The sequence below is a fragment of the Mucilaginibacter sp. genome, from assembly GCF_028287845.1.
GTDB lineage: Bacteria > Bacteroidota > Bacteroidia > Sphingobacteriales > Sphingobacteriaceae > Mucilaginibacter.
Map to the genome: position 1 here is coordinate 1 of NZ_JAQBOW010000134.1, position 50038 is coordinate 50038.

Below are 50038 nucleotides of genomic sequence, written 5' to 3' on the forward strand. Positions count from 1 at the left end.
CTTTAAAAACAATATTTATTTTCAGTGATCATCTTTGCAGCAATATTTCTTCGTGCTTGTGTGGTATTAATATCTTCGGTTTTAGTATAGCGCTTTAGTCCTATCATCATCATTTTTCTTTCATCACCATCAGTAAATGAATTCAGCGCTTCTCTTCCTGATTTGGCAATATGTTCGGCGGCATCATTTATATACACCCGCATCATATCTATCTGTTCCTTGCAGGCATCTTCATCTTTTAAAGCTACCAGTTTCTCAACACGCAGCTGTAATGATTCGCTCACATAAAGTTCTATCAGCATATCAGCCAAACACATCAGCACTTCCTGTTCTTTACCCAATTGCGTCATCAGTTTTTGAACAGCCGCGCCTGCTACCATTAATGTTGCTTTTTTGAAGTTGGCAATGTATTTCTTCTCTTTTGAAAACAAACTTTCCTCTTCAGCTGCTCCAAAGTCGGGTATGCTTGTCAACTCACCAACAACTTTTTGGGCTGGCCCCATCAGGTCAAGCTCACCCTTTAGGGCACGCTTCAACATCATATCAACCATTAGCATCCGGTTAATTTCGTTGGTACCTTCAAAAATCCGGTTAATTCTGGAATCCCGATAGGCCCTATCCATTGGCCCTTCTGCACTATAACCCATGCCACCGTAAATCTGAACACCTTCATCGGCAACATAATCGAGCATTTCAGAAGCATGCACTTTAATAATTGCCGCCTCTATAGCAAACTGCTCCGTTCCTTTAAGCTTGGCTTTGGTTTCATCAAGCCCCGATGCCATAAACATTTCTGTAGCTTCTTCCATATTCTGGCTGGCACGATAAATTGCAGATTCCGCAGCATAAGTGAGAATGACCTGCTGTGCCAGTTTATAACGAATAGCACCATACTTTGAAATAGGCCGCCCAAATTGCTCGCGTTCATTTGCATAATGCACAGCAGATGTAATAATTTGCTTAGCTGCGCCAACAGTTGCCCCGCCTAATTTTATCCGGCCAATATTTAATATATTCACAGCTATTTTAAACCCGTTCTGACGTTCAGAAAGCAGGTTTTCTACCGGAACCTTACAATCATTAAAAAATACCTGCCGGGTTGAACTTCCTTTAATGCCCATTTTGTGTTCTTCAGGATTCAGAGAAATACCTTCAAAGCCTTTTTCTACTATAAAGGCACTCAGGTTTTCATCATCATCAATTTTGGCGAACACGGTAAATATATCGGCAAAGCCGGCATTGGTTATCCACATCTTCTGGCCTGTGATGAGGTAATATTTACCATCTTCTGAAAGGTGGGCTCTTGCTTTGCCCGAGTTGGCGTCAGACCCGGCACCCGGTTCGGTAAGACAATAGGCACCTTTCCACTCCCCACTGGCCAGTTTTGGAATATATTTTTGTTTTTGCGCCTCATTACCATAATATAGTATAGGCAAAATACCTATGCCAGAGTGTGCCGAAAATGCAACAGAAAACGAATTGCCTGCGCCTAATTTTTCTGTAACCAGCATAGATGTTTTAAAATCTTTTCCGAAACCGCCATATACTTCAGGGATGGATATGCTTAGTAAGCCCAGGGCCCCGGCCTGTTCTATCAGATGAGGCATTAAACCCTTTTCCTGTTCATCAATACGGTTTAAATTGGGTATTACATTCTGGGCAAGAAAGTTTGTACAAGTTTCGGCAATCATTAATTGCTCTTCATTCCATTCTTCCGGAATAAAAACACTATCTGCCGGGGTTTCCCTTATCAGGAACTCACCCCCTTTTATGGCTTTTACAGATTCAATATCATTCATAAATTAATATATTAAGCATTATGATTTATCTTTCTTAAAAATTGGCTATAAAGCCCGGTAATAGTCTTTTTTAGTTTTTATATTGATATGAAGTAAATTTAGAATCCTTTTTAGATGAATAAAAGGCCTGTAATGCGGGGATATTAGTCAAAAAGTCGGGAAAGGAGCGGGCTTGTTGATTAAGATTAACCTAATCAACATTTAACTAAATAATTTTAATGGGTAGATATCATCCGGTAATCAGAGGGCGACAGACCTGTATGTTTTTTAAAATATTTCCCAAATGAAGATTGATCAGGGAAATGAATATTTTCGGCTACCTGTGCGATACTGATCTCATGGTTTCTTAATAATACTTTCGCCTCCAGAATTACGGCATCTTCTATCCATTCACCAGATGTTCTGCCGGTTACTTCTTTAATAATTTCGGTTAAATGTTTAGACGATACACAAAGTGCATCGGCGTAAAATTGAACATTCCTGTGTTCTTTATAATGACGAAAAATCAGGTTCTGAAAAAGTAAATTTAATTCCTGTTTACGGTTTTGCTTACTTTTTAAAATTATATGTTGTTTTTCATAAATAAATTCTACTTCATAAAGCAACGTAGTTAAAATACTTCGGGATATTTCCTGCCGATAAGGATGTTCTTCGCGTTCTAATTTTTGCTGTATTAACAGATACACCTCAAGCAGCATCTTCGCATCATGATGATCAGGATAAATAACAGGTATGGACTCGCTCTTGAAATAGCTAAATGACTCCAGGAAATGGCTGTTAACATTATTTTCAGTTAAAAAAGCCTTAGAAAAAACAATAAATCTGCATAAAAAATCATCACTACTGTTATAAATCCTTAAAATATGAAAGGGTGTTGCCAAAAGCATAGCACCTGCCCTGGCCTGATAAACCTGCAGGTTTACCTCTACTTCTGCTTTCCCTCTTGTACAAATACCAATGATGTAGCCATCAGAACGATAGGGGTATTCACTCAACCCCAATAGTTGTTTTTCGTTAGTTATAAAAAAATCCGGACCAATCAGTTTATCAGCATACAGGTCGGCAAACTTTGATAAACTTAGTTGTGCAATTCTTTTACTCATGTGTTGGAAATATTTAGTTTAATTGCTCAATATCAAAATTACTAATTCTTCATTTTTTTTACCATTCCAAAACGGGCCAATACCTTGTCAATTGTCGAGCTATCTCTTAATACACTGATCCGCATCTTTGTCATTGCATACTCCGACATCTGCCAGCCAAGCGGTAATACCGGCCATATACGGGTATTAGGTAAATTCTCGGCTGTGGGCCTGAATTGAAAAAAGCCGTAATGATTTATTCGGGAAAAAGAATAGTTCCAGCCATCGGCTTTTCTCATATAGCCTATTCTGCTGTTCAATATCCCGGCAGGTGGCGCCAAGGGCTCAAATAAGTTTCCCGGCTTACCCATTGATTCCGTCGCCCGTACAGAATTGGGGAGCGATAGGAATTGAGGCTGGATATGATTAAATATGGTATCTTGCTTTATCAACTTTTTGCGTACCCTTTCAAACACGGTCAACACTTGAAGTGAAGTTTCTGCACCCGAATTGTCCCAGGTACCCCCATCAGTAAAGTGATGCTGTCCGTTTAATTTTGCTGTGGGGCTTATGTAAGGGAACCTGGCACTAAGAAAGGCTGCGGTGCTTAGGCGCAGGTCGCCCGGGTCTTTAATTTCCTGTTCTAACATGATAGTTGCCGGAAAATCAAGGCTGTCCAATAATACCGGTGCTGCTATACCTTTTTTTCCACTATCCACATCAAAAATATTGGCAAAAAGCAATGGCACCTCGTAATAATTACCTTTACAAAGTTCACCCATGGTAACTCCAATATTTATGTGGTTTCCTTTGGTATGTCTTTCCCAGTCCTGTTCCATTAATCTTGCTCTGTCTGGCCAGGGTGCTATTCCCAGTGAAGAGGCCAGCATATCCCTTCCCAGTAATCCAACCATAGTAGAGGTAAAATAATCGTTCCGATAAATGGCGAGTGAATTTACCGGGTAAAAAACCGTATCCTCACTCGTTTTTTGCCTGTATTGATAACGGGCGCCGCAAAGCAATGATAAACCGACGGTGCCGCCGGATGCCCCTGAATAAGAAAAAACATAATGCTGAAAATCGAATACATTAGCATCGTTTTTATGCCCGCTCTTTAACAAACTATCCAATGTACCTACAACCATAGTAGCCCAAACCGTGGCCCGGATGCCACCGCCGTAAGCATTTACAAAAAACACGGGATAAGGCTGATTTGGATGCAGGAGAATAAAGGCTTTAATTTCTTGCTTACGATTGTTTAACCATTGTTCTGTATAATCGTCTAAAGAGTCCAGTGATTTATGGTAATTCTTTTGCTTTTGAATATAAGTTTCATGATAAGGTGTAATTGTATTTACAGATCGGTAAAGGGTAAACAAGAGTAAGATAGTAATCAGGCCCATCCCGATTTTTTTGCCCGTAAAGAGCAAAAATGAGAAAAACAGTAAATAACCTGCCATAGCGCATAATACCACCGGCGTAGTATAAAAACGATTATTACGGGTGACTTCATTTAAAAAAGGGGAGAAATTGCATAAGACAAAAAAAATAAAAGCGGCCAGCCCACTAAAAGTAATCCAGGGTGTTACGCGCCATTTGGCGATAGCCGGTACGCTGGTACGCAAGGTGGCAGTTATCAAAAATATTGCTGATAAAAAGACCAGATCCAGTGATAAATAAGAAAGAAAATAGGGTTCCCGGTTCTGTTTGCCATAACCCCACCCCCAGATGATCAAGGGGAACAGTAAAATAGCCATGCTTAGCCAGTACCGCCATTTAATTACCCGGCCACCACTTTTATAAAGGCGGTCAATCCAGCGATACTGCAATACAATTGCATAAAATGACAGCATTGCTATCAGGATAACTATGGGATATATACCATTGAGCTTATATTCAATGTGGTAAGAATTCATCGTTTGCAGGATACCTGTAGCGGGTATAAGAAACCCGGCAGCTCCCAGTAACCGCCCAATACCTACCTTTCCTGAAGGCCTGCGGCTTGCTAACACGCGGACTCTCTTAAAATCCACCGGACCCATGAAAAAACTCCTGTAGGTAATATTACTTGCATTATCAATCGCCTTTGGTAAATGCCAGCACATCAGGGCCACCAGGGTAGTTGATAACAAGAAATAAAAGCTAGCCAGGCGCGATGTATTGATTGAAAGCACCAGATCCTGCACCTGATTACTAAAAAGCCCCAGGAAATATACAAAAAGAATAAGCAGCACAATACGGAACCGCCAGGCATAGAAGCGTAATTGCCCCAGCCATCTGGATACAAATTCAAGCCAAAACCGGGGTTTGTTAAGCTTAAAGGCTTCAATTAACAGTTTGACAATAAGGATGGTTAGCAGCAGATACTTTATCCATGCAAAGATGCCAATGGTCCATGCATCGGACAATGGTTCTTTAAGCCGGAAATGCAGCAACATGCGGCTGGTCCTTATATTTATGAAGACATCCATCAGCCCTATCAGCAAAGTCAAAGCCACCAAAGCAAAAACCATACGTTGAGAGACGACAATTTTACGGGGATTAGCCCTTTGACTACCTATCCGTATAGTTAAAATGAGCAGGAGCCCAACATAAAACACGATAAAACCATAATCAGCATTGTTGCGTAAAATAACTGTTTCAATACCCGTTACAGTTTTTTGATAATTAGTGTCACTGGTATAAATCTGATTTTTTTTGAAATTCACCTGCCATTCTTTCAAAATAGAATCTCTCCGGGCGTTATTCATATTGATTTCCCAGTCGACGAGGCCTGAAGGTGTGTATTTGGTACTGATAAGGTAATTATCTTTCTGTATCATACTGCCCGTAACCAAAAACCCGACAAGCAGCAATAAAAAAATGGGTTGGAAGTAAATGTTGACCCGGTTCTGTAAACGTCGTAACATAATCCAATGAATAAGATTAACGTACTAAATCTACTGAAAATCCGCCAAAGAAACTTTTTTTTAGAGAATTACTATTAATGCTATCCGGTTAAGAACCGTGATACTGCAATAACAGGATATTCACAAGCGGTTAGTGTCCCAGGGACAGGTGAATACACCTGGGACAGTTGGGACAGTTGACGAAACAAACGTTAACACATTGTTTCTCTGATAAATAGGGTCTTAGCGCTTAATTTCAGTCACTAAATCCGTTGGTGAGATAAAAAAATTAATTTAACAGTTTAGAGCTGTAAACATGATACTCGCCGGGGCTAAGTGTCATTGTATAGGGCAGAGCAGTTACATTAATGCTTGCACCCGTCATATTATCGTACCATATACCCGTGGATGGAAAATTTATATTGGCTGTTTGGTTTACTACATCAAAATTACCTGCAATTTCAACATTTACAGCATTATCAAGTAGTTGCACGATTTTAACCGCGCCGGTAAGGTTATACTTAAAGTTTGTTGTAGCAAATACGGTGTTATTAATCTTCATTTTAATCAGCTTAGCATAGATGCTATACAGGTGCCTTCTGTTTATGTCAGAATTATAGTTCCATAAAATTGGCTTCTCGCCCACCCTGCCATTTTGATTTATGCTGATATCATACCCCAATTCTTCAAACTGCCACAGCATTTTAGGACCGGGAGATGAAAATAAAAAGGCCGCTAACATTTCCTCACGCTTTAATGCGGTAGGGATATCTTTAGTACTGTAATTGCCAGAAATATTGCCGTAGGTTTCATTTTTAAACATACTGCGTTCTTCGTCATGGCTTTCAAAATAAGCTACCAGGTTATAAGGCGCGGTAAATCCATAACCATCATAAAACAACCCGGAAAGATCCCACACCGGACCGGTTGGATAACCCATAGTAGCCTGATCAGCAGGAGAACTTAAATTTGTCCACATCATCATCCCTTGATCTGCCAGTACCTTTTGTTCACTATTATCAGCAAAATGCTCTAATATCACATAAAAGCCCGGATCAATGCTTTTCATGTAATTGTTATAATTTTCCCAAAGAGCCACCCTGCTTGCATCATAGTTGGCCCAGGCAGCTTCAGTAGTAGTAACAGTTTGTGTGTAGCCTTTAGATTGATCAAACCTAAAACCATCAATATGATATTCCTGCATCCAATACTTCATTACATTTTTGGCGTAATATTGTGTAGCGGCATTTTGATGATTAAGCTGATAACCCACTCCGTCAGGGTGCGTAGTGGCAGAAAACCAGGGATTATTGGCTGATGGCGAGCCCGTTGCGGTTGCATATAACTGTACCATTGGCGAAGAGCCAAACTGATCTTCCAAAACAATATCCTGTATAACAGCAATACCTTTTGCGTGGCAAGCATCAATAAATGCTTTATAAGCATTTTTAGTTCCGTAATATTTATCGAGCGCGAAACCAAAATTTGTGTTATATCCCCATGATGAATTGCCTTCAAATTCATTTACAGGCATTAATTCAATTGCATTTACACCCAAATTTGCCAAATAACTCAAAGTATCTGTTAATGTTTGATAGCTGTGGGTTGCTACAAAATCGCGCACAAGTAATTCATATATCACCAGATTTTTTTGTGCAGGCCGGGTAAATGAGGTTACTTTCCAGCTATAGGCTGGCTGATTTGCCTGGAAAACACTTACAATACCGGTTTGCCCGGCAGGATATGCTTTTAAATTAGGGTATACACTGGCAGGTATATAGCTATCGTTTGATGGATCTAATACTTTCTGGGTATACGGATCTGCAACTTTTAGCGTACCATCAACCAAATACTGATAGGCATATTCTTTATTGGGGTCGATGTTATCTATCTGTATCCACCAACGATTGCCGTCGGGCGTTTCATTCATGGCAGTGCCAACCCAGCTATTAAAATCGCCAATAACAGCAATTGATTTTTTGCCCGGCGCATAAATATTAAAAATAACCGAGGTACCGGAATTAATAAAAGTCACTCCATCAATGGTGCCTGTTGGCAGTGGTTTGCCGTTTGCTATTATGATAGTATTGGTGGAACTATCAGGAGTAATAGCCGGATTTTTTTTGCTGCAACCCATACCCAACACGCCGAAAATTGCAAACAAAAAAAACGCTATCCTAATACTCATAAGAGCTACTTTATTTTTTTAGTTCGAAAACAAAAGTTGTTTTTGCAGGAACAATGACCTCCTTAATGTCTGATATATGCTCATTAGTTATAACGTTGATGGCGGTGTTAAATCCGGCCACGCGTTCATTAAATCTATCAGTATGAAGATTTGCTGGCTTATCATTACCATTGTAAATTACCATAACTGTTTTTTCAGTATCATACCTAAAATATACATAAACACCATCTTGCGGTATATACTGCATTAACTTACCCGTTTGCAGGGCAGTTGTGTTTTTACGATAATTAGCCAGCGTTCGGATATAATCAAAAGCTTCATTTTCCTGGTTGTTTCTGCCCCTGGCGATAAATTTATTTTCTTTATCATCAGACCATCCGCCGGGAAAATCAGCCCGCACCAAACCATCAGGATTGGATAGATTCTTCATTAATATTTCATCCCCATAATACATTTGCGGGACACCACGCATAGTTAATAACAGCGCCATGCCTGATTTGAATTTGGTAAAATCTTCTTTTACTATCGAATAAAAACGGCTCATGTCATGATTATCCAAAAAAACCACATTCCTGGTTGGGTCCTGATACATAAAATCCTGCGCCAGTACAGAATAGAGCCGATGAACGCCGTCGGTCCAGCCATCTTTTCCATTCAATGCTTCGGCAATAGCATCTTTTATTTGCGAATCTGTAACGCCAGGTAATTGAGTATCAAAGCCCCGGTTTACCGTATTACCCTGTGTAAAATAAGCCTGGTTAGCAACTGACCATACCAACGTTTCGCCAAAAATGGAAAAGTGCGGATATTCTGCTTTTACTTTCCTGGCCCAATCCGCCATGTAGGCAGCATCATTGTAGGGATAGGTATCTAAACGAAAGCCATCAACCCCTGCATATTCTATCCACCAGATATGGTTTTGGGTTAAATAATTTTGCACATAAGGATTGTTTTCATTCAAATCGGCCATGTGATGGTCAAACCAGCCATCAAGCATAATCTTTTTATCCATTGGCGAGGCATGCGGGTCCATCACGGCAGCATCCCTGAAATTTGATTGCGTGTATTTTGGCCATTGATGCACCCAGCTTTTCATGGGCATATCCTTTATGAACCAATGTTCGGTGCCAACATGGTTATGTACGAGGTCCTTTACAACTTTAAGGCCCAAAGCATGACATTTCTCAACAAATGTTTTATAAAGCTCATTGGTACCATAACGAGGGTCGACCTTGTAATGATCGGTAACCGAGTAACCATGATAAGAGGCCTGTGGCTCATCATTTTCAATTTCGGGAGTAAGCCAAACGGCTGTTACACCCAGATCTTTTAAATAGCCTAAATGGTTAATAATACCCTGTATATCGCCACCATGACGGGCATACATAGAGTCGCGATTTACCTTCGTTTCCCGCATACCCGGTTTTGAATCGTTTGCGGGGTCGCCGTTCGAGAAACGATCCGGCATGATCAGGTAAATCAAATCTTTATTGGTTACACCCTGGGCACGGTTAGGCGAACGGTCGCGCTGATTTAGTTTGTAATTAAAACTCAGCACCTGCCCTGCCTGCTTTTTAAATAGTATTTTAAATTGACCGGGTTTTGCAGATGTGGCGATATCCAGGTCAAGGAATAAATAATTGTTGTTTTCTACTTTATGTACGGCAGTTAATTTAACCCCGGCATAAGTAAGACTTACTGTACTGCTTGCAATATTATTGCCATGAACAAGAAGCTGTACTTTTGGGTTTTTCATCCCAACCCACCATGATGCAGGCTCTACCCGCTCTAAAGCAGGTATTTGAGCCATAATGCTTCGTGTGATGAGAATTAAACCAATTGTAATTACTAATCTTAATTTCATTTTTCTATTAATAACTTATTGAAAATAAATCGCTTGTGTTTTTAATAATCATGCTCTTAACCTTTTCGCCTTCAACCGGGTTAGCATTGCCTTGCGGATCAAATTTTGTAAGTGGTGTTAACATCGATACAAAATCATCATTAAAACCAGCTGGTTTTCCGTTAAGTTTTACCGGCCCTACAAAGCCATGAAGAATCAATTTAATGTTATTGAACTTAGACTTTAACGAACCGTCTGCTTTATCAAAAGTGATTGTTTTTTTGGCAGCATTATAACTGATAAGGCGTTTATAATAAGCACCGGTTTCATTAGCAAAACTTTCGCCATCATCTTCATAATAAGTAAAGCTGTTGTTTTGAGTTCCCTGGTAAATGTTTATAACAAGCGTATCGGTGGGTTGTTGCGCTGTGGTTTGCACCAATGACTGCATTGGGATAATACTGCTCTCTTTTACATAAACCGGCAGCTTATGTGTATTTAACTGCAGTACTTTTTGCTGATTACCATTTTGCACTTCGCCGGTATAAAGGTCATACCATTTACCTGCCGGAAAATAAACCTTACCGAAAGTTGCAGACCCTTCAAACGGCATTACTAAAAACGCGTGCCCAAAAAGGTATTGGTTTTGAAACTGTGTATCGTAAATATTATTGTCGTGTGTGTAATCAATAGCCAATGAACGCATTACCGGGTGTCCGTTCTGCGTGGCCTCATAAAAAGTACTGTACAGGTATGGCAACAGTTTATAGCGCAGGTTGATGTAATTCCTTGAAATTTCCAGCACTTCTTCGCCAAATGTCCATGGCTCTGCGGCTTTAGTGTTAACCCCGGTGTGATTACGGAAATAAGGGTTAAACGCACCTATCTGTATCCACCGTGCAAATAATGATGTTGACCCATTGCCGGTAAAACCACCTATATCCATCCCTGTAAAAGGTATACCGCTAAGGCCCAGGCTATTTAATAAACGTACGCCTGCCAGCATGTGGCTATCTTCGGCGCGGTTATCGCCTGTCCACATAGCAGAATAGCGTTGAAAACCGGCGTAACCTGAACGTGTTAACACAAACGGACGCTTGCCGAATGCCGCGCGGGCTCCCTCATAGCTTGCGCGCGCCATTTGCAAAGCGTATACATTGCGGGCCTGTAAATGCGAAGCCTTGCTACCATCATAATCAAATAGGATATTATCAGGCATTTTCTGCCCCCAGGTAGAAATTTCGTTCATGTCATTCCATATCCCGCTAATACCATCATCACCATACTTCTTAATTTCGCTTCCCCACCAGGTACGTGCTTTAGGATTGGTAAAATCAGGAAAATAGCACCAGCCGGGCCAAACCTCGCCGGTATAATTAGTGCTATCCGGGTATTTAGCAAAAATATTTTCTTTTAACCCGCGCTCATAAGTACCGTAGCCTTTTTCAACCTTCACACCCGGATCAACTATCACGGTAACCTTAAAGCCCATGTCTTTTAGTTTATCCGTCATTGTTTTAGGATCAGGAAAACGGTTTTTATCCCACGTAAATACTTTGTATTTATCCATGTAATGAATATCTAAAGTAATACCATCAGCCGGTAGTTTTTTCTCGCGCAAAGTTTGTGCAATACGGTAAACCTCAGTTTCGGGATAATAGCTGTAACGATTTTGCTGATACCCCAGGCTCCATAGCGGCGGCATCTTCATACGGCCGGTTAATGCGGTGTATGATGTAATTATATCGGCAACCTGTTTATGGTAAATAAAATAATAATTCATTTCGCCGCCACGTGCCCCAAATGATGAGAAGCGGTTATTGCTGGCGCCAAAATTAAAATCGCTTTGGTAGGTATTATCTAAAAAGATACCATAATTTAAATCATGATGTATACCTATATAAAATGGTATAGTTGAATAAATAGGATCTTGCTCGGTAGAATATCCATATACATCTGTATTTGTGTTGGTATACCCACTTCCATGGCGATCAAGGTTCCCGGTTTTTTCACCTAAACCTATAAAGCGTTCGCCTTCCTGCATTTTTTTATACGTTGTCACCGATTCGTTCACCCATGAAGTATTCAAGCCGGTTTCATCTTCATTAATAATCTTGCCATCTGCAGTATAAAAACTAACCGCGAAGGGTGTTTTGTTGATAATAGCTTTTAACGAATCTGTTATGATGCTAATCTGGTGTGTATCCTGTGATATTTTAACTTTAGTTTTTTGAGGCTGGGAAATTACCGCGTACGAAAAATCGGCAGCAAGCTGTTGCTTGTTTAATCTGATACGGATCACGTTAGCACTGTAAACGGTAACTTGTGCAAAAGCGTTGTCTGTAACTATGTTTAGTTGTTGGTTATCAATTGTTACATTTTTAACATTGCCCGGGCTTTTTACCGGGTTATTTTGAGCAGATGTTGAAAAATGTATTATTAAAAACAGTACAGTAACCAGGTGGCGATATTTTAGCTTCATTGTTTATATATAAATGGATAATTGATCATTATCGGTTATGGCATAGCATATTATCATTGCAAAACAATAGTTAATAACATGCGGAAATCGGGTAAAAATGGTCCGCTGTTAACAGCGGACCAGTATAGAATTGAGATCAGTTAATATGTTTTATTATTTATTGTTTAACCAAGGTATAGGTTGCCTTGGTTGCATCTGTAGCATTAACACTAAAGTTAAATTTATAGGTAGCCGCAGCCGCAACCGAGATATTGCCACCGTTGGCCGATGTCAGATCAACTCCATCAGGTGTTGCGAGTGTGCCATAGCTGGTTCCCCAGTCATGATTTCTTCTAACTTTAAATCCCTGGCCCGCAACGGCAGTAAATGGCGAAGTTACCGTCCAAATCTGGTTACCGTTATCATATTTCATGTCGGTATCACTTGCCCAGCCACCTGGTGTAGCATCGCCAATTATGCTATAATAATAAGCAACTGGCGCAAAAGTGATTGTATTAGTATTTAAATTTAACGTTACCCAGGTTAATCCTGCAGCCGGAGCGGTAATATCACCACCTCCATTATAAACTACAGTTGCACCGGTTGCCCCATAAGAGTTTGTCCAGGTTTTAGCCGGAGTAATTTTAAAAGCAAGATTACCGGCAGTGAAATTGATAATACCTGTATATATACCATTGCTTGTAGCTGATAATAAGCTATCTGCAGTTGCCGGGTTCCATCCCTGGTAAGCACCCGGTACATAAAGAAATGAAGTTAAATTAAACGGAGTTAATGTAAGGGTTACTACATTTGAATAAACTGGTTTTACACTGGTACCAACCGAATAGGCAATACGTGCTGACACTTGTGAAGGGGTACCCGCAGTTAAACCAAGTTTTAACAACAGGGCATTAAAATCCGTTGTTGAAAAACCTTGTGCAAGCTGTTTTACACCTACTGTAACTAATTGTGGTTTTGCCCAATTATCACTTGCCAGGTCAATTTGCAGCGTATTTGTTGTAGCGCTGGTATAACCATAATTGGCGTTGGTAAAGTTAAAGGTGATTACTTTGGTTGTATCATTGAGCTTAGCTTTATCCAAAACCATGGTTGTTGCCGAAGCACTTAATGTACCTGCTGTACCACCATTTGTTACTACAAGTGTGTCACTTTTTTTACAGGAAGCTAATGAGAACAGCACTATACTGCCAAAAGCTAAAAATTTTACTAAAGATTTTTTCATTATAATTTCGTTAATAATTAATATCCTGCGTTTTGTTTAAGATTTGGGTTAACTGCTCTATCCTGATCTGGTATTGGATAAAGGTTACGAAATGAAGCTACACTTGTGCCTAATTTTACACCACCTTTAAATGGCCACACATAGTTAGCGGTGGTAAATTGGTCATAACGAATCAGGTCAGTTCGCCTTAAACCTTCCCAGTACAATTCGCGGGCTCTTTCATCCAGGATAAAGCTGGTGGTTAATTGTGCCGATGTTATATTACCAGCAGCACTTCCGTATGCCCGGGTGCGAATATTGTTAATATAAGTTAAAGCTGTCCCATTATCACCCCCTGTACCGCCGCGTAGCACGGCTTCGGCGTATATAAGATACATTTCGGATAAACGGAATAATGGCATATCTATGTCAGAGTAAGTCAGGTCTGTTCCGGTAGCACCGGCTGCAGTAACATTTCTGAATTTATTAACCGCATAGCCATCAGTAAATGAGGTAACATCATTTATATCCAAACTTTGGCCGCGTGTCCAAAATTCGGCACGGGTGTCTATATTTTTATTGTTTGGAAAATAGGTTAATGAGGTATCCTGCGGAGCTGGAAAAAGGTTAACTATATTTTTTGTTACTCTTATACCCGCCCATTTCTGGTTAGTTCCGTATAAGGGTGCCGGCATGCTGCCACCTAATTGAGCATTCTTTAAAAATGTTGTACCGCCGTATCCCTGTGTTTTTGCACCATCATAATTAATGGTCAAGACAGCTTCAGTATTTCCTATATTATTATCTGCCAGCATCAGGTTATCATATTTTGGTATTAATGTATAACCTGCAGCAATTACTTTTTGAGCATAGGTTACAGCATCTGTATACCTGGGTGTTCCGGTATATACACCTGCGTTTAAATATAAACGTGCCAACAATGCCCATGCAGCAGCCTGGTCTGCGCGGCCATATTCGTTTTTAAGTGGCGCAACTAATAAACCATCAATAGCTTTCAATTCACTTTCAACATAAGTAAAAAGTGCAGCCCTTGTGGTTTGTGGAGGTATTGTAGAACCTACCGCAGTTGCATCAGTAACAAAAGGCGGGTTACCAAACAAATCCATCAAAACCCAGTATTGATAAGCGCGTAAAAAACGCGCTTCGGCCACATAATAATGAATATTTGTAACATCAGCGCCTGTTATGCCACGACTGCTTAAATTAGCATCTGATGACTGCCTGATAAAATCATTGCATAAAGTAATTTGGTATAAACTCCTGTAATACAAGCCAGTTAAAATAGGATTCGATGATGACCAACTCATGGCATGAAAATCGGGTAAACCCGGGTCGCCCCATGCAATAACCGCTTCATCAGTAGGTAATTCCTGCGCGCACCAGAACAGGCGAAAAAAATCAGAAGTGCCTTCATCTATTCCCTGTACATCACCACTGCCAGCAGGGCCTGTGTTGCCGGTAAGCGCAAAGCTGCCATACACTTTAGCCAAAGCTTGTTTATAACCGGCTGGCGTGCTATATACCTGGGCCGAAGTTACCTGGTCATTTGGTGTGATAATTTTATTCTTATTACAGGACATTAAGCTGCCCCCTAATAAGCCAGCACCTAATAATATTATGATTAAATTCCTTTTCATTTTATTTCTTTTTAAGCATTTAAGCAAAAGTTTATAAGCTAAGATTTACACCCAATACATAAGTTCTGGGTCTTGGGTAAAGATTATTATCAATACCGTTAGTAATTTCAGGATCAACGCCTTTGTATTGGGTAATAATAAATACATTTTGAACATTTGCACTTATTCTCAGATCGCCCGTATTTTTGAATATTTTTCCGAAATTATATCCTATATGCGCATTATCCATTCTGAAGAATGAGGCATTTTGGATGTAATAGTCTGATAACAGATCATTACTGCTATTACCCGTTAAACCACTTGTAAGAACATCTGATGACCCATTGTTAATAAAACCAAGCGGATTAGTAATATTGCGCTGTATACCTGTATTTGAAGCTACATTGTTATATACGTAGTTTCCAAAACTGGCGCGGGTAACAAAACCTATGCTCCACAACTTGTACCTAAAATCAGAGCTGAAACCAAAATATTCTTTTGGATCAGGGCTATGATTGATATACAGATCTTGGTTATTTATTAAACCATCTTTATTCTTGTCTACAAATACCGCATCAAGTGGTTGCCCGTTTGCAGCATATACTTGCTGATACACATAAAAAGAATTCTTCGGATAGCCTACCTGGTCTATTTGAATAGTTTGGCCTGTACCACCCGCTATACCGCCTACCTGTAATCCGGGGAAAGACGGAGTTGTTACCAATGTTAAATTGGTGATCTTGTTTTGATCATAAGTCGCATTCAGATTTGCGGTCCATGATATATCTTTAGTATCAATAATGCGGGCATTAATACTAAACTCTAAGCCCTGGTCAACCATATTACCTACGTTACCTGTAATTTGGTTACCAAAATTGCTTCCGGCCGGCTGACCAATTGTGGCAAGTAAATTCTTGGTTTTTCTGTAATAGTAATCCAAGCTACCTGTTATACGATCATTTAGGAAACCATAGTCAAAAGCCGCATTTGCTGTAGATGTTTGTTCCCAGGTTCTGCCATAATAATAAGCAGCCGGGCGGTACATTTGATAATAATTACCACCAAACTGGTACTGTGCTGTAGTATTACTTAAGCTATAAGGCGATAGGTAATCATAATTGCCAATTCCGTCCTGGTTACCGGTAACGCCGTATTCCAAACGTAGTTTAAGGTTTGACAAGGTTTGATTGTCTTTAAGAAAATCTTCTCTGTTAATTCGCCATGCAAAAGCAACCGACGGGAAATTTCCCGTTCTGATACCCGGGGCAAAACGTGTAGAAACATCGCTCCTGATTGTACCGGTTAATAAATATTTTTCATCATATACATAATTTAACCTTGCATATCCCGAAGTAAGCTGGCTTTCCTGTATATCATACGGGTAATTAAATGTCGAAGTTGCTCTTACAGTTCCATCAGAAAAATAGGAAAGGAAATTATAGCTTGTTGCTTTAAAATCCTGGAACGAATAACCCGCAACTACATCAACATGACTTTTTATAGCCTTTATGTCTTTAGAGTAGCTCAAAAATCCTTCAAAAAGTTTATTACCGGTAGTTTGGTTATACTGGCTGTAATTTCCATTATAGTAATTTCCATTTTGAAGCACATCTATATTTGAAGCAGCATCAGCCGGAACTACGTCAGAACCTGAGCCTTTTGTTGCATCATATGATACATTCACATTAACGTGCAGGTCTGGAAAGAAATGAAGTTTGTAGTCAATACCTAAACTAACTATAGCCCTGTAAACTGTACTACTGTTATTATTTTGTTCTAATAAACCAAGCGGGTTTAATGGCGCCAGTGATTTAAGACCGCTTGGCGTATTGGTAGGATCTAATATTTGCGTAAAACCACCATAATTGTTATTTCCAGAGTAAACAGGTAATGTAGGATTAAAACTAACCGCGCTGCCTATGGCGCCTTCATTAGCAAAACGTTGTTTTACCTGCGCGCCTTTAAAGTTAAAATTGATCTTTAAATGATCGGTAAATAAGCTTGGGCTTAAGTTTATAGCACCTGTATAACGTTGTAATGAACTTGTTTTTAATATACCATTCTGGTCTGTATACCCAACAGAAACCCGGTAAGGTAATTTATCTTTAGCTGTAGTACCTGATACGCTTAAATTATTATCAGTGCTGTATGATGTTTGATATATCTGTTTTTGCCAGTCGGTATTTGCATTTCCTAATAAACTGATGTATTTTTTGTTTGAAGTAGTATCGTTCGCCCTTACATAAGCGCGAAATTGATCCGGGCTTAGTACCGGGGCCTCCTTAGGTAAAGTTGCTACCGAAAATTGTGTACTAAAGTTTATTACAGGTTTTCCTGCCTTGCCTTTTTTAGTGGTGATTAATATAACTCCGTTTGATGCCCTGTTACCATAAATAGCGGCGGCTGATGCATCTTTCAGTATATTAAACGATTCGATATCATTCGGGTTAATCAAACTTAACGGATCAGCAACGCCCGAAATTCTCGAAGTACCATCAGTATTACGGGAGTTATCCAGTGGAACGCCATCAATAACTATCAACGGGTTATTGCTGCCATTTACTGATGCACCGCCTCTGATACGGATTGTGCTGCCTGAACCGGGAGCCCCGCTGTTTGAAATAATAGATACACCTGCTACTTTACCCTGTATCAATTGCTCGGGCGTAGTAACCGCGCCCTGATTAAAATCTTTCGCAGTAACTGTAGCTATTGCACCGGTAAGGTCTGATTTTTTTGCCGTACCATAACCAATTACCACTACTTCACCGAGACTTTTCGCGTCAGGGGCTAATTTAAAATCCGAAGTAACATTACCTGCAACGGTTAACGTTCTTTCAAGTGGCTGGTAGCCTATAAAGCTTGCTACTATAGTAACAGAACCCGTAGTTACTGATAACTTGTAATTTCCATTTATATCTGTAGCTATACCGTTTTGACTTCCTTTTACTACTATGGATGCTCCAGGAAGAGGCTGATTATTTTCATCGAGCACTGTACCTGAAATAATCGCTGTTTGTGCAAATGCAATGGATGTTAACATTAAAAATGCACATAATAGCAAATACTGTTTTATATGTTTTTTTCTCATTTAATTTATTTTTAGTTTATAAGCTGTTGTTGGTTTATAATTTAGACGGGATGGCGGAATGCTATTGGTAAACAATTAAGCCATTGTTATAAACTCATCGCCTCAAGTGGAGTAGTGTTGTTTTATCATGATCAGTTAATTTGTATTAGTTTGTTTCTTTTTTACTGGTGCCCAAAAAACTATTAAATCTTAACCGCATGTATTGCATCATAATGCTGCATTAACAGTCGATGTCATAAATTTTAATTTATGCCCAGGAAATTTTCATGTTTGGTTTATCGTGTCACTATAATATCACGGCTTGTTGCACTTGATATTTTTTTATGACCGCACAAAATAAGGTGGGATATCTTCGGCAACCTATTTATTTACAAAAAATATAAAAAAAAATGCCCTTTATTTTTTTTATATTTCTAATAATCAGATGTTTGAAAAAAAGTCTTTTGAGAAAAATTTAATTTAAATTTTAACTTTATTTAACAAATTATGCCGCTTTTAGCATGAAAAAAGTCACCCAATATTGGCGGAAATTCACAAGAAGAATAGAATTAAGGTTTGCCGTCAATATCAACAGCTTTAATTGCCATAATACGCTGATCAAAACTATCGCCGTGAACCAGCGCCCTGGCCTTGATACGCATTTTATATACGTAAATTGTTTTTTCAGAATACTCCAATATATTAGCTACAGTCTCCGTATCGCTAATGCCCATACGCATTAAAGCAAATATCCGCAGGTCCGTAGTCAAAACTTCGTGCTCTTTGGGCCATATTTGGTCATCTTTATTAAACAGGGAATTAAATTCTTCAATAAAATTGGGGAATATCTTTATAAAAACATGATCAAAAGTATAGAACAAGGTATCACGCTCTTTTTTAATATTGATCTTATCGGCCATTATCTGGATGTCATCATATTTTTTGATAGCCAGTTTGGTATCAACAGATCTTTTTATACGCTCTAATTGCAAAATATAGCCAGATATAACATTGAAGAAATAGCCAATATAATCTTCTTTTATTTTTGTTCCTTCCAGTAATTTTTCGTTAATTTTTTCCAGCTGGACATTCTTATCATCAATTATCTTTTCTTTGGTTTTTAACTTTCTAAGTTGTTTAAAAAGTATACCCAACGTAACTATAACCAATATTGCGAGTAATGCTATCAGGCTAAAAAAAATAATAAACCGGTTTTCTTCCCTTTCTATAAATGCTAACTTCTCGGATGCTACTATAGGCAACAATGTTCCTATTTGAACTTTTCGCTGTCTTGCACCGTAAAAATCAGCATCAGCAAGCGCATTTTGCAAGGCTGTATAAGCATTTTTAATATCACCTTCTTTATACAATAGTTCGGCAAGCCAAAAAAGTGCTACGGTTTCTTTAGTAGATGATTGAATGTCGCTGATCGTAGCTTTTATTAATAACTCAATACATTTATTTTTTTGAGGAGTATTAAGGTAAACATTGGCCAGAGTTGAGGTTACAATAGCATATTGATGCGCAGTAAGCTTGTGCTGATTTAAAAGATTGTTAAAATCAACAATGGCTGCATCATAATTACCGTTCCTGAATTTCTTAAAACCCATTAAATACACGTTATCATATGATCCGGGCCGGCTTAAAGCAATAGCCGAATCAATATATTTATTTGCCTGCTCCTTATAATTTGCCGCATAATGCCGGTCATTATCATAGCTAGCCAAATCATAATACGCGCGTGTAAAAATGGAGAAATATTCCATTTTAACACTATCGTTCAAATTGCGCACGTTAATTCCGCGCATGCTGTCAAATGTTTCTTTAAACATACCTGATGACAGCAGTATAAAGCCGATTTGTATTTTACTAAAATCTTCTTTGGATTTATCATGCATTGCCAGGCTCAGTTCCTGCAGTTTGGCAGAATATACATAGGCCGAATCATATTGATATGACTTATACTCGTCATACAGCTTATTACATAAATTAAACTGATCCTTAAAATTATAAAGCGGGATGTTGGTAAGTGTATGTTTAAGATTTTTAATACGTACCTCTTTTTGATGGTCGTAAACTTTCTTTTTATTTAGTTCAAGTTTTAAATCGTCAAACAGATCATTTGTTTTTGAGTCTGAGAAAGCATTGTATGCAGCAGATATAAAAAATAAAATTAGCAAGTATTTGATTAGCTTGGGGTTGAAGCAAAAGTTGTATATCATTTGTACTAATTTTATTTACCGTAAAAGCAATTACGGTAAAGTTTATTTTCTAATTTATTCTCCAAAAAAATAATAAATATTTTGTAAGGCTAATAGTAAACGTAATAAAAAATCTGAATAATACAAGTTTAAACATTGTCTGCAAACTATAAAATTAATATGCATTAGTTTACAAATGACCTGCAAATTTAAACCTAAACAGCCTCCTTATACATCGCTCTGTAAAAAGGGGTTCGCATCTCCTAGATTCGAATCCTAATAGGATCATATTCTACAAAAAAGCACCTACATTGATTTGCAAGTGCTTTTTTAAAGTTTTAGCATTAGTTTAACAGATCATAACATCACCCAAACTGCAACTCACCAAAAAACTCAGATAAATGAAAATCCGGATTTTGACTTTGAATAGCATTCCAGGTAAGGAAATGCGGCTCGGGTAAATCATCGCCACATTTAAAGAAATTGCCGCGTCCCTGTTTTTTATCAAACGAATTTAAGTTGGTATATGTAAACACGTCAATTGGTATAGCCAGTGTTATTTGCCACTCAAAATTTGTAGCGGCAAATTCATCGGCTGACTTAATTAATATAGTTTTTTTAATTTTGTCAATTACGCTTTCGGGCATCAGCTTTCTATTCGTTCTGTCTATCCCATACCCCATTAGGCAAATACCTAAGCAATTGATCTCAATATTATAGTATTCGTTTTCTGACCCGAAAGAAACAAAAAATTCAACGCAGTTATCTTTACATACCGGATCGTTTGTTTTATGCATATTGGTTTTAATAACATCTTCGTTAACATAAAATTTCAGAAAAATGGCATCACCACAATGAGCAATAGAAAAATTTGTTTGACAATTAATTTTAAGTTTGGTCCACGGATCATTATCAATTTGATGCGATGGCAATGAGTCCATTAATTGGGATACGTCTTCAATAATAATGTTTGGATTTACCGAATTAATTAACGGTATGCGTATAGTTTTCATTAAATATGATGTAGAAGGTTTATTTCCCTTTTAAGATTGAATTATTGAGTAGCCAATAAAGCACTTTAAATATTTTTTAGAAATTAGGTAAAGGAATATAGCAAATCATTATATTAATTCAGGAGATAAAATGCCAGGCTAAACCAGCCGGCATATTATCTCCTGAATTTTTAATTAATACCCTGTGTTTTGTGTTAGAACTGCATCTTTATTTAGATTGATTTCTGTTTGAGGGATCGGTAATAATGAATTATACGGCTGAATAGTTGTATTCTCCTTAATATTTAATCGTTTAACACGCTCCAGCAGTGTACCGGTTCTTACCAAAGTCATTCTGCGGTTTTCTTCACCAATTAATTCTCTGGCACGTTCATCCAAAATAAAATCCATTGTAATGTCTGATGCTGTTACCAAAGAAGCTTGTGCCCTGCTGCGTAAAACATTGATACTTGTTGCTGCCTGAGCAAGCTGGCCAAGTTTAAATTGTGCCTCGGCAAGTAAAAGATATGTCTCCCCTAAACGCATCATTATTAAATCTTTATAATCGCCAGTACCATTTATGTCACTCGGAATAAAGAAATTCCATTTGGTAGTGTATGGAACAATACGAAATAGGGTATCAGCAGGCGTTGGGATAACTTTTTGACCAAATTTGGGGTTGGTTGGATCGTTATAATAAAAATTACGACGAAGACTATATGGCGAATTTCGCATATCATTACCTGTATACAAGGCATTAATAAGCCACGGGCTTAGGCGTAACCGGCCCAGGCCACGGCCACCAAGCGAATCGCAAATAAGTATTCCGCTAAGCTGGTAAGATGATGGCACCCAAACCCGCCTGTGTTGGTCAAAACTTGAAGATCCTCCCGGAACGTTATATTGCTGTTCTTCAACCCAAATAGCTTCTTTGTTGCCTTCCCTTCTGCGTTGGTTACCATATATAAACATGTCCGAAAACGGATCTCCCGGTAAGCTGGCTTTAACCCCATACCTTGCTGTTGTTATAGAGAACTTACCGCTGTTAATTACTTTTAAAAGTTCAACCTGGGCAAGGTCCGGCTTTCCTTCACGCAGGTAAACCTCACCAAGCAATTGTTGTGCGGCTTCAACGCTAATTCGGCCCGGCAATTTAACGGCGTCAATATTGGGCAGATAAGTATCGGCATAAACAAGATCATTATTAATAAAGTTATTCAAAGTATCTACAGGAGCCCTTACAAAGTCTGTTTTTGCAGCTGTTATGGGTTGAGATACCAATGGAACACTTCCCCATAATGTAACCAGGAAGTTATAGGCGTAGGCTCTGAAAAATTTGGCCTGAGCTAAAAATGATTTGCGGCCAGAAGCAGAAAGTGGTGTTGAGCTATCAGATGCTCCTTGAATAATCTGATTAGCATTGGTAATTACCCTGTATGCCCAGGTCCAATAATATAATGCGGCCGGATCCTGAGAGTTCAGTGTAACATAATTATGATAAGGATATTCTTCACCATTACCATTGCCATCTATACATACGTCGGTTCCAACCTGAAAAATACATAATAAGGATTGGGTTGATTGCATGGTATACTGTTCGCGCACGGATTCCTGAAGGCCTGCAATTGCGGCGTCTAATCCAAGCGAATCTTTAAGTGTAACTGTGGGCGTATAAGCCGAGTCTGATTTTTCATTCAGAAAACTCTTTTTACAAGATATTAAACCGATTGAAGTTAATATAACGAGTAATAAAATATTAAGCTTTTTCATTGTTTTATAATTTAAAGGTTCTCTTTTAGCGTAAACTAACATTTACACCTAAAACATAACTTGCTACCAATGGATAGAGTCCGTAGCTTAAATTAGCGTTCGCCGGACCAGATTGATTGGCATTTACACTCAATTCAGGGTCAAGGCCAATCCATTTGGTAAATGTGTAAATATCACGTCCGCTGATATAAGCAGTTAAACTCCCAATCTTTAATTTGTCGGCTAATGCTTGCGGGAAAGTATAACTAAAGGTTATATCTTTTAACCTGGTATAATTTTGAGGTACCGGGTAAGCGTACAGCCGCGGATTAATATAGCTTAATGAAGGACGGGTGTTGCTGCGGTTTGCCGCCGTCCAGTAGTTATCTAACTGAACCGGAATATTTACCCGGCCACCATAGTTTTGAAGATCTAAAGTGGGATTATTTATGAGTGCCCCTTGTGATGTTTGAAAAAACACGCTTAAGTGAAAGTTGTTATAACCGAAGTTATTGATCATTCCACCGTTCCATTTTGGCAAACTGCTGCCCTGGTAAACTTTATCCGCAGCTGTTATTTTTCCGTCGCCGTTTTCATCTACAAATTTCAGATCACCGGGTTTTGCTCCGGGATCAAGTTTTGATGCATCCTGACCCACCTGCCAAACGCCTGCTAATTTATAATCATATATGGCACCCAGGGGTTTACCTATAAACCACTTGTTAACAAGGTCGTTTGTGTTATTTCCGTAAAGCGAAAGGATTTTATTTCGGTTTGCAGAAAAATTAAAATTGGTTGACCAGCTAAACTTATCGTGCTTTATATTAACCGTGGTTAAGGTAACCTCTATACCTTTATTGGCTAAGCTTCCTAAATTATCAAGCTCGCTTGGATAGCCGCCAATTGCAGGAAGCAGCCTGTTTAACAACAAGTTTGTAGTTTTAGTTGAATAAACTTCAACGCTTCCGGTAATACGGCTTTTAAATAAGGAGTAATCAATACCTAAATTTGCTCCGGTGGTGCTCTCCCAGTTCAGGTTAACATTGCCAAGTACGCCGTTAACGTTTAAGGCGCTTGATACCAACCCGGTTGTGGGCGTTCCGTTATAAATATATTTAGTTATGCCCTGGGTAGTAATGGTTTGATAAGCACCTACCGCCTGGTTACCACTCGTTCCGTAGGATAAACGCAATTTTATATTATCAATCTGATTTACTTTTTTCAGGAAATTCTCCTGTGATATATTCCATCCCAACGCCACTGAAGGGAATAAGCCATATTTACTGGTTGCCGAACCAAAAGCCGAATAACCATCGCGCCTTGCCGTAGCCGTAAACAGGTATTTGCTGGCATATGAATAGTTTATACGGCCCATTTCTGAAAGTAAGGCATCGCGACTATAAAAAGAAGCGCCAGTAACCACTGCTGCGGATCCCATATTGTTGAAAGATAGATTATCATTCAAAAATGTGCTTCCTGTAGTTGTAGATGAGGTATATACTTTTTCCTGGGCGCTGTACAATGCAGTAATATCCAAATGATGCTTTTTCCAGTTCTTGTTATACGAAAGAATGTTTTCAACCAACCAGCTATCTGTTCCGGTATTGTTGATCATTGCCGTACCGCCAACGGTATTGCCGGCACTCAGGCCATTATAAGTATCATAAACGGTTGGAAGATTAGTGTAATTTGCATTTACCCTGAATTTTAAACCGTTAACAAATTTGGGTTTAACCTCCAGATAAAATGTTCCGTTCAGGTCATTGTACCGGTTAACTACATTCGAATTAAGGCCCAGTAAAGGGTTGGTATATAAGGTTTCCGGAAACATCGGGTAAATTGTATAATTTCCCTTTGCATCATACTCCTGTCCGTAAGGACTCATTTGCATTGCCAGGCTGTAATTGGCCGTACCGCCATCGGTATTGTTGGCGGAAAAAAACATGGTGGTACCAACGGTAAGCCAATCGGTAAGATTAGCATCAAAATTTGACCGGATAGCGGCACGGTGGTGCTGATAGCCTTTTAATACGCCTTTCTCATCCTGGTATTCTCCCGATAGAAAATATTTAACATTTTCAGTTCCGCCAGAGATACTTAAATTATGATCCTGAATATATCCCTGCTGCGATATTTCATTAAGCCAATTTGTTGTTTTTCCGGATTTGTAGTTTTGAATTTCATCCAAATTGGGCACAGGCGGGCTATTTGGGATCAGATTCATTTGCTGACTGTAATCCAAATATTTTTGTACATACTGCTGTCCGTCTAAAGGGGTGAGCGTTTGATGTTGAAACTCCGGCCCACCAAAAGCACTGTACCTGATAGTTGGCTTACCTGTTTTACCCCTTTTAGTAGTAACCAAAATTACACCGCTTGAGCCCCTGGTACCATAAATGGCTACGGCCGAAGCGTCTTTCAAAATTTCAATTGAAGCAATGTCATTGGGGTTAATGTCATTCATTGAACCTCCAAGGTTACTAAAAGGCACGCCGTCAACCACAATTAATGGTGAGGTACTGGCATTAATAGAATTGGCTCCTCTAACCAAAACTTTTGGCGAGCTTCCCGGAGTAGATGAATTTTCGGATATATTTAATCCGGCAGTTGTTCCTTCAATAGCCTGCATTACATTGGTAACCGGCAATTCCGACAATCTTTCCTTAGGTACTGAGGATACCGAACCTGTAATATCCGACCGTTTTTGCGTTCCGTACCCAACTATTACTACATCATTTAGCGTTTTAGTCTTGTCTGGCTGCATGGCTACATCAATCCTGGTTTTAGTGCCAACTACTATTTTTTGTGTAATGTATCCAATAAAACTAAATACAAGTGTACTGCCTTCCGGCACACTTAGCTGATATTCGCCATTAACATTGGTTGCCATACCTTTAGTTGTGCCTTCAACCATAACATTTGCACCAGGTATACTTTCACCTTTTTCGTCTACCACTTTTCCTTTGACAATTATATTTTGGATAGCGGGATCATTATTTAGCGTATAAAATGAGTCATTCGGGTGTTTGTTTACCTTAGCCACATTTTCTATGACTGTATTTTTTAAAATTGAACTGGTATTTAATCTATTGTTTGCCCTTACATGGAAACTGGTTAGCAGGGCAAGCGTTAAAACGCAATATTGCTTTGGTTTTAATGTACTGGCAATGTCAATAATTGACGGTATACTATGATTTCGTTGTTTTTTCATAGCTTTGTGGTTAATAAAAGTGAGCATTCTGTGATTATACGGGCGTCCTTAATCGCCTGATTAAAAGGTTGGAAACTTGGTGAGGAAGATGTTGGAAGCATCTTCCTCTTTGTTTCCTTTAATGTTTGTTTTTTGAATTATGCCATAGTTTTTTGATTTAAATTAGGGTGTATGGTTCTTCTTTTACTACTCCGCTACTTTTTTCTCGATAAGCGGTTATATAAATTAATTACTTTGATATTTCTTACCTGGTTTTCAAATTCAATATCCGATGGATTTATAAATCCTTTATTTAACATGCTGAACCTGTCATTTAGCCCTTTTGAACCTGCTAATAATGTTTTTAGTTTTTCAAGAACTACCGGGTTTGCTGTATCATTAAAAGCAGGATCGTTAACTTGCTTCTCAATTACCTGGTATTGCAGGTAATAATTGCGGATATCAGCCATTAATTTGAAATGCTCATATTCTTCCAGGTTTTTTACCGGCTTAAGTGAATAGAGCGTTTTTACCGCAATACGATTACTGTCAAGCAATTGCTGCACACTCATTGGCGTTGGAGCAACTACTTCTCCTTGCTTAACCTCATAAGGCGTGGTCTTTAATGCTGTCCAAAAAGACATTGATTGCGCCTGGGTAAAACCAAAATGATCTTTGCAGTATCTCTGTATAAAATCCTGTATGTTCAATGGCTGTTTAGAATTTAGTCCCTCCTTATAGGCATCGAACAGAATGTTAAAGCCTGAAAGAGGATACACGTGACGGATAGGATACAGATCAGCAATATCAGTTGGCGATTCAAACACCGAGGAATAAACGCCGGAAGTTGACCAGGAGGTCATTATCATGCCTTTATAGCCTAGTTTCTCTGCTGCAGGAATAAAATCCCTGACATTTTTAAAATGTTTTTCCCACTCGGTTAAATAATAATTATCAGGGCCTGATCTTACAGCCGGTGAGCCCCAAATTTCAAAGCCGCTTTGCATCAGTTTTTGATGGTCGCCAAAGTGGTTCATATCCCAACCATAGTTCCAATCAACAAAAACAGTCCCTTTAGGCAACGATTTAATGGCGTCAGGATATTTCAATGCGATATCAGCCCAAAGAACAGGGGTTTTACCTAATTTAATCACAATATTGCAAAGCATCTTAATATAGTCAGTATACAATTTTGATTTCCCTTCATTCTCAGCTTTAAGAATGCATTTTTCATCATGCCCAAGCAGGTAGGTTTCATCGCCACCTATATGGATATATTTTGAGGTATGGGTAGAAGCCAGTTCCTTGTATAAATCAGTAAATAAAGCGCTATCTCCCTTGGTTTCCAACGGGCATACCTGCGAAAAGTCTTTCTGGTCCTCCCGGATGCTTTTATATCTTTCATTACGTAAAATATATTCAACATGACCAAAGCTTTGCTGCAACGGAATAACATCAATGCCAAGGCCGTTGCAATATTTTATAAATGATACAACCTCGGCCTTGGTATAAGCATATCTATTGGGTATCAGCGGATGTTTTTCATATGGATAGGTACCCTCCCATTCCATAACCAGGGTATTCATACCCGATTCTTTTAATTTCAGGGCGAATTTTTTAAGGGCATCCATTGTCATTACCTGGTTTCTTAAATCCAGATGAAAGCCCCGAACTGGAAATCTATTTTCCTCCGGGCTGTTAGATTGAGCAAATGCCGTATTTAATGCGATTAACATTAGTAAAGCTGATAGTAGTTTTTTCATTGATTTAAATTTTAACGTAATATATTGGTGATTGGAACTTGTAATTCTATCATAATCCTGCAACGTGAATGTTTTGCAGGGGTAAGTCTGCTAACGCTTTCAATTAAGGGCATTGCCCTTATATAATCGCCAGCTCCTTAATTTAAAACCGTAAAAAGCATAAAATACCAGGTACATATAGCATGGAAACAGCACCCAATAAGCTTGTCTAACATCAAATAAATCCGCAAAATGGCCGTACAAAAGCGGCAGTATAGCACTTCCGCACAGCCCCATAACCATTATTGAGGCCCCCAGCTTGGTAAAACGCCCAAGGTCACTTAGCGCTAATGGCCATATACCAGCCCATACCATTGAATTTGCTAAACCTAATAACACTACAAACCATATAGATATATCTGCAACGTGGCCGAGCAGGCTGATTTTACCATGCGCAAAAATGATGAGCAAGGTGAATATGATACCCAATATTGTACAGCCTCTGAGGGCATTCACCTGGCTGATATATTTAGGAATAGTAGCAATGCCTATTATATAACCACTGATGGTAGCAAATAAAGTATAGGATGGAAAAACCTTAGCTTCCATTAATGGGATATGCATTGAGTCGGCGTATCCTATAATTGTATCAATTGCAATAACCTGCGTACCTACGTGCAAAAAAATAGCAAATGCGCCAAGTATAAGATGAGGAAACTGAAATATATTTGTTTTGCCCGAATTAGCATTGGCAAGTGCTGAACTTTCGCTCTCTGTGTCAATTTCGGGCAGTGGAGAGTAACGTATAAAAATGCCGAAGGCAAACAAAACTACGCCCATAAATAAATAAGGAACAATTACTCTCCTTATTAATTCATTCAGGGCCACATTTTTATGGAGCACATCCATTAATGGCAATTGCTTAAACAGCGCGCTATCTGTAACTTTTAGAACCATACTGGCAAATAACAAAGGCGCCAATATGCCCGCCCCTTTGTTGCATATACCCATTATGCTAATGCGTTTAGCTGCTTTATCTTTTGAGCCGAGAATGGTGACATAGGGATTAGCCGCTGATTGCAAAACGGCCAATCCCGTTCCAATGGTAAAGAGTCCCAGCAAAAAGGCTTCGTAAGTTCTGCTTAAAGCTGCAGGTATAAAAATAAAAGCACCAATTGCCATTACCCAGAGACCAAGCATTATCCCCTTTTTAAAACCGACTGTTTTTAGCAAAAAAGAAGACGGGACCGACATGATAAAATAGGAGATATAAAATGCAAAAGCAACCAGATAAGATTGAAAATTTGATAACTGGCAGGCTATCTTGAAGTAAGGAATTAAAATAGAATTCACCCAGGTAACAAATCCAAATATGAAAAATAGCATTCCTATAATAAGCATCGAGATAAAGGTCTCTCTTTCACTTAGCGAGCCAACCTCCAATGCAATTTCCTTTTGTATTCTTATAGCCATTTTTTAATATTACTTGATCAAATAAAACAACTTCATATTTCCGTGTACGTACCCGTAATTACAGCAAAAAAAAGTTTTTACCAATACGTTCGATTTACCGAACTGAAATAAATTCACCCTCGTGTTAAATACAATAGTAATCACCTTACCTTATTTTTTTGAAGTGTATCTTATTTTTAAATAAAATCACTTCCGTTTACGTACCCTAAGATAGAAAGAAATTTTATACAATCCAAAATAAATCATACTTTTTTAAATAATTTATATCTTTTTGTATTATTTATTAAAATAATGACTCATTTCTTCAAAAAAATCTACAAAAAGAACAAACTCAGTAAAAAAATCACTAATCCCTATTGAATACTTGACAATTTACAGAAAAATTCATCTATGCCCGATAACAATGCAGCTAATTTCTTATCATTTTACACAAAAAACTTAGCTTTTGCTTTATTTAGAAAATTATTAGTCAATTTTAATTGGCCTTTTTGTCAAAAGCTAGCGGACAATTGAATGCAAGTCATTTGGTTAATATATCTATTTCGATAGCATGATTTAATTCCTGTAAAATTTATGATTCTCTTTGGTGATAATATCTATTGGCATATAATAGGTTTTATCAACAGCGGCATCTAATACCAGATTTTGGTAAAGTGCCATTATTCCTTTATAGCCCTGCTCCTGTGGCTTTTGGCATATAAGAAAATCAATGCTTCCGTTTTGTAGATATTCGATGTTTTCTTTTAAAAAATCGTAACCAATCAATAAAATGTTATTTATTGATGAGCTTTCCAAAAATTGAGCTATCGAAAACACCCTGGAATTGGTCACAAAAATAGCTTTGACATCCGGATGAGCAACCAATAACTCATTAAGCTCATATGCTACTGAGTTATAATCAGTTTGCCTGATATCTGCTTTTATTATCTCATGCCTGCTATTATTATTGCGGAAATATGCTCTGAAACCTTCCTCTTTTCTTAAAAGGTGGTGATAATTGTCTATTTCTTTAGAAATGTTAATAATTAGTATCTTCCCATTTTTTTCTACCGTGTAATTAGCCAGATGTGCACTTAAATAACCACTGTGAAATAAATCAGGACCAATATAACAAAGGCTGTCCTGATTGGGGATATCAGAGTTGATAAAAACATAAGGGATTTTAAGCGCCTGGCATGACTTGGTAAATTCTAATGACTCTTCAATAAAAGAAGGCGCTACCAGGATTCCATCGACTTTATTTTTCAGTATTTTTTTTGTTTGATTTACAAATGTTCTTCTATCGTTCTGATCAAAAAAATATTTTTCTATAATAATTCCGTATTGCTTTATTTCTGATTCTGCCTGTTCAATACCGTTTAGCGGTGCTTGCCAAAATTCTGTTTCCTGCGAAATTGCCGGTATCAAAATAGCAAAATGCAATAATTTTTTCGAAGCAAGCCTTCTTGCCAAAATATTAGGTTTATAATCCAGTTCTTGAATGATAGCCAGGATATTATTTTTTGTTTTTATAGAAACACCTGACCTGTTATGAATAACCCTGTCAACGGTAGCAATTGAAACGTTCGCTCTTCTTGCTATTTCTTTTACGCCTGATAATTCTATATCGTGGTCCTTTTTCATTTATTTTTACTGGGAATTCTTATGTAAGACAATGTTAAATTAAAAATTAATATCAACTAAATATTAACAGACCGCATAATACCCATTTCTAAGCCCCGAAGTTCCGCCAATCCACGTAAACGGCCAATTGCCGAGTAGCCGGGGTTTGTTTTCTTTTTCAGATCATCCAACATTTGTTTACCATGATCCGGCCTCATTGGAATGCTTATTTTTCTTTGTTGCATTATCTTAAAAATTTCACTGATGACAGCATACATATCTACATCACCTTCCAGGTGATTGTCCTCATAAAAATCACCAAATTCATTTCTTTTGGTGCTTCTTAAATGTATAAAATTTATGCGGTCAGCAAACTGGCTCACCATTTTGGGCAAATCATTGTCTGGTCTTACACCAAAAGATCCGGTGCAAAAACATAAGCCGTTGTTTAGGGATGGAATTACTGTAAACAAACGTTCCAGGTCAGCAGCTGTACTTACAACCCTGGGCAAGCCTAAAATGCTGTAAGGTGGATCATCCGGGTGAATAACCAGTTTAACCCCACACTCGTCGGCCACCGGTATTACTTCTTGTAAAAAATCTATTAAATGCCATCTTAACATTGCTTCATCTATTCCCTGGTAAGTGTCTAAAGCTGCCTGAAATTCCTCAATAGTGAAACTTTCTTCGCTTCCGGGCAAACCAGCTATAATGTTACGCTGTAACTGGTTTTTCTCCTCGGTGTTCATAGCCGCAAACCTTTTTTCGGCCAGCTCGATTTCCTTGTCAGTATAACCCAACCTGGCATTTTTCCGCTTCAGAATAAACAGATCAAAAGCAACAAGAGCAGCTTTTTCAAAGCGGAGCGCTTTTGCTCCGTCTTGTGCGGTGAAGGCTAAATCGGTCCGGGTCCAATCAAGAATTGGCATAAAATTGTAAGTGACTGTATGAATACCACAAGCAGCCAGGTTCCGGATACTGGTTTTATAATTTTCCAGATACAGTTTGTAATTACCGGTTTGGGTTTTAATAGCCTCATGCACCGGCACACTTTCAACTACATTCCAAATCATGCCGGCACTTTCTATAATTGATTTCCTTTTTTGGATCTCTTCCACGGTCCAAATATTTCCGTTCGAAATATGATGTAAGGCAGTTACTACACCTGAGCAACCTGCCTGGCGAATATCTGATAAACTTACCGGGTCATCCGGTCCATACCAACGCATGGATTGTTCCATTTTAAAATATTTCATATTTAATATAAAAAACGTTTTTTTTTAAATTATATAAATGCTTTGTTTCAGTATTTCAAGCTTATTGACATCAACGTTCCAGCTGTCACTTAAATCATACAAAATCAGTTATGATACAGCTGCTAAAATATTAAATAAGCACACTGCTTTTTTCGTCAATAAACAAAGTTGCATTTGAATGTTGTCGTAAAATAGTAGAGGGGTGCTTCTCCGTTATGTCCTCATTTAAAGTATGATAAACGGCCTTCGCCTTTTTTTCACCGGGAACCATACAATAAACATAGGTAGCCTTAACCAGAGCAGGAACAGTTAAGGTTAAAGCGTATGTCGGAACTGCTTCTATCGTACCAAAACAACCATCATTAACCTGCTGCTGTCTGCACTCCATATCCAGGTCAACAATTTTGACAACCTTTGGATCATTAAAATCGGCAACGTGCGGATCATTAAAAGCTAAATGTGTATTTTCTCCGATACCCATGCAAACAATATCAGCAGGCTGAAGGCGCAACAAATCTGCATATCTGTCACATTCCGCTTCCAAATCTTCTGCATTGCCGTTGAGGTATTGTACGGAGTGAAACGATACTTTTTTAAATAATCTTTCCTTCAAAAAATTACCAAATCCTTGCGGGGCATTTGCGTCTAAACCTACATACTCATCCATATGAAAAGCATTGATCCGGCTCCACTCAATATCTTTGTTAACCAATTCATCTAAAAAGTCATTTTGTGAAGGAGCTGCGGCAAAAATCATATTGACAAACGGTCTGGTTTTTAACAGCTCAGAAATTTTCTCACTTACAAGGTTTGCTGCATCTAAGCCCATGGATGATCTGGATTCGAATACTTTTGTTGTCAGGCTGTCTTTGTTAATTGTATAGGGCATTGTTTTATTATTTTATAGCAATTAGTTGTTTCATTAATGAGGGTTAGTATTTTATTGTTTAAGAAAGCATATCATTAGTTTTTAAATTAAATCAATAAACTTTCTGATAAACTACTTTTCCTTTTATCACAGTTGTATCGATTTCAATATCATCATTAAAGATGACCACATCGGCATCCTTTCCGGCAACTAATGAACCTTTTTTATCAGCCACTCCAATAATTTTTGCCGGGGTCATGGAAATCATTCGTATGGCTTCTATTAAAGGAACATCAGCCATTTTAACCATAGTCCGCACAAGCCGGTCGGCGGTTGCAACACTTCCGGCAAACGCCGAACGATCAGGCAACTTAGCAACACCATCTTCTACAATTACATTCAGTCCGTTTTTTTTGCTACCTAAAATACTGTTGCCAGGCGGCATACCGGCGGCACGCATAGCATCGGTAATCAAGGCTATACGGTCCGGCCCTTTTATTTTATAAATTAATTTTAATAATGGTGGGGGCAGATGAATGCCATCGGCTATTATTTCAACATCCATTGCATCAATAATAAATGCGCTTTCTATTACACCTGCATAACGGAAAGCATTTCTTCGCGTTACCCCAGACATGCCAGAATACAGATGCGTCGCCAGTGTGTATCCATTCTCAAAAGCGTCAACCACCTCTTCATAAATCGCATCGGTATGTGCTATGGCCGGCAATACACCTTTTGATAGCAGATACTTACCAAACTCAATTGCGCCTTTTAACTCCGGGGCCGCACTCCAGCGCTTAATAACTGAAGTACCGGATAATATTTCCCGGTATTCTTCCGGATCAGGATCACGGATATAACGCGGGTCTTGCGCACCGCGCTGGTTCATGGCAAAATAGGGGCCTTCTAAATGCAAACCCAGGAACTGAGCTCCGGCGTTATTTTTTTCGTCTGCCACCTTATATATTTCAATGGTTTTGAGTAAATCTTCTTTCCCACTTGATAAAGTTGTTGGCAGCATGGCTGTGGTGCCATATTTAGCATGGATTTTTGCAATTTCTAAAAAACCAGCTTCAGAGCCATCCATAAAATCGTGCCCACCGCCACCATGTATGTGCAGGTCAATAAAACCGGGCGCTATAAACTTACCCTTTGCATCTATTTCCGTTACTCCTTCAATTTCTATATTTCCGGCAACAACTTCCACAATTATTCCATCCTTAATTAAAACCGTTCCATTAGGAATTATTCGGTACGGAGTAATGATCTTACCATTGAATATTTTTATCATTTACTTAAATATATCTATCTAATATCGTTAAAAATAATTTCGTGTACGTACACGAAATTACAAATTTTTATTATTTATCCAAATTCATAAGAATATTTTTTTTATTGGTAATGAGATAAATCTCCGATAACGTTTGCGTAGAAATAAGAACTCACTTGCTTCAAAATAATACATTATAGTCGTAGACTTGCCCACCTATAAGTTAAACCGCCGCAGGCGCACGGTATATAGCTATAGATGCCGGCACAGGGCACCGGGGATTAACGAGCGTACAACTAATCAATGAGTGATATATTTTCTTTAAAAGGCAAAGCAATAATTGTTACCGGGGGCACCGGGATATTGGGAGATTCGTTTGTGAACGGAATTGTTGAAGCCGGTGGCGCCGTGGGCATCCTGGGCAGAAACAAACAAGTGGCTAACGAACGTGCTGCTGTTATTAACAAAAACGGAGGACAAGCCATAGCATTAGTAGCCGATGTTTTAGATGAGCTTGCATTAAGAGCTGCTAAAGACCTGTTCCTATACCGTTTTGGACGGCTCGACGGGCTGGTGAACGCTGCCGGCGGCAACCTGCCCGAAGGCGTTCTGCAACCCGAACAAGGCATATTTACTATGAATATGGACGGAATGAAAAAGGTCATGGAGGTAAACCTTTGGGGGACTCTCCTACCTACACAGGTCTTTGGAGAAGCAATCGCTAAAACAGGCAAAGGCAGCATTGTCAATATATCTTCTATGAATTCCAAACGAGCTGTTACCAGAGTGCTTGGGTATAGTATGGCTAAGGCCGCCGTTGATTGTTATAACCAGTGGTTCGCCGTTGAGCTTGCCAACCGTTATGGGGATGCAATCCGGATGAATGCGCTGGCACCCGGATTTTTTTTGACAGAGCAGAACCGAAGCCTGCTCACCCTCCCCGATGGTGGTTATACCCCGCGCGGGGAATCGGTTATTAAACAAACACCTTTTAAACGTTTTGGCAACCCAATTGAATTGACAGGTGCATTAGTATGGCTGCTAAGCGATGCCTCTGAATTTGTAACCGGTTCTATGATATGTGTTGATGGTGGATTTTCAATATTTAGCGGTGTTTAACTTAACATGGACAACAAGGCTGCAAATACGGAATCGGTTTTAACGTTTGGCGAACTGCTGCTCAGGTTCTGCATCGATACGGACGGTAACTGGCTTAACGAAAACAGTTTGCCTTTTTATATAGGAGGTGCCGAATTGAATGTAGCTACAGCGCTGGCTTTATGGGGCATCCCTACAAAATACTTTACTTCTTTACCTGATAATGATTTATCTACGCAGATAATCAACCAGTTAATGTCACGTAATATTGACACCTCAATCATCCATAAGGGTGGGTCAAGACTGGGATTATTCTACCTGACAAAAGGAAAGGACATGAAACATGATACCGTTATTTACGATCGTGCCGATTCTGCTTTTGCCGAGCTTACAACAAATACGATAGACTGGGATGAGCTGTTCAAAGGTACAAGCTGGTTTCACTTCAGTGCTATCTGCCCTGCGCTTAGTCAACAAACAGCCAGTCTGTGCGAAGAAGCTTTGATAGCTGCCTCCAAACGAAACATCCATATATCTGTTGATTTGAACTATCGCGCTAAACTATGGCGATATGGAAAAGAACCGGATGAAATAATGCCCCAACTGGTAAAATACTGTGATTTGATAATGGGTAATTTATGGGCAGCTGATAAGTTACTGGGGATAACGGTTACGCCCGGCACTGACAAATCGGGACAAAAAAAAATTTATTTACAAGAAGCACTTAATAGTTCGGAATTGATCATACGGAAGTTCCCTAAATGTAAAGCCGTTGCAAATACCTTCAGGTTTGATCAGGGAAGCGGCATTAAATATTACACAACCTTGTATACTGATAAAAAGCTTTATTATTCGGCAGAATACAGGGCTGAAATTATAACAGACAAGGTGGGTAGCGGAGATTGCTTTATGGCCGGGCTGATCTATGGTTTTTATAATCACCTGGATCCTTCAAACATCCTTAACTTCGCGACCGCTGCTGCTTTTGAAAAACTCTTTATCGCTGGCGATGCTACGAAAAGCACTGTCGAAAAAATCAATAATGCCATTAGATATGAAAACTAAAGATGAGACGATCGGCATTATCATAAGCCAGGGTATGCTTCCCTTGTTTTTCCATCACAGCGCGGAGGTAAGCGTCGATGTTATCAGGACTTTATACAAAGCAGGTATTCGCGCTATTGAGTACACTAACCGTGGCGAAGCCGCATTGGAGAACTTTAAAGTACTCAAAAAGCTTCAGCAAGATGAACTAACAGACTTGCTTTTAGGGATAGGCACTATAAAAACTACCCGCGAGGCTACCGAATATATAGATACAGGGGCCGATTTCATCATTTCACCTATAGTTAATCCTGACGTTGCAGCCATCGCCATAAATAAAGGACTGATTTGGATCCCCGGTTGTATGACCCCCACCGAGATACACAGGGCACTGAACTATGGTGCATCACTGGTAAAACTTTTTCCGGCTAATATTTTAGGGCCCGCATTTGTATTGGCTGTTAAAGAAATCTTCCCGGGTTTACTGATTATGCCCACCGGTGGGGTAGAAATGGATCAGCAAAATATAACATCGTGGTTTAATGCGGGCGTATCAGCCGTTGGAATGGGCAGCAAGCTGATCACAAAAGCTATCTTGGAATCTAAAGATTACGGCCAACTTTACATAGACACCTTGCAGGCATTACAATATGTGCAAGCTGCAAGATACCGCGTATAAAAGTTGTAGAACTGTGGCCCTTATTTAATTTGACTAGTTGCGCAAGTTTCTTTATATTGTGAAACCGCTAGCATAATTTGGTCGCAAAATGCAGGCAGTAATCTGATATGAATTTTAACGCAATTACAATAAGGGATATCGCCAAGGAGCTTAACCTTTCTGTTTCAACCGTATCAAAGGCGCTCAGGGACAGCTACGAAATAAGTGAGAAAACCAAAAAGCTTGTGGTGGAGTATGCCGAGAGAAATAACTACCGTCCCAACCCCATTGCCCAAAGCTTAAAACACGGCCACAGCAAATCTATCGGTATTGTGATACCCACTATAGAGAACCAATTTTTTTCACAGGTGATCAATGGAATTGAATCTGTTGCTTACAACTCCGGTTTTAATGTAATTATCACCCAAACCCACGAGTCATACGATCTGGAGGTAAAGAATGTAAGCCATCTTGCCCGTCGTTCTATCGATGGTTTACTCATATCATTATCTACAGAAACAAAAGACCTCGAACACTTAAAAAAACTGCATAAGCAGGGTTTGCCAATTGTATTTTTTGACCGGGTAAGCGACGAGATAGAGACTCACAAAGTTATCGCCGACAATTTTAAAGGCGGGTATGATGCTACTAAACATTTACTGGAATCGGGGTATACAAGAATAGCGCATATCACCAGCCCGCCAAATATTTCTACCAGCAAAGAACGCTTAGCCGGTTATAATCAAGCATTGGCTGAAGCCGGCCTGCAAGTACCCGAGGAGTATATTAAACATTGCCTACATGGTGGCAGAGATGCAAGCGAAATAGAAAATGTGCTGACCGAATTGTTATCACTGGAGAAGAAACCGGATGCCATATTTACTACCTCAGACAGGATTACCACAACTACCCTTTTCCTGTTGAATAAGTTAAAAATTAAAATTCCTAATGACATCGCCTTGATTGGATACACGAATACCACATTTGCAGATGTTTTAAATCCGCCCTTAAGTTCGGTTTACCAACCAGGTTTTGAGATGGGGCAAAAAGCGATGGAAATGTTGTTAAATATCATATTAAGCAAAAGGCCAGTCATTAAATTCGAAACACTGGTTCTACCTACTCGATTGTTTGCACGCTCATCAACCGCCTGTAAAAGGCTTGTCTGAAGGTGCTGGCGCATCAAGTGATACTGAAAACTCACCATTTTTGATCCCTTCCTTTAAAAAACGGTGAGCGGCAATTATATTCTTTTAACCTCCTCTTTAATGATAGGATTATTATCGTCAGTTTCGGCCGCTAAATTAAAGGTAGGGCATCCCCGGCAGATGTGTGTCTCCAGCGGGTTCCTGCTGAAATTCAAACAGGCATATATTTTATCTTTTGCGGTCTTTTCCTTATTTACCGCCGCAATAACGTTTTCTTCGCTTTTCTTAAGCAGGAAATCAACCGCTGCATAGTACAGGTCTAATTAAAGATAGTAGCCATCTTATCCAGACTTTGTTCCAAACCAATTTGTGCAAAGTTGCTTATCGTGCCAAAATCAGCATATTCTGTAACAGTCATTTCTGTTTTATTATCTGCAATTTCTCTGAGAGTTACAACGGTTTTAATGTCTATAGGAAAGTCAGAGGGCATACCTACTTTGGCGGGGTCAGTTTTATTGCCGTCTTTGTCCGATAAGGTTTGAATAAACTCAATTGTTTGTAAAGGAATAATTTTCACATACTCCCAAACGGAATACCATTGCTGACCACCCATTTCTTTTGGAGCTTTCATACTTACTAATGATCTACCGCCTTCGCGAAAATCAATTTTTGCCACTGGTGATATAAAATGTTTTGGGCCCCACCAACGCTTAACCAGCTCAGGGTCAACCCAAACTTTCAAAACCATCTCAACCGGGGCGTTAAATATTTTCGTAACCTCTATTTGCTTTGCCATTTTTGTTTTAATTATAAAATTTAAGCGATGGTGGATTTATCTTTTCATTGTTTCTTTTATGCCAATAGACATAGGAGATTATTAAAAGGGAAAAAAAGAATAGAACATTGATGACATACCCGGCACTATCGCCATTATTAAAATGAGCAATCGCACCTGAAATTAAGGCAATTCCCAAACCCACATAAGCCCACTCTTTAAATGTTGATGGTATTTGCGGAATAAGCAGAATTAAAACGCCTGTAATTTTTGCAATGCCAAGTTCTACGCGGAAATATTGGGGGAAGCCTAAATGCTGGTATATATCTACAAAGTTTGGGCCTCTGATGTATAAAATACCGGTTAGTAAAAGGAAGGCACAGAATAATCCTGTGCTGATCCAATAAATGATTTTTCCCTTTTTGATAACCTTAGGCATTTTGTAACGCCTGAATATCAAATTTTTTCATTTTCATAAATGCCTGTACAACACGTTGCCTGTTTTCAGGATTTGAAAGCAGTTCACCTAATAGGGTTGGGACCACTTGCCAGGATAATCCAAACTTATCTTTGCACCAGCCACACTGGCTCTCCTGGCCCCCGTCTGCAATGAGTTTGTACCAATAATGGTCAATTTCCTCCTGGTCTTTACAGGGAATAACAAAGGAAACGGCTTCGTTAAATTGGAAGTTATCGCCCCCATTTAGGCCCATAAATAATTGCCCGTTAAGTTCAAAATTTACAACCATTCCTGAATCGCTGACTATTTTTGAATTTGGAAAAATTGTGCAGTAGAAATCTGCTGCTGCTCTGGCTTGACCATCAAACCATAAACAAGGATACATTTGCTTTGTCATTTTTATTTTTTTGGTTTTGTAGCTTTTGTTTGCATTTCATTCAATAAATCCTCTATCGCCGTAAACCTGCCCTCCCACATTTTGCGATAAGGCTCTAACCAATCTGCTATTTCTTTCATTTTGTTTGGATTGAAGTGATAATAAATTTCTCTACCAGATTGGGTCTGATTCAGTAATTCACATTCATTTAAAATTTGAATGTGTTTTGAAATTGTTTGTCTTGACGAGTCAAAGTTTTCGGCAATTGTGCCCGGTGTCATCGCCTGTAAAGCCACCAAACCCAATATTGCTCTACGGGTTGGGTCGGCGATGGCCTGAAATACATCTCTACGAATTTCCATCTTATGCAACTATTTGACTGCAAATATAATGCAGTTATTTAACTGCACAATTTTTATTCAATTTTTTTTTGAAACTTATCATATCGAAAAGATTTGCAGCCAGGGCATTCCCCCTTATAATGGCTTTAAGAACTGAAATCTTACAGGAAATGGTTCGAAAATTCAAGCTCCCGATCACTAATCTGAAAAACCCTTACATTATTCTCGCAATTCCTCACATTTCATTCTTGACGTAAATGAATTTGGTTATAAATAAGTTACTGAATTTATTTAAACATAAAAATGAATTCTTAAAAAAATTGGCTGGCAAATTACCCGAAACGAATTTTGGTTAAAGCAGAAAAACATTAATTTAGGGGCAGATTTTAATTAAAACATTAAACCATGCAAAAATTCACAGCCCTTAAAGAACTCATTGCTTCAGCTGAAAAAGACGCCGAAGCATTTTACAACAAAGGAAACAATGCAGCAGGTACTCGCTTACGCGGCGCAATGCAACAACTTAAAGTTGAGGCAACTGAGATCCGCAAAGAAGTAACCGAAAAGAAAAACACGAAATAATTAATAGCAAAGCTGTTTTAGGAGTAAGCCCGGCAGGCGCCGGGGCTTACTTATTCAGCGTTGATAGAAAGTCAGCATATTGCTTAATTAAAATAGAAATAGCCCGGGGCAGCCTCGGGCTATTTCTATTTTAATTAATCGTGAATTATTTCTGAAAATCAAAACACATAAGTACCTGTAGCCCCTGAATTTAAAACGGAAGATACCTGCTTGTTATCCAATTTAATATTAAAGGTTTGCGTATCACTTGAATCATTATAGACGATCAGAACAATTTTTCCTGCCGGTGTTAAAAAGGCAACGTTTGGTAATTCATCGAGATAATTTGACGCTGTGCGTTTGGAGCCTGGCCTGACAAATTTAGAGGCATGCGCTATGATGTAATAAGCTGAATTCCTGGTAACCTTATCGCCATTGATGGTAATAGCTCCCAGGCAGCGATCACACCCGCCAGGGGTATGAGGCTCCTGATTTTGGTCTGCTGCTAAATTCCATTCAATAACGTTCCGGCTCCAATTTCTTGGCGCGCCAATAATCAAATCTTTCATATGGAAGCGCATGTCTTTGTTCAGATCCCCGGGGGCACCAACCCACTCCTCCGTAAAATACAGGTTTTTATCCGGATGCGCATTATGGACTTCTGACAATGCCTCTATTTTGCCGCCGTATAAATGAAATGCTGAACCGTCAACGTATTTTTTAGCCGCAGGATCATTGAGAATTGTAATTGGATAATCGGGCCTGTCAGCGTTATGATCATAAAGTATGATCTTGGTTTTGATGTTAGCTGCTTTAAAATCAGGTCCAAGGTTGTTTTTGATAAAATTGTCTTGTTCCGACGCTTCCATCACCATACTTGGGTTATTTTTTGGATTGAGCGGCTCATTTTGGATCGTAATCGCATCAATAGCAATACCATTAGCTGCCATTCCTTTTATGTATTTTATTAAATACTGGGAATAAGTATGGTAGTATTCCGTTTTTAAATGGCCACCACCGGTACTATCATTTGTTTTCATCCATGCCGGCGCGCTCCATGGCGATGCCAGTAGCTTAACATGCGGATTGATAAGCAGTACCTTTTTCAATACGGGGATTAATGCATTTTTATCATTAGCCAAACTGAATTTTTTAAGGTCCGCATCCGTCTCACCTGCCTGCAGGTCATCGTATGAAAACACATGATCGTCAAGGTCAGATGCACCTAAACTGATTCTTAAATAACTGACGCCAATACTGTTTTTGTCAGCGCCAAATAACTCTTTTAATAAATCAGCCTGTTTGGCGGCACTCATTTTATTAATAAGCATGGCGCTGCCACCAGTTAAAGCAAATCCAAAGCCATCCATTTGTTGATAGGTTGTTGATTTGCCGATGGTTATTGTTGGGATACTTTTAAGTGTATTTATCTGCCTAAAGCTTTGATTTTGCAACTTAAAAAGCACTGCGTGGTCAGGATCAGTGAGCCATAGCTGGGGTTTGGTTTCGCCCGACTTCATTTTTTGACCGTCAGCGCTAAGTGATCGTAAACCCAATACAATTATTAAACCAATAAAGAGATACTTGTAGTTATGCATTTTTATTTAAATAAAGAGTCAGCGTAATCAGTAGTATAAATGAATAACAAAAAAGCCGCAACTGATCAATTGCGGCTTTTAAATTAGTTAATTAATACCCTGGGTTTTGAGTTAAATTCCCATCTAACTGTATCTCGTTAAACGGAACAGGAAATATTAATTTATTTTGCGATACATTATAGTTTAGCGGTTTTCCCGTGGGATCAACCTGGCTATTCATCAAACTGATAGTATATGGTTTGCCATATCTCAACAAATCATTCCAGCGATTGCCCTCAAAAGCTAATTCCATTCTTCTCTCATTTAATATAGCTAATGCAACATCAGTTTGAGAAATTGCAGTTGTAGGAGCCAGCTGAACCCGCGCCCTGATTTGATTTACCAAAGGAATTGCAGCCGGTGTTTGTCCTAACTGGTTTAATGCTTCAGCTTTCAACAAGATAATATCCGCCAAACGTAACAGTATGGTATTATCTGTGCCACCGCCAAATTGCGATATATTGGTTTTCCATTTATACAAGAAAGGTACAGTAACCGAACTTGTTGTATATGGAGGCGGGATGGGGTCACCTGCTGCCAAACCATCTGCAGCTACCGTAGCCAAATAAACTGAAGAATTTAAACGTATGTTATCGTTTTGAGATCTGTAAAGGTTAATCAGGTCATTTGTTGGAAGATTGAATTTCTTAAATGAATAGGTACCAAATTGAGCAGGAAGATATAACGATACATTATAGGTGGTAAAGCCGCTTGCTGCCGAGTGTTGTATTTCAAATATCGACTCGGTGGTGTTTTTAGTTCCATCAAACAAGGTAGCAAAATTAGGTACCAGCGAGTATTGTCCGCTGCCGGTTACTTTGTTACAATAGTCTAAACATTGCTGATATTTACCTTCCTGGGCGTACACTTTAGCTAATAAAGCCTGTGCAGCACCTTTGGTAGCATGGCCCACGTTCGGGAACGAAACCGGCAGCGCAGATTCGGCGTCGGTCAGATCTTTTTCAATTTGGGTATAAACAGCAGTTGCTGCTGTTCTGGACGGCTTGGAAGGGGTATTGATGGTTGACAAAACCAAAGGAACATCGCCATAAGTTGTAACCAACTGAAAGTAGGATAATGCTCTTATAAATTTAACTTCTCCAAGAATTTCATTTTGCCTGTTGCCCGTAAATTGAGTGGCAGGAATTTTTGGCACATAATCCAAAACGATATTTGACGCATAGATATCCTGGTACAACCCCTGCCAGTCACGGGTGGCATTTCCATTAGTTGCTGTCAGGCTAAAGTTATCAACGCCAAAATTATCAGGGTTATCACCGCCTGCGTAGCAATTGTCAGCCCTTGCGTCGCCATTAGTTGTATAATCCCATACCCAATACTGGTCATTTAAAAAGGCTTGCTGGTACGCTCCTACTAACCCGCCTTCAGCATCACTTGCTGTTTTATAATAGTTACCTGCTGTGCCCTGGGATATAGGTTGCTTATTTAAAAAGTCCTTTTTACAGGCAGATATAAAGCCAATTGTGATACACATCGCAATTGTTGATATTTTATGATATTTATTCATTTTCTTAAAATTTAGGATGGTATTAAAATGATACATTCAAGCCGGCCGTATACGTTTTTGTTTGCGGATACGTGCCATAATCAATGCCAACAGCTGTTGAGCTCGGCGCGCCAAGGGTACCACCATTTTGTGAACTTCCGCTAAACGAGTTTACTTCAGGATAATAACCTTTGTATTTGGTAATAGTAAACAGGTTTTGCGCTGTTGCGAATAAACGAACTTTTATCCCTTGTTTATCAAGGGTGCTATTTTTGATGGTGTAGCTTAAGGATAAAGATTTAAGCCTTACAAAATCGCCATTCTCAATAAAGCGAGATGAGGGTAATATTGTAGAAGCCCCGGCACTGTTGGTACCGCCATAAACTGCAGCCGGAACATTGGTAATATCTCCGGGTTTTCTCCAGCGGTTTAATACTGCCGTGCTTGCATTACCCGATATATACATACCTTCCGTTTCCACTCTGGTAGCATCAAATACTTTGTTACCCGTTACCGCATCGAATAAGAAGTCCAGGCTTAAATTTTTGTAAGTAATCGTGTTTGAAAAACCATATACTGCCTTTGGTAAACCGCTGCCCAGGTAAGCTTCGTCAGCTGATGTTGGGTTGGCTGTCGTCCCACCGTTTGCGGTTCTATATAATGCATTACCATTAGCCGGATCTACGCCGGCAAACTGATAACCATAAAATGCGCCTAAAGGAAGACCATTTTTTACAATTGACAGGTTGGTTGCATTACCACTGCCGCCAAATGCTATACCGCCGAAAGGAAAAGTTTGATCAACACTATTTCCATTGGCATCTAATATTCGTGGCATGCCGTTAACCTGATTTTTATTGAATGATGCATTCAATGTGGCTGTCCATGAAAAGTCAGATTGGGCTATTATTCTTCCGGTTACTGAAAACTCAAAACCTCGATTTAATACATATCCCGGCAAATTTGTATTCTTAAGATTTGCAGCACCGCCTTCAGCACTTGAAATCACAACAGGAAAAATAAAATCAGTTGTTTTTTTGCTGTAAAAATCTGCACTTAATGATAGCCTGTCATGTAAAACGGAGAGATCAAACCCTACGTTTACGCCCTTTGTTGATTCCCATTTTAAGTTAGGATTACCAGCCGGGTTTGTAGGATTATAACCGGATGCACTATTGCCGCCGAATAAATAAGCCGCCGGATTCAATGTGCTATAACTGTTATAAAGCGTTTGTGGCAAATTTCCCACCTGTCCATAACCTGCTCTTAATTTAAGATCGTTTATGAAATTATTATTTTTCAGGAAATCCTCATTTGAAACACGCCATGCGCCTGATACCGCCGGGAAGTACCCCCATTGGTTATTGATACCAGCCCTTGAAGAACCATCAGCCCTTAATGATGCCGTTAACAGGTATTTATCATTGTAGCTATAATTAACACGTCCAAAATAAGAGCTTGTTGTCCAATCAGTTTTATAAGTCGAGATTGATTTATTGGCACTTGCAGCATTTAATGTGGTTATCCCAGCAGGGAAACCCGTACCATACAAATAGCTGCTGGTATATTTTTCTTCAATGGCAGATGTTCCTATTACAGCAGTAATACTATGTACTTTATTGATTACTGTTGAATACGTTAATGTATTATCCCAGGTATAACGGAATGTTTCATTAGCACTACTGCTGCCTATACCGTTAACCTGACTGGCTCCCTGATCCAACAGGGGATTGGTGAATGCATCGTTATTGTAGTTGTTTAACGAAATGCCCAGTTGTGAACGGTATTTGATATTAAATGGCAGAGTAATTTCAGCATGTACATTGCCTAATAAATTATTTGCTATATAATGATTTTCATTAGCATAAATATCATCCAATGGATTTGATGAATTATCAACATTGTTTTGATACAAGCCATTTGGAGCATATATCGGCACAATTGGAGGGGTGTATAAAGCACCCAGCACGGCACCGCCATGATTGGCAGAGCTATTATCATTTACCGTACGCCCGTCCTGTCTGTTATAAGCGATGTTGGTTCCTACTGTTAACCAACTTTTCATTTTTTGCTCCAGGCTTAAATTGATGGAATAACGTTTAAAATTCGTCCCGTTTATAATTCCATCCTGGTTTAAATCACCCAAACCCAGATAAAAGGTACCTTTATCAGTACCACCGGATAAACCCACATTTACTCCGCTTTGGTTAGCGCTGCGGTAGGTCAAATTCTGCCAGTTGTTATTCGCAGTAAAATTAGATGGATATGCCGGCACGGGCTGTCCTGCATTAGTATATTCATCAGTCATCAGGTCCTTGTACTGTTGGGCATTCAGCATATCTAATTTTTTAACTATTTGCTGTTTACCGGTGTACATGTTTACTTCAACTTTGGTTTGGCCCTTAACACCCTTTTTGCTAGTAATCAGTACCACACCATTTGTGGCGCCTAATGAGCCGTAAATTCCTGCAGCTGATGCATCTTTCAAAACACTAATAGACTCAATGTTATTGGGATCAATACTTGAAGTATTGGGTACAACCACTCCATCAATAACATAAATAGGTTCGGAACCATTCGGTGATGATGCTCCGCGTATTCTTACGCTAAAGTTACCACCGCCCGGCGCACCCGATGCGTTAAACACCTGAACACCGGCGGCCTTACCATCAAGCACTTCTGATGTGTTAACTATTGGCCTTGCGCTTACATCTTTTGTGCTTACTGTTGATATTGCCGATGTAATATCCTTTTTCCTTTGAGAACCGTAGCCAACAACCACGACCTCATTCAGTTGCTTGTTAGTAGTAACCAACGTTACATTGATCTCTGTCCGGTTATTAACGGGTTGCTCCTGGTTATCATAACCGATATATGAATATACTAATGTTCCGGTACCTGGAACTTTGATAGAATATTTTCCATTTACATCCGTTACAACAGCATTAGTTGTGCCCTTTTCGGTGATAGTTACTCCGGGTAAAGTTACCCCCTGGTCATCCTTGACAATGCCGGTAACAGCGCTTGTTTGCGCCAAGGCAAATGCACAACTCGTTAACAGGATGACTACAAATAAAGTCAGTTTTTTTTTCATAGATCTTTTTATGATTTAAAATTTGGTTTATGCCCATGGCATATTAATTGATGGTGTAAAATTAGATGCATTAATCATTAAAAAGAAAAAAAAAATCAACATTTTTTTGTCATAAATAATTGATATTTAAACAGTTACAAACAAAATGATACGGTTCAGCACCCTGACTTATTGCATTTTAACACGTTGATTATTAGCTAAAAACAGGAGAAAATAAACCGGGTACCGACAAATTATGATACGGATAATTACCTTTCGGTAGAGCTTGAAAAAGAGCAGTTTAAAGTTTTTAAAATTGATGAATAAGGGACTTATTCTTCATGAATTTCAAGCACTAATTTACTCCAGCCTTCGTGAGGGTCATTTTTAATGGCTTTTTTACGGCTCGACAATAGTTTTTTTATCCGATTACTATATGCCCAGCAGGTACTCTGGCGTATGGTTAATATTTCAGATAGCTTGTGGGACGATATTTTTCCGTTACTTGAATAAACCAGGAATATCATATAAAAAGCTTTTGTTATTGGAATACGTGTATTATGAAATATAGTATAAGCGGTAACCGACTCTTCATAGCTGCATTTACTGCACCGCCTGCTATGAGGCATATGACCGTTAAAGGAATGCGTATTGCTGCATTTATGGCATTTATATCCATTAGTCCATTTAAGGTTTGCCAAAAATCTGTAGCAGCTATCTGCATCCGGATAAATTGTGCTGAATTCTTCAAAATCCACTCCGGCAGACATGATCCGATCGCGGGTAACTCGTTGAAAACCGGTTTGCAGTTCCTGATTATCCTTTTCCAATAAAAGGTTCATCCTTAATATATCTGCGGCCTGCTGTTGCAAAATCTCATTAACACGGTTGAGGTCTTCATTTTGCTTTTCTATGATGCTGACCTTCTCCAATACCTCATGCGTTCTTTCCTGCACTTGCTCTTCCAACCTAATATTGACAGACTCTTTAAGCCTTTGGGTGGCTTTTAACTGTTTGATGATTTCGCGCTGTGCTTTATCTTTTTCTCTTTTTAAAATTCTTACCTTATCACTTAATGCCAAGGCAAGAAAGACCATCTCTAAAATAAAACAGATGCTAAGACTATAATAAGTGATTGCACCTAAATTCAGCTGACCAATAGTAATCAATAATTTTAGCACAAACCCTGCGAATAGAAAGCTATAGCCTAATACAAAAAACCGGGCTGGCCGGTATCCCCTAATGAAAACATAGATACCTGTATAAAAAGCAATGCATAATGGTATGAATTCTAAAAATTTATAGTTAAACCACTGCTTGTTGGCGAAAAAACAGACAAACAAAAAAACGATTCTTGCGCCTATAACTATGTTTATTAACTTATGTAACCGGGGTGCTTTTACTCTTACAAATAACAATTTATCTGTAAACATTAAAGCAAATACACTCACGCAACAAAGGGCAACCCCATAAGCATATTCATTCCAGGCAGGGGAGTTTGGCCATATATACTGATAACCTATCCCGTCATTACAAAGTTCATAAAACCCTACACTAACATTATATAATATATAATACAAATACTGCCTTTGTCTTACCGCCACAAACATCAAAAGGTTATAAAAGGCAAAAACCAATATCATTCCATAGAATACGCCAAAAAGCAGGTATTCATTTAAAGCATATTGAATAAACCAGTTGACTGAACGCAGTACAATAATAATATCTGCCGTTTGATGCGACTTTATTCTGAAATAATAAGTATACTCCTTATCGGGATAAATATTCAGATTAATCTCAAAGTTTTTATGGTGGTATCGCCTGTCGTTAAACCTATGAAAAGCCCCGAATTTTTCGGTTTTATACTGACCGTCTTGAGCGGGCAGGTATGCAGTTATATCATCAATTGTCTGGTCGAAGAATTCAAGTATCCAGTTATTTTGAGTTTTTAGCGGATGTTTGATGCTAATCTTATACCAATATACAGAAGTCCGATTATAGTTCTGAGGAGTACTTGACCAGCTTGGTTTAAACCGGGATGATACCTGTGGTGATAAAACCTGAGCAAATTGAAGTAATCCTTTAGGGTCCTCCAGGCATTCAATTTCAGCATATGAAAAAATATGCTGATTTACCTGATCATCGATTGTAACTTTTTGCTGAGCCTGTACATTTAATACGGATAACAAAAAAGTCAAAAAAATAAGATTTGCAAATAATAGCCTTGCAACCTTTTTAATTGTTTCCTTATAATGTGAAGATAATAATGGCAACAAATAATCCACCTCTCTTATTATAGTCTCTTGAATTTAACTACACCATAACAGGGGTCAATATTAGCTATTTTAATTAATAACATCCAAACAATTCAGAACTGTTGATCTATAGAGAACTAGATTGTTACGAATTATTGCAACAAAAAATCACGCTGCACCGTATAACTATTCAATTACACTTTAAATGAGAATTGCATTCTCATTTAAAGTGTAAAATCGTTTTTTATCATATAATCTTTTACTTTATCAAGCAGCTATTGTGCGAAACCATATTGTCATTATTGAGAATGATGAAGACGTCTTAGAGATCATGAGATGTTACCTGGAGCAAGCAGGTTACGTCGTAACAGGTTTTACCAGGTTTCCCTCGATGGCAGAACTGGTCTTTATGCATGCTGATTGTTTTATCGTTGATGAATGGCTTCCAAACGTAAGCGGCCATGCCATATGCCTTATGATCAAGGCGAAGACACAAACAAAGCTTATTCCGGTTATTTTAACATCAATGACCAATCCAATAGATCCTGTAACCAATCTTTGTGAGGCAG

33 protein-coding genes are annotated in these 50038 nt (G+C 38.8%); 6 read left to right on the top strand and 27 right to left on the bottom strand.

Going from position 1 to position 50038, the window contains the following annotated elements:
* Positions 1 to 2: 2 nt before the first annotated feature.
* From JWP71_RS13405 to nagA, 19 genes are all read right to left on the bottom strand, one after another.
* Positions 3 to 1799, bottom strand: coding sequence for an acyl-CoA dehydrogenase family protein (locus JWP71_RS13405; RefSeq protein WP_299500859.1), 1797 nt, complete (start codon positions 1797 to 1799; stop codon positions 3 to 5).
* Between the two features lie 215 nt (positions 1800 to 2014).
* Complete coding sequence (locus JWP71_RS13410; protein ID WP_299500862.1) at positions 2015 to 2902, bottom strand: response regulator transcription factor; 888 nt, start codon at positions 2900 to 2902, stop codon at positions 2015 to 2017.
* A 41-nt stretch (positions 2903 to 2943) separates the two neighbouring features.
* A complete protein-coding gene (locus JWP71_RS13415) occupies positions 2944 to 5790 on the bottom strand; it encodes a hypothetical protein (protein WP_299500864.1) in 2847 nt (948 codons plus the stop codon).
* A gap of 268 nt (positions 5791 to 6058) precedes the next feature.
* Positions 6059 to 7957, bottom strand: coding sequence for an alpha-amylase family glycosyl hydrolase (locus JWP71_RS13420; protein WP_299500866.1), 1899 nt, complete (start codon positions 7955 to 7957; stop codon positions 6059 to 6061).
* Positions 7958 to 7967: 10 nt separating this feature from the next.
* The gene (locus JWP71_RS13425; protein ID WP_299500869.1) at positions 7968 to 9821 is read right to left on the bottom strand and encodes a glycoside hydrolase family 13 protein; all 1854 of its coding nucleotides are present in this window, start codon (positions 9819 to 9821) and stop codon (positions 7968 to 7970) included.
* 7 nt (positions 9822 to 9828) lie between these two features.
* Positions 9829 to 12282, bottom strand: a complete 2454-nt coding sequence (locus JWP71_RS13430; protein WP_299500871.1) for a glycoside hydrolase family 31 protein — start codon at positions 12280 to 12282, stop codon at positions 9829 to 9831.
* Positions 12283 to 12439: 157 nt separating this feature from the next.
* Positions 12440 to 13504, bottom strand: a complete 1065-nt coding sequence (locus JWP71_RS13435; RefSeq protein WP_299500873.1) for a SusE domain-containing protein — start codon at positions 13502 to 13504, stop codon at positions 12440 to 12442.
* Positions 13505 to 13521: 17 nt separating this feature from the next.
* On the bottom strand, positions 13522 to 15141 hold the full coding sequence (locus JWP71_RS13440; protein ID WP_299500876.1) for a RagB/SusD family nutrient uptake outer membrane protein: 1620 nt from the start codon (positions 15139 to 15141) through the stop codon (positions 13522 to 13524).
* Positions 15142 to 15172: 31 nt separating this feature from the next.
* Positions 15173 to 18211, bottom strand: a complete 3039-nt coding sequence (locus JWP71_RS13445) for a TonB-dependent receptor (protein ID WP_299500879.1) — start codon at positions 18209 to 18211, stop codon at positions 15173 to 15175.
* A 548-nt stretch (positions 18212 to 18759) separates the two neighbouring features.
* Entirely contained in the window at positions 18760 to 20370 is a 1611-nt protein-coding gene (locus tag JWP71_RS13450; RefSeq protein WP_299500881.1) for a DUF6377 domain-containing protein, read from the bottom strand.
* Between the two features lie 386 nt (positions 20371 to 20756).
* A complete protein-coding gene (locus tag JWP71_RS13455) occupies positions 20757 to 21404 on the bottom strand; it encodes a carbohydrate-binding family 9-like protein (protein ID WP_299500884.1) in 648 nt (215 codons plus the stop codon).
* A gap of 174 nt (positions 21405 to 21578) precedes the next feature.
* The gene (locus JWP71_RS13460; protein WP_299500886.1) at positions 21579 to 23153 is read right to left on the bottom strand and encodes a RagB/SusD family nutrient uptake outer membrane protein; all 1575 of its coding nucleotides are present in this window, start codon (positions 23151 to 23153) and stop codon (positions 21579 to 21581) included.
* Between the two features lie 25 nt (positions 23154 to 23178).
* Positions 23179 to 26343 (bottom strand): TonB-dependent receptor, encoded by a 3165-nt coding sequence (locus JWP71_RS13465; protein WP_299500888.1) that lies wholly within the window; start codon positions 26341 to 26343, stop codon positions 23179 to 23181.
* A 194-nt stretch (positions 26344 to 26537) separates the two neighbouring features.
* The gene (locus JWP71_RS13470) at positions 26538 to 28085 is read right to left on the bottom strand and encodes a beta-N-acetylhexosaminidase (RefSeq protein WP_299500890.1); all 1548 of its coding nucleotides are present in this window, start codon (positions 28083 to 28085) and stop codon (positions 26538 to 26540) included.
* A 99-nt stretch (positions 28086 to 28184) separates the two neighbouring features.
* A complete protein-coding gene (locus JWP71_RS13475; protein ID WP_299500892.1) occupies positions 28185 to 29537 on the bottom strand; it encodes a sugar MFS transporter in 1353 nt (450 codons plus the stop codon).
* Positions 29538 to 30092: 555 nt separating this feature from the next.
* Entirely contained in the window at positions 30093 to 31160 is a 1068-nt protein-coding gene (locus tag JWP71_RS13480; protein WP_299500895.1) for a substrate-binding domain-containing protein, read from the bottom strand.
* Positions 31161 to 31216: 56 nt separating this feature from the next.
* Positions 31217 to 32395 carry a mannonate dehydratase gene (gene uxuA / locus JWP71_RS13485; RefSeq protein WP_299500897.1) on the bottom strand — a complete coding sequence of 393 codons (1179 nt, stop codon included), beginning with the start codon at positions 32393 to 32395 and terminating at the stop codon, positions 31217 to 31219.
* A gap of 130 nt (positions 32396 to 32525) precedes the next feature.
* Positions 32526 to 33284 (bottom strand): glucosamine-6-phosphate deaminase, encoded by a 759-nt coding sequence (locus JWP71_RS13490; protein WP_299500899.1) that lies wholly within the window; start codon positions 33282 to 33284, stop codon positions 32526 to 32528.
* A 91-nt stretch (positions 33285 to 33375) separates the two neighbouring features.
* Positions 33376 to 34557: an N-acetylglucosamine-6-phosphate deacetylase gene (gene nagA / locus JWP71_RS13495; RefSeq protein ID WP_299500901.1), complete on the bottom strand. Its 1182-nt coding sequence runs from the start codon at positions 34555 to 34557 to the stop codon at positions 33376 to 33378.
* 282 nt (positions 34558 to 34839) lie between these two features.
* Between nagA and JWP71_RS13500 the strand changes: the two genes are divergently transcribed.
* From JWP71_RS13500 to JWP71_RS13515, 4 genes are all read left to right on the top strand, one after another.
* The gene (locus tag JWP71_RS13500; RefSeq protein WP_299500903.1) at positions 34840 to 35655 is read left to right on the top strand and encodes an SDR family oxidoreductase; all 816 of its coding nucleotides are present in this window, start codon (positions 34840 to 34842) and stop codon (positions 35653 to 35655) included.
* A gap of 6 nt (positions 35656 to 35661) precedes the next feature.
* Positions 35662 to 36699 (top strand): sugar kinase, encoded by a 1038-nt coding sequence (locus JWP71_RS13505; protein ID WP_299500905.1) that lies wholly within the window; start codon positions 35662 to 35664, stop codon positions 36697 to 36699.
* Positions 36689 to 37357, top strand: a complete 669-nt coding sequence (locus JWP71_RS13510) for a bifunctional 4-hydroxy-2-oxoglutarate aldolase/2-dehydro-3-deoxy-phosphogluconate aldolase (protein ID WP_299500907.1) — start codon at positions 36689 to 36691, stop codon at positions 37355 to 37357. The genes JWP71_RS13505 and JWP71_RS13510 overlap by 11 nt, the downstream gene beginning before the upstream one ends.
* 107 nt (positions 37358 to 37464) lie before the next feature.
* Positions 37465 to 38505 (top strand): LacI family DNA-binding transcriptional regulator, encoded by a 1041-nt coding sequence (locus tag JWP71_RS13515; RefSeq protein ID WP_299500909.1) that lies wholly within the window; start codon positions 37465 to 37467, stop codon positions 38503 to 38505.
* A 298-nt stretch (positions 38506 to 38803) separates the two neighbouring features.
* On the opposite strand, the gene JWP71_RS13520 is transcribed toward JWP71_RS13515, so the two are convergent.
* From JWP71_RS13520 to JWP71_RS13535, 4 genes are read right to left on the bottom strand one after another with little or no spacing between them, the layout of a single operon-like run.
* Complete coding sequence (locus tag JWP71_RS13520) at positions 38804 to 39280, bottom strand: SRPBCC domain-containing protein (protein ID WP_299500911.1); 477 nt, start codon at positions 39278 to 39280, stop codon at positions 38804 to 38806.
* A 7-nt stretch (positions 39281 to 39287) separates the two neighbouring features.
* Positions 39288 to 39698: a DoxX family protein gene (locus JWP71_RS13525; RefSeq protein ID WP_299500913.1), complete on the bottom strand. Its 411-nt coding sequence runs from the start codon at positions 39696 to 39698 to the stop codon at positions 39288 to 39290.
* A complete protein-coding gene (locus JWP71_RS13530; RefSeq protein ID WP_299500915.1) occupies positions 39691 to 40116 on the bottom strand; it encodes a VOC family protein in 426 nt (141 codons plus the stop codon). Before JWP71_RS13530 ends, JWP71_RS13525 begins: the two co-directional genes overlap by 8 nt.
* A 2-nt stretch (positions 40117 to 40118) precedes the next feature.
* Positions 40119 to 40457 carry a metalloregulator ArsR/SmtB family transcription factor gene (locus JWP71_RS13535; RefSeq protein WP_299500917.1) on the bottom strand — a complete coding sequence of 113 codons (339 nt, stop codon included), beginning with the start codon at positions 40455 to 40457 and terminating at the stop codon, positions 40119 to 40121.
* 384 nt (positions 40458 to 40841) lie between these two features.
* Here JWP71_RS13535 and JWP71_RS13540 point away from each other — a divergent pair, with 384 nt between their 5' ends.
* On the top strand, positions 40842 to 41018 hold the full coding sequence (locus JWP71_RS13540) for a histone H1 (RefSeq protein WP_299500919.1): 177 nt from the start codon (positions 40842 to 40844) through the stop codon (positions 41016 to 41018).
* Between the two features lie 158 nt (positions 41019 to 41176).
* Here the strand turns inward: JWP71_RS13540 and JWP71_RS13545 are convergent, their stop codons facing one another.
* The 4 genes from JWP71_RS13545 to JWP71_RS13560 all read right to left on the bottom strand — a co-directional run bounded on the left by JWP71_RS13545 (position 41177) and on the right by JWP71_RS13560 (position 49403).
* Positions 41177 to 42595, bottom strand: coding sequence for a glycoside hydrolase family 30 beta sandwich domain-containing protein (locus JWP71_RS13545; protein WP_299500921.1), 1419 nt, complete (start codon positions 42593 to 42595; stop codon positions 41177 to 41179).
* 91 nt (positions 42596 to 42686) lie between these two features.
* Complete coding sequence (locus tag JWP71_RS13550) at positions 42687 to 44162, bottom strand: RagB/SusD family nutrient uptake outer membrane protein (protein WP_299500923.1); 1476 nt, start codon at positions 44160 to 44162, stop codon at positions 42687 to 42689.
* Between the two features lie 22 nt (positions 44163 to 44184).
* Positions 44185 to 47235 carry a TonB-dependent receptor gene (locus tag JWP71_RS13555; RefSeq protein ID WP_299500925.1) on the bottom strand — a complete coding sequence of 1017 codons (3051 nt, stop codon included), beginning with the start codon at positions 47233 to 47235 and terminating at the stop codon, positions 44185 to 44187.
* A gap of 311 nt (positions 47236 to 47546) precedes the next feature.
* Positions 47547 to 49403, bottom strand: a complete 1857-nt coding sequence (locus JWP71_RS13560; RefSeq protein ID WP_299500927.1) for a 7TM diverse intracellular signaling domain-containing protein — start codon at positions 49401 to 49403, stop codon at positions 47547 to 47549.
* A 346-nt stretch (positions 49404 to 49749) separates the two neighbouring features.
* Here JWP71_RS13560 and JWP71_RS17360 point away from each other — a divergent pair.
* A partial coding sequence (locus JWP71_RS17360) for a response regulator (protein ID WP_366143537.1) occupies positions 49750 to 50038 on the top strand: 289 nt, incomplete at its 3' end.

Excerpts from the sequence above, each read along its gene's own strand:
- JWP71_RS13405 (WP_299500859.1), bottom strand. The coding sequence starts at position 1,799 with ATGAATGATATTGAATCTGTAAAAGCCATAAAAGGGGGTGAGTTCCTG.
- JWP71_RS13410 (WP_299500862.1), bottom strand. The coding sequence starts at position 2,902 with ATGAGTAAAAGAATTGCACAACTAAGTTTATCAAAGTTTGCCGACCTG.
- JWP71_RS13415 (WP_299500864.1), bottom strand. The coding sequence starts at position 5,790 with ATGTTACGACGTTTACAGAACCGGGTCAACATTTACTTCCAACCCATT.
- JWP71_RS13420 (WP_299500866.1), bottom strand. The coding sequence starts at position 7,957 with ATGAGTATTAGGATAGCGTTTTTTTTGTTTGCAATTTTCGGCGTGTTG.
- JWP71_RS13425 (WP_299500869.1), bottom strand. The coding sequence starts at position 9,821 with ATGAAATTAAGATTAGTAATTACAATTGGTTTAATTCTCATCACACGA.
- JWP71_RS13430 (WP_299500871.1), bottom strand. The coding sequence starts at position 12,282 with ATGAAGCTAAAATATCGCCACCTGGTTACTGTACTGTTTTTAATAATA.
- JWP71_RS13435 (WP_299500873.1), bottom strand. The coding sequence starts at position 13,504 with ATGAAAAAATCTTTAGTAAAATTTTTAGCTTTTGGCAGTATAGTGCTG.
- JWP71_RS13440 (WP_299500876.1), bottom strand. The coding sequence starts at position 15,141 with ATGAAAAGGAATTTAATCATAATATTATTAGGTGCTGGCTTATTAGGG.
- JWP71_RS13445 (WP_299500879.1), bottom strand. The coding sequence starts at position 18,211 with ATGAGAAAAAAACATATAAAACAGTATTTGCTATTATGTGCATTTTTA.
- JWP71_RS13455 (WP_299500884.1), bottom strand. The coding sequence starts at position 21,404 with ATGAAAACTATACGCATACCGTTAATTAATTCGGTAAATCCAAACATT.
- JWP71_RS13460 (WP_299500886.1), bottom strand. The coding sequence starts at position 23,153 with ATGAAAAAGCTTAATATTTTATTACTCGTTATATTAACTTCAATCGGT.
- JWP71_RS13465 (WP_299500888.1), bottom strand. The coding sequence starts at position 26,343 with ATGAAAAAACAACGAAATCATAGTATACCGTCAATTATTGACATTGCC.
- JWP71_RS13470 (WP_299500890.1), bottom strand. The coding sequence starts at position 28,085 with ATGAAAAAACTACTATCAGCTTTACTAATGTTAATCGCATTAAATACG.
- JWP71_RS13475 (WP_299500892.1), bottom strand. The coding sequence starts at position 29,537 with ATGGCTATAAGAATACAAAAGGAAATTGCATTGGAGGTTGGCTCGCTA.
- JWP71_RS13480 (WP_299500895.1), bottom strand. The coding sequence starts at position 31,160 with ATGAAAAAGGACCACGATATAGAATTATCAGGCGTAAAAGAAATAGCA.
- uxuA (WP_299500897.1), bottom strand. The coding sequence starts at position 32,395 with ATGAAATATTTTAAAATGGAACAATCCATGCGTTGGTATGGACCGGAT.
- JWP71_RS13490 (WP_299500899.1), bottom strand. The coding sequence starts at position 33,284 with ATGCCCTATACAATTAACAAAGACAGCCTGACAACAAAAGTATTCGAA.
- nagA (WP_299500901.1), bottom strand. The coding sequence starts at position 34,557 with ATGATAAAAATATTCAATGGTAAGATCATTACTCCGTACCGAATAATT.
- JWP71_RS13500 (WP_299500903.1), top strand. The coding sequence starts at position 34,840 with ATGAGTGATATATTTTCTTTAAAAGGCAAAGCAATAATTGTTACCGGG.
- JWP71_RS13505 (WP_299500905.1), top strand. The coding sequence starts at position 35,662 with ATGGACAACAAGGCTGCAAATACGGAATCGGTTTTAACGTTTGGCGAA.
- JWP71_RS13510 (WP_299500907.1), top strand. The coding sequence starts at position 36,689 with ATGAAAACTAAAGATGAGACGATCGGCATTATCATAAGCCAGGGTATG.
- JWP71_RS13515 (WP_299500909.1), top strand. The coding sequence starts at position 37,465 with ATGAATTTTAACGCAATTACAATAAGGGATATCGCCAAGGAGCTTAAC.
- JWP71_RS13520 (WP_299500911.1), bottom strand. The coding sequence starts at position 39,280 with ATGGCAAAGCAAATAGAGGTTACGAAAATATTTAACGCCCCGGTTGAG.
- JWP71_RS13525 (WP_299500913.1), bottom strand. The coding sequence starts at position 39,698 with ATGCCTAAGGTTATCAAAAAGGGAAAAATCATTTATTGGATCAGCACA.
- JWP71_RS13530 (WP_299500915.1), bottom strand. The coding sequence starts at position 40,116 with ATGACAAAGCAAATGTATCCTTGTTTATGGTTTGATGGTCAAGCCAGA.
- JWP71_RS13535 (WP_299500917.1), bottom strand. The coding sequence starts at position 40,457 with ATGGAAATTCGTAGAGATGTATTTCAGGCCATCGCCGACCCAACCCGT.
- JWP71_RS13540 (WP_299500919.1), top strand. The coding sequence starts at position 40,842 with ATGCAAAAATTCACAGCCCTTAAAGAACTCATTGCTTCAGCTGAAAAA.
- JWP71_RS13545 (WP_299500921.1), bottom strand. The coding sequence starts at position 42,595 with ATGCATAACTACAAGTATCTCTTTATTGGTTTAATAATTGTATTGGGT.
- JWP71_RS13550 (WP_299500923.1), bottom strand. The coding sequence starts at position 44,162 with ATGAATAAATATCATAAAATATCAACAATTGCGATGTGTATCACAATT.
- JWP71_RS13555 (WP_299500925.1), bottom strand. The coding sequence starts at position 47,235 with ATGAAAAAAAAACTGACTTTATTTGTAGTCATCCTGTTAACGAGTTGT.